At 40.0% G+C, this 57,671-nt stretch carries 43 protein-coding genes and 5 tRNA genes (2 of these 48 cut by a window edge); 27 read left to right on the plus strand and 21 right to left on the minus strand.

Going from position 1 to position 57,671, the window contains the following annotated elements:
* The 4 genes from plsX to ACWIB3_RS02180 all read right to left on the minus strand — a co-directional run.
* Positions 1-417: the start of a phosphate acyltransferase PlsX gene (plsX, locus tag ACWIB3_RS02165; RefSeq protein WP_185211083.1), read on the minus strand. Its footprint begins 522 nt before the window's first position; the window shows 417 of its 939 coding nt (coding positions 1-417); it begins with the start codon at positions 415-417; the stop codon falls past the left edge of the window.
* Between the two features lie 104 nt (positions 418-521).
* Positions 522-713 (minus strand): 50S ribosomal protein L32, encoded by a 192-nt coding sequence (rpmF, locus tag ACWIB3_RS02170; protein WP_093100719.1) that lies wholly within the window; start codon positions 711-713, stop codon positions 522-524.
* A 15-nt stretch (positions 714-728) separates the two neighbouring features.
* The gene (locus ACWIB3_RS02175; protein WP_254526413.1) at positions 729-1,265 is read right to left on the minus strand and encodes a YceD family protein; all 537 of its coding nucleotides are present in this window, start codon (positions 1,263-1,265) and stop codon (positions 729-731) included.
* A 74-nt stretch (positions 1,266-1,339) separates the two neighbouring features.
* Positions 1,340-1,990: an epoxyqueuosine reductase QueH gene (locus ACWIB3_RS02180; protein ID WP_185211080.1), complete on the minus strand. Its 651-nt coding sequence runs from the start codon at positions 1,988-1,990 to the stop codon at positions 1,340-1,342.
* A 126-nt stretch (positions 1,991-2,116) separates the two neighbouring features.
* Between ACWIB3_RS02180 and ACWIB3_RS02185 the strand changes: the two genes are divergently transcribed.
* A complete protein-coding gene (locus ACWIB3_RS02185) occupies positions 2,117-3,211 on the plus strand; it encodes a hypothetical protein (RefSeq protein WP_185211078.1) in 1,095 nt (364 codons plus the stop codon).
* Positions 3,212-3,247: 36 nt separating this feature from the next.
* Here ACWIB3_RS02185 and ACWIB3_RS02190 read toward each other — a convergent pair whose 3' ends face one another.
* From ACWIB3_RS02190 to ACWIB3_RS02220, 7 genes are all read right to left on the minus strand, one after another.
* Positions 3,248-4,108 carry a transglutaminase-like domain-containing protein gene (locus tag ACWIB3_RS02190; RefSeq protein WP_374670339.1) on the minus strand — a complete coding sequence of 287 codons (861 nt, stop codon included), beginning with the start codon at positions 4,106-4,108 and terminating at the stop codon, positions 3,248-3,250.
* A gap of 47 nt (positions 4,109-4,155) precedes the next feature.
* Positions 4,156-4,815 (minus strand): ABC transporter ATP-binding protein, encoded by a 660-nt coding sequence (locus ACWIB3_RS02195; protein WP_185211074.1) that lies wholly within the window; start codon positions 4,813-4,815, stop codon positions 4,156-4,158.
* 146 nt (positions 4,816-4,961) lie between these two features.
* Positions 4,962-7,367: an ABC transporter permease gene (locus ACWIB3_RS02200; RefSeq protein ID WP_454290752.1), complete on the minus strand. Its 2,406-nt coding sequence runs from the start codon at positions 7,365-7,367 to the stop codon at positions 4,962-4,964.
* A 97-nt stretch (positions 7,368-7,464) separates the two neighbouring features.
* Entirely contained in the window at positions 7,465-9,855 is a 2,391-nt protein-coding gene (locus tag ACWIB3_RS02205) for an ABC transporter permease (protein WP_454290753.1), read from the minus strand.
* 625 nt (positions 9,856-10,480) lie between these two features.
* Entirely contained in the window at positions 10,481-10,642 is a 162-nt protein-coding gene (locus tag ACWIB3_RS02210; RefSeq protein WP_454290754.1) for a hypothetical protein, read from the minus strand.
* A 95-nt stretch (positions 10,643-10,737) separates the two neighbouring features.
* A complete protein-coding gene (locus ACWIB3_RS02215) occupies positions 10,738-13,185 on the minus strand; it encodes an ABC transporter permease (protein WP_454290755.1) in 2,448 nt (815 codons plus the stop codon).
* Positions 13,186-13,330: 145 nt separating this feature from the next.
* Positions 13,331-15,724: an ABC transporter permease gene (locus ACWIB3_RS02220; RefSeq protein ID WP_454290756.1), complete on the minus strand. Its 2,394-nt coding sequence runs from the start codon at positions 15,722-15,724 to the stop codon at positions 13,331-13,333.
* A 186-nt stretch (positions 15,725-15,910) separates the two neighbouring features.
* On the opposite strand from ACWIB3_RS02220, the gene ACWIB3_RS02225 reads away from it, so the two are divergent.
* On the plus strand, positions 15,911-16,168 hold the full coding sequence (locus ACWIB3_RS02225) for a hypothetical protein (protein ID WP_454290757.1): 258 nt from the start codon (positions 15,911-15,913) through the stop codon (positions 16,166-16,168).
* An 813-nt stretch (positions 16,169-16,981) separates the two neighbouring features.
* Here the strand turns inward: ACWIB3_RS02225 and ACWIB3_RS02230 are convergent.
* The 7 genes from ACWIB3_RS02230 to ACWIB3_RS02260 form a co-directional block, all read right to left on the minus strand.
* Positions 16,982-19,393, minus strand: a complete 2,412-nt coding sequence (locus tag ACWIB3_RS02230) for an ABC transporter permease (RefSeq protein ID WP_454290758.1) — start codon at positions 19,391-19,393, stop codon at positions 16,982-16,984.
* Between the two features lie 92 nt (positions 19,394-19,485).
* Positions 19,486-21,870, minus strand: coding sequence for an ABC transporter permease (locus ACWIB3_RS02235; protein WP_454290759.1), 2,385 nt, complete (start codon positions 21,868-21,870; stop codon positions 19,486-19,488).
* Positions 21,871-22,089: 219 nt separating this feature from the next.
* Entirely contained in the window at positions 22,090-24,450 is a 2,361-nt protein-coding gene (locus ACWIB3_RS02240) for an ABC transporter permease (RefSeq protein ID WP_454290760.1), read from the minus strand.
* A 1-nt stretch (position 24,451) separates the two neighbouring features.
* Entirely contained in the window at positions 24,452-24,823 is a 372-nt protein-coding gene (locus ACWIB3_RS02245; RefSeq protein WP_185211054.1) for a hypothetical protein, read from the minus strand.
* Between the two features lie 489 nt (positions 24,824-25,312).
* On the minus strand, positions 25,313-25,993 hold the full coding sequence (locus tag ACWIB3_RS02250; RefSeq protein ID WP_093098540.1) for an ABC transporter ATP-binding protein: 681 nt from the start codon (positions 25,991-25,993) through the stop codon (positions 25,313-25,315).
* 50 nt (positions 25,994-26,043) lie between these two features.
* Positions 26,044-28,428 carry an ABC transporter permease gene (locus tag ACWIB3_RS02255; RefSeq protein WP_454290761.1) on the minus strand — a complete coding sequence of 795 codons (2,385 nt, stop codon included), beginning with the start codon at positions 28,426-28,428 and terminating at the stop codon, positions 26,044-26,046.
* 169 nt (positions 28,429-28,597) lie between these two features.
* Positions 28,598-29,851 carry an efflux RND transporter periplasmic adaptor subunit gene (locus ACWIB3_RS02260; RefSeq protein WP_185211048.1) on the minus strand — a complete coding sequence of 418 codons (1,254 nt, stop codon included), beginning with the start codon at positions 29,849-29,851 and terminating at the stop codon, positions 28,598-28,600.
* Between the two features lie 569 nt (positions 29,852-30,420).
* Here ACWIB3_RS02260 and ACWIB3_RS02265 point away from each other — a divergent pair.
* From ACWIB3_RS02265 to ACWIB3_RS02280, 4 genes are read left to right on the plus strand one after another with little or no spacing between them, the layout of a single operon-like run.
* Positions 30,421-31,728, plus strand: a complete 1,308-nt coding sequence (locus ACWIB3_RS02265) for a TolC family protein (protein WP_454290762.1) — start codon at positions 30,421-30,423, stop codon at positions 31,726-31,728.
* A 15-nt stretch (positions 31,729-31,743) separates the two neighbouring features.
* On the plus strand, positions 31,744-33,099 hold the full coding sequence (locus tag ACWIB3_RS02270) for a sigma-54-dependent transcriptional regulator (RefSeq protein WP_454290763.1): 1,356 nt from the start codon (positions 31,744-31,746) through the stop codon (positions 33,097-33,099).
* A 2-nt stretch (positions 33,100-33,101) separates the two neighbouring features.
* Positions 33,102-34,421 (plus strand): sensor histidine kinase, encoded by a 1,320-nt coding sequence (locus tag ACWIB3_RS02275; protein ID WP_185215999.1) that lies wholly within the window; start codon positions 33,102-33,104, stop codon positions 34,419-34,421.
* Between the two features lie 24 nt (positions 34,422-34,445).
* Complete coding sequence (locus ACWIB3_RS02280; protein WP_313260321.1) at positions 34,446-34,904, plus strand: hypothetical protein; 459 nt, start codon at positions 34,446-34,448, stop codon at positions 34,902-34,904.
* A 56-nt stretch (positions 34,905-34,960) separates the two neighbouring features.
* Here the strand turns inward: ACWIB3_RS02280 and ACWIB3_RS02285 are convergent, their stop codons facing one another.
* Entirely contained in the window at positions 34,961-36,112 is a 1,152-nt protein-coding gene (locus tag ACWIB3_RS02285) for a BamA/TamA family outer membrane protein (protein WP_237219424.1), read from the minus strand.
* Between the two features lie 305 nt (positions 36,113-36,417).
* Here ACWIB3_RS02285 and ACWIB3_RS02290 point away from each other — a divergent pair.
* From ACWIB3_RS02290 to ACWIB3_RS02380, 19 genes are all read left to right on the plus strand, one after another.
* A tRNA-Thr gene (locus ACWIB3_RS02290) sits at positions 36,418-36,490 on the plus strand.
* Positions 36,491-36,515: 25 nt separating this feature from the next.
* A tRNA-Tyr gene (locus ACWIB3_RS02295) sits at positions 36,516-36,599 on the plus strand.
* Positions 36,600-36,657: 58 nt separating this feature from the next.
* Positions 36,658-36,730, plus strand: a tRNA-Gly gene (locus ACWIB3_RS02300).
* A 90-nt stretch (positions 36,731-36,820) separates the two neighbouring features.
* Positions 36,821-36,892: transfer RNA gene (locus tag ACWIB3_RS02305), tRNA-Thr, on the plus strand.
* 72 nt (positions 36,893-36,964) lie between these two features.
* Positions 36,965-38,152, plus strand: a complete 1,188-nt coding sequence (gene tuf / locus ACWIB3_RS02310) for an elongation factor Tu (RefSeq protein WP_093098550.1) — start codon at positions 36,965-36,967, stop codon at positions 38,150-38,152.
* Positions 38,153-38,385: 233 nt separating this feature from the next.
* Positions 38,386-38,456 (plus strand) — tRNA-Trp (locus tag ACWIB3_RS02315).
* 24 nt (positions 38,457-38,480) lie between these two features.
* Positions 38,481-38,675, plus strand: a complete 195-nt coding sequence (secE, locus tag ACWIB3_RS02320) for a preprotein translocase subunit SecE (RefSeq protein WP_094255409.1) — start codon at positions 38,481-38,483, stop codon at positions 38,673-38,675.
* Between the two features lie 20 nt (positions 38,676-38,695).
* On the plus strand, positions 38,696-39,241 hold the full coding sequence (gene nusG, locus ACWIB3_RS02325; RefSeq protein ID WP_093098554.1) for a transcription termination/antitermination protein NusG: 546 nt from the start codon (positions 38,696-38,698) through the stop codon (positions 39,239-39,241).
* Between the two features lie 67 nt (positions 39,242-39,308).
* Entirely contained in the window at positions 39,309-39,515 is a 207-nt protein-coding gene (locus ACWIB3_RS02330) for a hypothetical protein (protein ID WP_454290764.1), read from the plus strand.
* A gap of 469 nt (positions 39,516-39,984) precedes the next feature.
* Positions 39,985-41,208: a DUF5009 domain-containing protein gene (locus tag ACWIB3_RS02335; RefSeq protein ID WP_454290765.1), complete on the plus strand. Its 1,224-nt coding sequence runs from the start codon at positions 39,985-39,987 to the stop codon at positions 41,206-41,208.
* A 12-nt stretch (positions 41,209-41,220) separates the two neighbouring features.
* Positions 41,221-42,237, plus strand: a complete 1,017-nt coding sequence (locus ACWIB3_RS02340; RefSeq protein ID WP_185216001.1) for a glycoside hydrolase family 18 protein — start codon at positions 41,221-41,223, stop codon at positions 42,235-42,237.
* An 84-nt stretch (positions 42,238-42,321) separates the two neighbouring features.
* Positions 42,322-43,545 (plus strand): FG-GAP repeat domain-containing protein, encoded by a 1,224-nt coding sequence (locus tag ACWIB3_RS02345; RefSeq protein ID WP_454290766.1) that lies wholly within the window; start codon positions 42,322-42,324, stop codon positions 43,543-43,545.
* 153 nt (positions 43,546-43,698) lie between these two features.
* Positions 43,699-44,142, plus strand: a complete 444-nt coding sequence (gene rplK, locus ACWIB3_RS02350) for a 50S ribosomal protein L11 (RefSeq protein ID WP_185211031.1) — start codon at positions 43,699-43,701, stop codon at positions 44,140-44,142.
* Between the two features lie 22 nt (positions 44,143-44,164).
* The gene (gene rplA, locus ACWIB3_RS02355; protein WP_093098561.1) at positions 44,165-44,863 is read left to right on the plus strand and encodes a 50S ribosomal protein L1; all 699 of its coding nucleotides are present in this window, start codon (positions 44,165-44,167) and stop codon (positions 44,861-44,863) included.
* Between the two features lie 2 nt (positions 44,864-44,865).
* Positions 44,866-45,384: a 50S ribosomal protein L10 gene (gene rplJ, locus ACWIB3_RS02360; protein WP_093098563.1), complete on the plus strand. Its 519-nt coding sequence runs from the start codon at positions 44,866-44,868 to the stop codon at positions 45,382-45,384.
* Positions 45,385-45,466: 82 nt separating this feature from the next.
* Positions 45,467-45,847, plus strand: a complete 381-nt coding sequence (rplL, locus tag ACWIB3_RS02365) for a 50S ribosomal protein L7/L12 (protein WP_093098564.1) — start codon at positions 45,467-45,469, stop codon at positions 45,845-45,847.
* A gap of 163 nt (positions 45,848-46,010) precedes the next feature.
* Positions 46,011-49,820, plus strand: a complete 3,810-nt coding sequence (rpoB, locus tag ACWIB3_RS02370) for a DNA-directed RNA polymerase subunit beta (RefSeq protein ID WP_185211030.1) — start codon at positions 46,011-46,013, stop codon at positions 49,818-49,820.
* Between the two features lie 73 nt (positions 49,821-49,893).
* Positions 49,894-54,171, plus strand: a complete 4,278-nt coding sequence (gene rpoC / locus ACWIB3_RS02375; RefSeq protein ID WP_454290767.1) for a DNA-directed RNA polymerase subunit beta' — start codon at positions 49,894-49,896, stop codon at positions 54,169-54,171.
* 132 nt (positions 54,172-54,303) lie between these two features.
* Positions 54,304-54,984: an MgtC/SapB family protein gene (locus ACWIB3_RS02380; RefSeq protein ID WP_313260306.1), complete on the plus strand. Its 681-nt coding sequence runs from the start codon at positions 54,304-54,306 to the stop codon at positions 54,982-54,984.
* 4 nt (positions 54,985-54,988) lie between these two features.
* Here the strand turns inward: ACWIB3_RS02380 and ACWIB3_RS02385 are convergent, their stop codons facing one another.
* Together ACWIB3_RS02385 and ACWIB3_RS02390 are read right to left on the minus strand one after the other, a co-directional pair.
* Positions 54,989-55,639: a bifunctional 4-hydroxy-2-oxoglutarate aldolase/2-dehydro-3-deoxy-phosphogluconate aldolase gene (locus ACWIB3_RS02385; RefSeq protein ID WP_454290768.1), complete on the minus strand. Its 651-nt coding sequence runs from the start codon at positions 55,637-55,639 to the stop codon at positions 54,989-54,991.
* Position 55,640: 1 nt separating this feature from the next.
* A complete protein-coding gene (locus tag ACWIB3_RS02390) occupies positions 55,641-56,633 on the minus strand; it encodes a PfkB family carbohydrate kinase (RefSeq protein WP_454290769.1) in 993 nt (330 codons plus the stop codon).
* Between the two features lie 141 nt (positions 56,634-56,774).
* Here ACWIB3_RS02390 and ACWIB3_RS02395 point away from each other — a divergent pair, with 141 nt between their 5' ends.
* Together ACWIB3_RS02395 and uxuA are read left to right on the plus strand one after the other, a co-directional pair.
* Positions 56,775-57,596 (plus strand): SDR family oxidoreductase, encoded by an 822-nt coding sequence (locus ACWIB3_RS02395; RefSeq protein ID WP_185216004.1) that lies wholly within the window; start codon positions 56,775-56,777, stop codon positions 57,594-57,596.
* A gap of 1 nt (position 57,597) precedes the next feature.
* Positions 57,598-57,671 carry the 5' portion of a mannonate dehydratase gene (gene uxuA, locus ACWIB3_RS02400; RefSeq protein ID WP_454290770.1) on the plus strand. Its footprint extends 1,096 nt past the window's final position, so 74 of the gene's 1,170 nt are visible here — the first part of the coding sequence; the start codon lies at positions 57,598-57,600; the stop codon falls past the right edge of the window.

A 57,671-nucleotide genomic window follows, 5' to 3' on the forward strand; every position in this document is an offset into this window, starting at 1 on the left:
ACCAAAGCCATCCTTAAGCTTCGGTACATTGGTCGCAATGGCAGGACGCAATACGCCTGTAATGGTCTTTACGCTGAACATGGCACCTACCAGCATAGCGCCAGTGTTGCCTGCTGAAGAGAAAGAATCAATCTCTCCGTTTTTCAATAAGTCAAATCCCTTGGCTATAGAAGAGTTAGGCTTTTGGCTGATTGCTTTTGTGGGATGTTCGTGCATACCGATGTTCTCAGGTGCATGAACATAGTCAAATTTTGAGGGGTCAGATCCAGCTTCGGTAATAGCGTTTCTAATGGCTTCCTCATCACCAAATAGAACAATCCGTTGCGAATCGTCCAGCTGTTTTTGAGCTTCAATCGCTCCTTTGATATTAGAATCAGGAGCAAAATCCCCTCCCAACACGTCTAATCCAATCTTCATTCGTTATTATTTATATTATTCAATAATACGCAAAAAACATCCCAAGTGAAAGTTAATAATATAAAATATTATACTTTTTTGGGATGTTTTTAAGAAAGATGTCGTTAGACAGCAGCGGTGTTCTCAATAATTAATTTACCGTTGTAGTATAAGTTACCGTCTACTGTGTATGCGTGGTGAGGTCTGTGCACCGCGCCAGTTTCTTTACAAACAGTTAAGCTAGGTAATTCAGCTTTATAGTGTGTTCTTCTCTTGTCTCTTCTAGATTTAGAAGTTTTACGTTTTGGATGTGCCATCTCGTATCTTTTGTTTTAGTTATTTTTAATATTCTTCAATGCTTCCCAACGAGGGTCAATGTTTTCATTGTCCTCCTCAGACGAGCTTTCTTCTTCATTTTGTATCCTGTTCAACATCTCCGGGTCACATGCTATCCCTTCTCCGTTTTCATTACACTTAGGATAGGGAGGGACTGCCACATTGATGTATTCATACAGCAACGGAGCGATGTCCAATTCATAGTCGTTCTTGGATAAGGTGATCACTTCTTCCGTGTCCTCATTCCAATCTTCATCGCTGAATTTTACCAAAGCACGTTCCTTGATGTGAACTGGGGAATCAAAGGTCGATAGACAAACATCGCAAGTCAGTTTTATGGTGCCTTGAATGTCGAAATTAGCTATCAACATGTTCTCCTGTTTCTGCAAGTCGACAACCGCTTTTAGATTGCCTTCCTGTAGCAAGGAATGATCGTAACATGCAAAGAACTTCTCGTCGATTTCAAAGTCAAAACTGTGCTTACCTGTTGAAAGACCTGAAAATGGTATTCTGTATTTTTTTAGATACTTCACAATCTTGCATTTGAGCCTGCAAAAGTAACGATTAAATAAGTATAAATGAAATTTATTTTAAAAAATCGTCTAGGCTATTCGTAATAATTTTTTCCTAATTCAATTTTCGGACGGTCGTTCGCCATCCGCCATTTATTGGTGTCGCGCAATGAATACGCACAACCGCAATATTCCTGCATGTAAAACCTTTCTTTCTTGCTGATTTCCAACATTCTCGCCGAACCACCTTTCTTGCGCCAGTTGAAAGTCCAATATTCCATGTTCGGATATCGCGAAGCAGCTCTTACACCACAGTCGTTGATCTGGCTCATCGTTTTCCAACGTGAGATTCCCAATGAACTAGAGATCACATCAAAACCATTTTGGGCCGCATATTCCGCTGTTTTCTCAAAACGCATGTCAAAACACATCGTACAGCGAATGCCCCTTTCAGGTTCCTGTTCCATGCCTTTTGCCAACTCAAACCAATGATCAACATCGTAATCGGCATCAATGAATGGAATATTGTGCTTCTCAGCAAATCGGATATTCTCCTCCTTCCTTAGATCGTACTCCTTCCGTGGATGAATGTTAGGATTATAGAAATAGATCGTGAAATCTATATTTGAAGCAATCAATGCCTCCATTACCTCACCAGAACAGGGAGCACAGCAGGAGTGAAGCAAAAGCTTTTTCCCTTCGTTGGGCAATTCCAACTTCTCTCTTACAAATTCTTTGTTCTCCATTGCTTTATTATCTATTCTGCAATTTTACGGAAATACATCTATTTAACCAACTTTAACAATCTTAAAGCCCTGAGAGCTCGCCTTCAAACGATTATTTTATACATTTGTAATATAATTGATTATTTTATGAAACTGAAGTACTTATTCGCTCTCCTCGCCATCGCCACCCTCATTGGATTTTATTCCTGTGAAAAAGACGATGATGAACCACCCGCAAGCAACTCGATTTCAAGACTCTATATATCTTACTCTGATTTTAACGAAAACCCTGATTTAACGCAATTCAACAATGTTGTGCTATTGCCTAATTCAGATGATGAAGAAAATATGGGGCTTCGTGCCACTCCCTTTTTATCAAATGTGAAGGGGGGGAATACCATCTATTTCAATCCTAGTGCAAGACTCATTTTCCAATCATCAATTAATACAACGGTTACAGATACCTTCGTTTATAAGCTTAATATCGGTGAAACAGGAGCTTTGAGCAATGACAACAATAGAATTCGTCAAGGCTTGTTAAGAGATGTCCGAGGTTTAGTATTCCATCCAAGTCTGGATAAATTGTATGCCATTTCCAATGGTGGTGGAACACCGGCCTACTATGTATTCGACAGACCTAGAGGATTATCGGAATTCAGGAAACCTGGACAGACCTATCATTTCAAAAACGAAATTGTACCTTGGGATGTGACCATTGTCAAAAGTGGATTGGTGGTAAGTAAATCTGGTACGAACGGAGGAGTTGAAATTTACGACAATCTAGTTATCTCCCGAGATTCAATAGTCCAATCGGTCGAACCTTCCAAGATTCTGACGGTCTCAGATGCAGTTAATATCCGTGGAATGTCCGTTGATACAGTGAACAATATGCTAGCTCTGACAGATTTTGTACAGACTGGAACAGGAGCATCAGCCACTTACGAGGGAAGAATCCTGATCTTTGATGATTATGCGAAAATTAGTGCCGCAACTGGTGCCATTAGCCCAACACGTATCATTAAAGGGGTAAATACCAAGTTAAAACAACCAGTGGATGTAGAACTTGATTTCAGAAAGGACAGCAAATATATCTATGTTGCTGATCCAATTTCAAAAGCAGTTTATCGATTCTTAAAGACAGACAATGGAGATGTTGCGCCAAATGCAACTTATCAATATCAGCAACCTGGTAGAGCCGAAGCTTCGGTTCCAAGAGGAATATCCCTGGATGCTCGGAATTAAATAAGAAAAATATTGAATTTATATAGGAAGACGAGGTTAATTAATCTCGTCTTCTTCGATTAAGGTCAGCAGGGTTTCCACTTCAAATTTCTTTTCCGCATTATCAACATGCTCATAGGCTGCGATCAGGTTCCTCAAAACCCTTTTTATGATCGCGATATTATCGCAGGGAAGGGTATAGTTATCAGAAAGTGGTAGGTTCAATTGTCTCAAGAAAGCATAGATATCTTCTTCCCGCATGATCTGTCCACGGTTGAAAACATTGATGTAGAATTGGACCTTATCCTGATTCTCCCCGTCTACATAGGCCAAAACAAAATGTTTGGGAAGATTGACCCCATAGATTGGAATGTCTAGCTTCTGGGCCACCAATGCATAGATACAGGCCAAACTGATCGGATTTCCCTTTTTTGTTTCCAGCACCTTATGGATAAAGGAATTTTGCGGATCATGATAGTTAGAGGTGTTTCCAGAGAGACCAAATTCCCGGAAAAGGATATTGTTGAGCAGTTTCACTTTCTCCACCGGACTCATATCATACATCAGATGGTACCAAGCATTTCTGCGCAGTTCCGCCAGTTGGTAATAAACCTGTTCTTCATGAAGATTGGGATATTGATAGCGGTTGATGATCAGCAGGCCTTCCAAGAGGTCCTCGGAGTTGTTGAGTTTCCAAAGTTGAAGGTCATTCTTGACCTGGTCATATTGGATTTTATGAATGATGTTTTCAATCCTGCTTTGTGAAAGCGGGTCAAAAGAAGATTCCCACGAGTGTTCCAATAAAGGTATAACCTCAGGCCCACATGTGATTAGTTTGTGCTCTATCTCTTGAAAAATCTCCCGGTCGGGGTCATCCAAAAGATAGATGAGTGCCTTAATTTCTTTTTCATTCACAATGAAATTTACGAAATAAAAGGCAATCCCAAAAATCCTTCAGCAAATTGTTATTTTAATTGACCATCCAACATATTGATGATGGACTTGCCGTATTCCGCATTCTTCTCAGAGTGAGTCACTTGTATGATGGTCATGCCGTCATCGTTCAGTTGTTTGAACAGCTCCATGATTTCTTCACCTTGTTTCGAATTTAGGTTTCCCGTAGGCTCATCGGCCAACAACAATCTTGGCGATCCTGCCAATGCCCTCGCAATGCCCACCACTTGTTGCTGTCCACCTGAAAGTTGCGCCGGAAAAAGATCCTTCTTGCCCACGATGTTAAATCGATCCAACATATCGGATACAATGCTCTTCCGTTCTGAAGACGAAAGGTTCTTGTAGATCAATGGCGTTTCAATATTTTCATAAACAGTCAACTCATCAATCAAATGGTAAGATTGAAATACATATCCGATATGCGACTGAAACAATTGCGATCTCTTTTTCGCTTTCATGTTCAGCACATCTTCCCCCATAAAATTATAACTACCCTCATCTGGTTCATCCAGCATCCCAATAACATTCAATAAAGTCGACTTCCCAGACCCAGAAGGCCCCATAATGGAAACAAAATCCCCCTCGTTGATTTGCAGATTGATATCCTTTAAAATAAAGTTTTTGGCTCCACCAACATTGTACCACTTAAAAATGTGTTCTAATTTTATCATGTTTTTTTTATAGTATTTAGTATCAAGTATTTAGTATTTAGACTTTTCCTGCTCCACAGGATCGTCTTAATTCTTCCTATTCTTTCCAATCAGGTTAATATCTCAAATCTCACATCTCATATCCACTCAAGGGCACAGCCCTTGAGTTACTCATCCCTCAAGCTATCCACCGGATTGGCCTTTGCAGCCTTCAAAGATTGGAAACTCATCGTCAAGAAGGCAATAACAACAGTAGCCAGTGCCGGAATAACAAACATCCACCAAGATATTTCAATTTTATAGGCAAAATCATCTAACCACTTATTGGACGCCCACCAAGCGATTGGTGAAGCTATAAGAATGGAAATTAAGACCAGCTTGATATAATCTTTTGAAAGCAAGCCAACGATTCCAGAAATGGAACTTCCCAATACTTTACGGATCCCTATTTCTTTCGTTCGTTGAGCGGTAGAGATAGTCACCAAACCAATTAACCCGAGGCAACTCAATAAGATGGTAACCCCTGTAGAAAGGTTGATGATTTTAGAAAACTTATGGTCCGCCTCGTACAGTTGACGGATATTCTCATCGTAAAATTTATAGGCAAATGGAGCATTTGGATATATATTCTTCCATTCTTTTTCGATTGTCTCCAAAGAAGATTTCCAAGTTTTTGGATCAGCATGTAGTTTGACGGATATGTATTGAAGCTGACCTCTAAATTTAGTAGTCAACATAGCTACCCCTTCTTTTTCAGTATGAAAAGATTTGCTGGTATAGTTTGAGGTAATACCTGTAATCGTTCTGTCCTTACCATAGGCACTTACGGCTTTTCCAATCGCTTCTTCAGGACTTTTGAAGCCCATTTCTTCGATAGCTAATTCATTTAGGATGATTCCTGAACTGGTATCTGCCAATGTCATATTTCTTCCGGCAAGCAACTTAATCCCATAAACATCTAAATAGTCTTTGTCTACAAACTTGAAAGGCACATTCACTTTCACTACTCCAGTGTCCGCTGTGGAAGAAACAAAGTTCCCCCAATGGTTATTGGACAATGGTAAATGACCTAGGGCCACCCCAGCAACCTGACTATGTTTTAACAAAGCATCCTTAAATACATAAGGGTCGACATCAGCATTTTGATCGACCTTATAAGGTAATTGCATTGTAATCAATGCTTGATGGTTAAACCCAAGGTCTGAAGTCATGGTATGTTTCATTTGCATCCCCATGATAAAGGTGGAAACAACAAAGCCCTGTGCAATGACAAATTGAAATATGATCAATACCTTTCTGATGGAAATGCTTCCAACCGATAATTTTCCAATTCCTTTCATCTTGATGACCTCAGAGATCTGAACCTTGTTGATCAGGTAAGCAGGATAAAGGCTCGAAGCAATGCTAATGAAAATGACTAAGCCTATTATGAAGATACTTACTGGCAAAATATCTGAAAATGAATTCAGGTTTGCTGGTAAATAAGAGGCAAATGCTTTTTCGAATATTTTGGTTAAGGGCCAAGATAGAAATAGAGCGAACAGACTAATGAAAAATGTTTCCAGCAAAAATGATTTGGTGACATCAAAAGGTTGTTCGCCTAATGTTTTGCGGATGCCAATTTCCTTGGCTCGATAAGGTACTTGAGCTGTAGTCAGATTGATGTAGTTGATGGTCGCTAATAAGAGTAAAAATATTCCTATTCCGATGAATCCATAAACTACTTTAATATTCGAACTGTTCTGAAGGTTCTTGTCAAAATGTACATCGGCAAGAGGAGTTACACCAGCTCTGGCCTTGGTATTCATTTCAGCGAATTCCGTTTTGGTCATTTCATGGATTTTCTTGCTGACTTCATTTACAAAAGCATCCCTATTGTTTGGCGACTTTAATTTAACAAATAAAGTGATATCAGACATAAAGGAAACCCAAAGGTCTGAATTCCAATTTCTGTCCGATATCTTTACAAATTCCTTTGCCAAAAAGCTACTTGGACTTTCCAGATCTTTTACGACTCCAGAAACAGAAAAGAGTGTCGTGTCATACATTAATGTTTTTCCAACAACTTCTTTGGGATCCATATTTGGGAAATATTGATTCGCCCTACTGCTGGTTAGTATGACCTCATCTGGGTGCTGTAAAGCTTTATTGGGATTTCCAGCCAACCATTCATAAGGAACCATTTTGAAATAATCACTCGTAGTTTCAATGATGTTCTCTTGATCTTCAATTGTAAAACTCTCCTTGGAGTCCGAACTGTTCCTGATTTTTGGATAATACTTCCTATTGACCGGAACCGAAAGCTCTACACTCGAAAGGTTCTCTTTAATATATCTGGCTAATGGAGTTGGAACCCCATCAAACCGATCAGTAGAACCTACCTCATCGAAAACCCCATATACCTTGAATATTTTCTCCCCTTCAGCATGGTTCTTGTCAAAACTCAATTCGTAGTTCACCAGCCTAAAAACGATCCAACAGGCACTGATCCCAATGGCCAAGCCTATAATATTCAGGAAGGTAAATAACTTATTCTTCCATAATTTCCTAAAAATCAAATTCAAGTTCTTCATAATCTTATTAGTTGAAACTAAATCCCCAATTCAATCTTATTAAGGGATGGACATAGGTCTAAATACTAAATACTTAATACTAAATACTTTAAAAAAATCATTCATCCTTCAAACTGTCCACCGGATTTGCGCTTGCTGCCTTAAACGCCTGGCCTCCAATGGTCATAAATGAAATCATGAGGGTAATCAAGCCAGCAGCAAAGAATATCCACCATTCAATATGGATATGGTAAACAAAGTTGTTGAGCCATTTATCCATGGCCCAATACCCTAATGGAATAGCAATTATAAATGCCAAGACTACCAATTTTATGAAATCAGAAGTCAATAGAGCCACCAGTTTACTTACCGAAGCACCCAACACCTTTCTGATACCAATCTCTTTAACGCGTTGCTGTGCTGTATAGGCAGATATTGCAAAGAGACCGATACAAGCAATTACTATGGTGACTAAGGCAAAGAGTTGCATAATCTTGGTAGTTTGTTGCTCTTGTTTGTAAAGTGCAGCATAATCATCATCCAAGAAATGATAATTAAAGGTGGTATTAGGTAATATTTTGTTAAAGGCTACCTGTATATCCTGTAAAGCTTGAGTCGTATTGGCACCTGCATTTATCTTTACAAAAACATTCCCAAAATAGCTGTATTCAGGAAATAACGCTACTGATCGAACTTCTTCTTTCAATGAAGCAAAGTTGAAATTGTCTACCACTGCCTTCACAGGTCCCCTTCTTCCATTAATATTGACGGTCTTCCCGATTGCTTCCTCTGGAGTCCACCCAATTCTTTCTGCCGCCATTTTATTGATGATGATGGCTACAGATCGCGTAGCAGAAGTGTCCTTAGCTTTGATGATATCCGTTTCGTTCAATGGTTCCCCAGCGAGAATTGGAATTTCAAAAGTCGGCAAAAAGTCTCGTTCGATCGGCAATGCCGTAATATCCATGCTGAAGTTTGGATTCTTGCCTTCAGAGGTTTCCAAAGAATAACCACCCTGCACATTGACAGGCGAATCATAAGAGGCCGAAATACTTTTGATGGATCCGATGTTCTTAAGTTCATTTTTCAAGTTTTCCACCCCTGTAGATTGTAATACGTCTCCATCCAAAACAACAATCTGAGAACGGTTCAGGCCAGTATCCATGGTCTGGATAAATTGCATCTGCCTATAGGCAAACAAAGTACAGATCACTAAAAATATCGAAATGCAATATTGGAAGGTTATCAAAATCTTGGCAATTGAAAACTTTGTCTTACTCGACTTTAGTTGACCCTTGATGACGCTGATAGGTTTGAATTGTGCAATGACCCATGCTGGCCAACCTGATGCAATAAAATTCAATACAACGAAGAAGGTTAATATAGCAAAATAGAAAGATGGATTTGACCATAGTTCGAGTTTCATGGGAACACCTAAATATACGCTGAATACAGGTAATAATATCCAAGCAAGCAGAAGCCCCAACAGTAAAGCTATTCCAACCATCATTCCACCTTCCACAATAAATTGATTGAAAATTCCCTTTTTGTGAGCACCAATGACTTTTCGAACGGCGATCTCTTTAGCCCTCTCCGTAGCATGGGCTAGGGATAGATTGGTAAAGTTTACCGCCGAGATCAGTAGGAGGGCAGCTGCTAAGAAGCCGAAGATATACAGGTACAATAGGTTTCCTGAACCAGCTGCTTTGGAATGTAAGTGCACTGTTTCTATGTTTTCAAGATTGATCTTAATGGTATAACCCGCATCATATTGCTCTTTCAGTTGATGCTTCATAAAGGCATCTACCTTTTCCTGTAATGCCTGCTGATTGACATTCGCTTTCAACAAAACAAAAGTGATGTCATTTGCTGATCCCCATTGAGGTTCTTGTTGGTATCTCTTCAAGCCTTTGTTTGATAGCAAAGCAGAAAACTTGATTTCGGTATAGGTTGGTAAATCCTCGATGACCGCTGTTATGGTCCAAGGTGATTTATCGATCATAATCGTTTTACCAATAGCATTTTCATTCGAAAAATACTTCTTAGCCAACGATTCAGTCAATACAATATCATTCGGATTCGATAGTGCAACATTTACATTTCCTGAAAGGACCTTATAATCTAAGACTTTTAAAAAATCCTCATCCACATATTTTAGACCAGACTCTTTAATTGATTCCGAGCCATTTTCGATCAAGGCAGCATTATTGTAAGTATACATCCTGACGGCTTTCTCGATTTCAGGAAATTCCTTTGCAAAGACCGGAGCTACAGCCGTAGGAGTAACCCTCCAATAGGTGAAATCCGCATCCTCCGGAGCTTTCACGGAAGAAGTAACCAGCGAAACCCGATCCGAATTGGATAGATATCGATCATAACTCAACTCATGGTAAACATAGGCCAACAACAATAAAAAACAGGTTATCCCCAATGCTAAACTGGCAATATTGATAATCGAAAAACCCTTGTTTTTGCGAATGTTCCGAAGAGCTATCTTTAAATTATTCATGTTAATATTGGTAATGTGTTTCCCTTCGAGTTAATGCCTAATTGCATTGAGCTATTTACCCGCTGAATTAAAATACAATACATTTGCCATTAATGTAAAGTGTTGAAAAACAGATTAATGCAATTGTTTAGGGTGTTTAACATGTTCGATATCGAACGCTTTTTGTTCGGTACTGAACGGTCGGGAGGATAATAGAGAGCAGACACAAGTCAACAGAACTCTCGGCTGGGTTATTGCGAGAGAATCAACAGATTAGAAATTAGAGGGATTCAGAGTAAAACGAAGAATCTAATTTTCAGACATAAGACACAAGACAATAGACAAAAGAAATTTCTGGCGGGCTAATGCCGGGAATTTAAAGTTTTGAAATTAGAGGGATTCAGAGTACAAAGAAGAATCTGTTTTATATTTTTTTATGGATAGGGGTCATTTCGAAATCGTAAGATGAGAAAACTATTTTTTATAGATAAATACCAATAAAAGGAATAAGTTGAAAAATATTTCAATCCTGCTAGGGGTTTTATTTTGTCTTATTTTTCGGTTAAACCTTCATTTTGAGGTCTATCCGAATTAGGTTGGATCTTTCATAACCTATATTTTAATGTTATGAACATTTATGATTGCATTAGCGAACAGTTCCTTGACCGAAGGTCAAGGATGACAGGGTCGTTAGGTATGGGGAAGTCAAACCCCATCCTGGGGTATTCCCAGATCTTGGTCTATCCTCCCATCCCTTTCCATCCTGGTTCAAATCCAAAATCTTGGCCCATCCTCCCATCCCTTTCATCCAGGTTCAAACTCTAACCCCTGTTAATAATTCCATCCCCATTAAAAGCCATCGGTCTAAATACTAAATACTTAATACTAAATACTTAAAAAAAATCACTCATCCTTCAAGCTATTGACAGGATTGATCCTTCCAATTCTAAGAGCATGATAACAAATGGTGCAGAAAGCAATAAACAGGCTTATACCACCAGCTGCTAAAAACACCCATGGCTTAATATCAATTCTATAGCTAAAATCTTTCAACCAATTGTTCATTGCCCACCATGCAATTGGTGAAGCGATGATAATTGCAATAAAAACCAGTTTTATAAAATCTGTAGAAAGCAATTTGATAATCCCTGGAAGGCTTGCACCTAATACTTTTCGGATACCGATTTCTTTTGTCCGCTGTTGAGTGACAAATGCTGCCAAGCCAAACAATCCCAAGCAGGCAATAAAAATGGCGAATACAGCAAAGGTTGAAACGATCGCTTGAGTGCGTTGTACATCGGCATATAGTTTTTCAAAACCTTCATCTAAGAAAGAATATTGAATTTTCTGATTAGGTGAGAAGCTGCTCCATACTTTATTGATTTCAGCAAGGGTCTGTTCAAGGTTGTTGGTATTTAGCTTAATGGAAATCATATTAGGGCTACCACCAATCATCAAAGCCAATGGTTTTACCGCCTCGCCTTTCATATCGCCAAAAATAAAATCTTCAACCACCCCGATGATGGTAAAGGTTGCGAAATTCCGGATCTTGGCTCCGATGGGATTTTTTATGCCGAGTTCCTTAACCATACTTTGGTTGACGACGACTGTTGCAGAGTCGGTTGGCATCTCCATATTAAAATTCCTGCCTTCAATCAGTTTGATACCAAATGTCTTTAGGTAATCTACATCGACCACCCAATTTTGCCCGCCAATTCCTACATCCTCATTCTGCCTGCCATCGATCCAATAGGCATTGCCATTCCGTCTTACCCCATCCATCATGACCGGTAAATAATCACCAACCGAAACCGAGGATACAGTCGAAATACCTTTCAGTTCCTCTTTCATCGCTTTTTGCTTTCCATCCAAAGTTCCTGTCCCGCGTAAAACCAAGACCTGTTCCTTATTAAAACCTAAATCTTTGTGGAGAATATATTTTACCTGTTGATTGATGATTAATGTTCCTATGATCAGGATTATTGATGTAGAAAATTGAAAGACCACCAATCCATTTCTAAACCAGTTGTTCCCAGATTTTAGATTGAGTTTTCCTTTGAGAACGGCAATTGGTTTAAAGGAAGAAAGATATAGGGCAGGATAAACACCCGAAATGATGCCTATAAAACATCCAAAGAATAAGAGTGAAGGAATATAAACTAAATTCTTCCATGGGAAAGTCAAAGATTTGCCAGCTATGCCATTAAAATAAGGCAATAAAAGATAAGCAATGGCGATGGCAATCAATATCGAAATTAGGGAATATAATAACGATTCAGTAATAAACTGCCAAATCAGTGAACTGCGGTCAGAACCAATCGTTTTTCTTACACCAACCTCCTTAGCACGCGTATTTGCATTGGCAGTGGAAAGATTGATGAAATTGATGATGGCAATAATCAATATTAAAGCTGCTATTCCGGCAAAGATGTAGACCAATTGGGCATCACCTCGATTCTGGTTTTCAATCTTGTTATTTTGGATCCCTTTTGAATGCAAGTGAATATCTTTCAACGGCTGTAAGGTCATTTTCGCAGACTTCCATATTTCTTCATTGACCGCCATTCCGGCCTGTACTACGGCAGGTCGATAATGATCATCAATATAGGATCTGGTTAGTTTTTTCTCTAGTTGAGTAATATCAGTTCCATCCTTTACTTTGAAATAGGTCGAATAATTGGAGGCTAACCAGTTCTGTTTCTCCCCAGGGTAAGGTTCATGACCACTTAAGGTCATAAAGAAATCAAAGCCGTAAAAGTTCGAGTTGGTTGGGATATCATCGATTACAGCGGTTATGCTATAGCCCTTAGATTTATCATTGTTTAGATAAATAATCTTTCCAATAGGATCTCCTTTGAATAACTTCTCAGCCTTACTTTTGGTAATGACAATCGTATTGGGATTATCCAAAGCATGATTTAAGGTGCCAAAAACCGTTTCCATCGGAAACATGTCCATTATGCCTTGATCGACAAAACAAAACCCTTCCTCGCTAAACAGTTCCGGATTTTCATTCGTAGCAACCTGATTACTGCCTGCACCAAAAAGCGGATTCGATAATACGCGACCAAAAGCTGTAATTTCAGGGAACTCCTCCTTCAATTCAGGCCCAGCTGGAGCCGGCATAGAAACGCCCTTCTGTACCACATTATCCCTTGTAATTACTCCTACAACCCTGAATATCTGATTAGAGTCCTTATAGAATTTATCATAACTCAATTCATGCTGTATATAAAGCACAATCAATAAGCAAATAGCCATGCTAAATGCAAATCCCCCAATCTTGATTATGGAATAAAACCTCTGATTCTTGAGGTTCCTCCAAGCGATTTTTATATTGTTTTGAAACATTTTTTTCTTAGTATTTAGTAGCTAGTATTTAGTATTAAGACTCGCATGTATCAATTATATTTACGTTTTAGAAATTTTAAGTTCAGTTTTATAGACTCCATAGGTCAAAATACTAAATACTTAATACTAAATACTTTAAAAAGAATTACTCATCCCTCAAGCTATCCACAATATTCGCATTCGCGGCTCTAAAGGCTTGCCAAGCGATGGTAGACCAAGCAATGATAACGGCTAGACCTGCTGCTAGGGCAAACATCCACCATTGGATATTGATGCGGTAGGCATAGGTCTGTAACCAGTTATTCATAATCCACCATGCTAATGGTGCTGCCATTAAAAAGGCGATGAGGACTAATCTTATAAAGTCTTTAGAAAGGAGTATAATGATACTGGATACCGAAGACCCTAAGACCTTACGGATACCAATCTCCTTCACCCTTGTATTAATAGTTAATAAAGCTAGAGCAAATAACCCTAGGCAAGAAATAACAATGGCTATACTCGTTCCGCTGATGACAATTTTTGAAAAGGTCCGCTCCGATTGATACAGGTTCTGGGTATTTTCGTCCAAATAAGATGGATCTACTTTGGCTTTTGGATTTACTTTTTTCCAAATCGCATTTACCTTATCCAAAGTTTCAGCAAGCTGTTGCGTTTCGACACGGACAAAGATATATTCCACAGTGAAAACATTTGGATTCACTGAAATGGTTAAGGGTTCGACTTGGGCCCTAAGATCTTGGAAATTGAAATCATCCATGATCCCAATCACGATACTTTTACCGTTCAGGTCTATTTCCTTTCCCAATACTTTGTCCGCACCACCAAATTGTGCCGCCATCTGTTTGTTGATAACTACAGCATTCGTATCGGTACCGAAGGAACGGTCAAAATCCCTACCTCCCAATAATTTGATGCCTAATGTATTTAGGTAATCATAGTCAACACGTATGAAATTGGTTTGGATCTCTTTGTTTTCATGTTCAAAACCGAAAATGCTCCTTTGCAAAGTGCCGTCACGCCCCTTGCCAATATTAACATCCGCTGCAGTGACATTCTTTACCCAGGTTTGCTGGCTTAACTCAGCACGCATCCTTTGCACCATATCTTCTTTATTGACTCCAGCACCAATTGGAATACTGATGACTTCTGTCTTATTAAATCCTAATGGCTTATTCGAGATATAGTTCAATTGGGTGCTGATTACAATGGTGGCAATGATCAATATAATGGCGATCACAAATTGCAATACTGTTAATGAACTTCTAAGACTTGATGTTTTTATTTTATTGGATCCCTTTAGGGATTGGATAATATTTGTCCGTGCTGCTTTAAAGGCCGGTAATCCTCCAGCAAGAAGAGAAATTAGCAGGAATGCCACTAGGAAGATAACGAGGTTCTTGATATTAAATAGATCTGTTATTTTCAATTGGTAATTCATGTTGGCATTGAACTGCGGTAATATCAAATAGGCAATGAGAAGCCCTACAAACATTGAAATAATACATAAGATAAAAGATTCTAGGGTCAACTGCTTTACAATATCCCAAGTTGTTCCTCCTAATGTCTTGCGAGTGCCAATTTCCCTATTTCTACTGATAGCATTAGCTAAGGAGAGATTGATGAAATTGGACGATGCAATAAACATAATTAAGCCCGAGATCAACAATAATATCCAAGGATAATTAGATGATAAAGAGGCTGAAGGACCAAAATCATTTAAGTGTACTTTGGCTAACGGCAATAAGTGGAAACTGAAATAACTGCCATTAACATCTGCTTTTCCGCCATCACGTTTCAACCGGTCTATATCATTTTTAAAGAATTGTTCTGTAAATGCTTTGGTTTCCTTGCCGAAAGTCGCATCGTTGACTTCAGCTTTCATTTTTACATAAACCTCATGGTCTGAGTTGTCCCAGACTTGCGTCTGTTCAAGGTAACCAGGTCTGTTTTCAAATCTATAGAGGGAATTAAAACGAAGGCTCGAATTGCTAGGAATATCTTTCAGGACTGCGCCAATGGTAGCCGCCTTCCAAACCCCATTTAAATTAACCTCAATCTGTTTTCCAACTACATCTGTGTTGTCAAACAGATTCTTTGCCATATTCTCCGTCAAGACCATATTGTCGAGCCCAGAAAGGACATTCTTATTACCTGATATAAAAGGAAAATCGAAAATCTTGAAAAAATCTTCATCCACAAATCTATTGGTTGAAGTAAATTCTTTATCACCATTTTTCAGTACCAATTTACTATTGGCATAGCGCGTAATACTTTCAATACTTGGAATATCCTTTTTCAACTGTGGCGCTAAAGGTGAAGGCATCGAAGAATCCTCTCTTTTTCCAGTTTCCGGTTCTGAACTTTTATAAAGTAGCGCAATTCTTTCCCCATTGGGATGGAAATTATCAAACGATAATTCAAACATCGCAGTCAAAAACAAAACCGTTGATGCCGCAATAGCAATGGCCAAACCTATAATGTGAATAGCACTTAAGGATTTGGTCTTTAATATCGATCTCCAAGCTGTTTTAAGCATTTTAGTAGTATTGAGATTTGAGTGTTGAAATATGGTAAAGCAAATTCCATATCAATTTTTTTCGTATTTAACAGCAATTCAATTCATTTGCCATAAATGTAATACATTGATTATCTGTTATTTGTGTATATGTTTAAAGATTGATATGTTCATTATCGGACGATTTGTTGTTCGCAAATGAACGTAATGGTTTTGAACCAGGATGAATGGGATGGGAGGATAGACCAAGATCTGGATTTGAACCAGGATGGAAAGGATAAGAGGATGGGCCAAGATGTGGATTGGAACCAGGATGGAAAGGATAAGAGGATGGGCCAAGATGTGGATTTGAACCAGGATGGAGAGGATGGGAGGATGGGCCAAGATTTGGATTTGAACCTGGATTTCAATTTTCTTATTTCAGCACCCTGTAGGGGTGAAATTATTTTAGCAAAGATTTTTTAGATGTACTACCCCTTTAGGGGTTAAATAGGTATTAGGTCAATAAACTACCGGTAATCCATAATTGAACCCCTAAAGGGGTAATTCTTGAATTCCATCATTTTCTAAAATAATTAAACCCCTAATGGGGTTTTCCAAGGTGTTAAAAAAATAATGCGCATACCACCCTGTAGGGGTGAAATTATTTTAGCAATGATTTTTCAGATGCACTACCCCTTTAGGGGTTAAATTGGCAATTGAACGATAAAATATCAACATTCAAAAGTTAACCCCTTTTGTGTCCTTCCAATTCTGAACGATAAGTGAAGAATCTGTATGGATCCCCTCCAAACGACTTGTCATCCTTGACCGAAGGTCAAGGAACTGTTCGCCAATGCTATCATTAATGTTAATAAAATAATAATATAAACAATGAAAGATCCAAGCTAATTCGGATAGACCTCAATATGAAGGTTTAACTGAAAAATAAGACAAAATAAACCCCCCAACAGGGGGTGGAATCTTTGTAGAAAATGATGTGTTATTTGGGAGAACCCCTAGCGGGGGTGAAATATTTTTCTATACCCTTTTTGTGTCATCCTGATGGCTCCGCCGAAGGATCTCGGAACTTTCCAAACTTCATTTGAAATAGTTTCCTCACCTTACGATTACGGAATGAAAACAATCCTTAAAAAAATAAAGAAATAGATTCTTCGCTTTGCTCTGAATCCCTCTAATTCCTGATCTATTGTCTTATGTCTTAAGTCTTAACCCCTTTCCACTCTCTCAAATCTCATATCTCACATCTCATGTCCATTCAAGGGCAAAGCCATTGAATTACTCATCCCTCAAGCTATCCACAGGATTTGCTTTGGCGGCGAAGTAGGTCCTTGAGCTCAGCACCAGTGTAGCAACTGCCGAAAGGCCAATTCCTGCGATCACAAAAATCCACCATGAGAGTTCGGTTTTATAGACAAAATCGTTGAGCCATTCATGCATAAAATACCAGGCAATGGGAAATGCAATAACAGAAGCGATAATAACAAGAAGCATTAGGTTTTTCAATAGTAAGAATATTATCTGGCTGACCGAAGCCCCTAGAACTTTACGGATGCCGATTTCTTTTACACGCTGGTTGGTGATGAATACAGCCAAACCAAACAATCCCAATGAAGCAATGCTGATGGAAAGCCATACCGCCCAACTCAACAGCTTTGATAGGTTCTGTTCGGTTTTATAGAAATTGGCAATAATATCATCGACGAATTTATAGTCAAATGTTTCCTCAGGGTAGAGGCTTTTAAACTTGCTTTCGATTTTACTAATCGCATTTTTCCAAGTTTCAGGGTGGTTTTTATCCAAAGCCACATGCATCATATAACCCGAATTGCTGCTCCAGTACATCGTAGGTCTTACGGCTTCGCGTGCTGAAGAAATATTAAAATCCTTCATTACTCCAACAATGGTTGTTTGACCATTATTGAATGTTTTGCCAATGGCGTCCTCAGGATTTTTCAGACCAAGAAGTTCCAACATCTTGACATTGATAATACTTTCTGAAACAGAATCAAGGACTCGGACGTTTCTACCAGTTATTAGCGGAATATTATAAACCTTAATAAAGTTCTCATCCCCATTTCTAGCATCGAAGGTGACCATTTTCTTGTCCGAAGTGTTTTGGTCATACGCCATTCCTGAGCTCATGTAACCATTGAATGCCGGCGATTGATTGCCAAAACTAACCGCATTTACTTCAGCTAAATTTTCCAATTCAGTCTTTAGGACCTTTCCCTTTTGTTCACGGTCGAAGTTTGGAACGAAAAAAGTCACTACAGCATCCTTATTGAAACCCATATCCATATTAACAGCATAATGGATCTGCTTGGATACCACCAAAACGGCAATCAAAAAGACTTGCGCCAAAACAAATTGGAAAATGGTCAATCCTTTTCTTACCCAGGCGCTTCTACTCAGATTACTGTTTTTTGTGGCTTGATTTTTCAAGGCCATAATAGGAGAGTATCCCGTTAGTACCCATGCCGGATAAAAACCCGCGATACAGGTAATAACCAGCAGTTGAAGAACCAAAAATCCTATGATTTCCAAAACTGGAATGGACGAAACGGTAAATCCTTTAGGAAGAAATCCTGCGAAGGCCTGAGTCAGGATAGGAATTAATATTACGGATAATATCGTAGCAAATCCTGCAACTAAAAATGTCTCCAATAGAAATTGTTTTACCAGATTTGACTTCTTTCCACCCAATGTTTTCCTGATTCCAATCTCTTTAGCACGCTCTGTAGATTGAGCCGTAGAGAGATTGATAAAATTAATAGCTCCTAAAGTCAGTAGGAAGACCGCTAACAAGATTAAGTTTCTTAAGGTGGATTCTTTTACAGCATTGTAATTGAATTTAATGTCAAAATGGACATCCTTTAAAGGTTGAAGGATAAAATTATCCTTCCATTCATAATCATTTTGCTCTTTGTTCTTACTTAAGATCCCAGCAATTACCTTTTCAATATTTTTAGGCGAAGTTCCAGGTTTTAATAAGAGAATACACTGATTGCCACCATTATAATTACTCCATTGATCCCAAGATTTTATCACTTTCAAGGAAGCATTGTTTTCAACCGTAGAAACTGAAATTATTCCATCATACTTGAAATCAGAATTCTCTTTCATATCAGCTATGACAGCTCCAACAGTCAATTGTATGCTATCAGCAAATAAGATATTTTTCCCTACCACGTCACTAGCATTAGCCTTTGGGAATAGAATCTCGGCCTTACTTTGGGTAAGAACAATAGTATTAGGCTCTTTTAGGGAGTTGATATCTCCCGCTAAAGAAGCATGTGGAAATATGCTGAAGTATTTTTCATTGCTAAAGGTCAAACCTTCTTCATTTGGAAATACCTTTTCTTCCTGACCAGCTTCCTTTTCGATTTTCAACTTTGCAGTCCCTAATTCCAAATTCGGTACAACTGCCTCCACACCCGTCAATTCTGTTTGCATGGCCCGTATCAATGGAACCAATACCGCGTCGCCTTTATAACCCCCATCACTTACAACCTTATATACACGGTCTCCATGTGGCAAATGCTTGTCAAAACTAAAGTCATAGCGCACCATCAAAAAAATGATCAGGGTCGCACAGATCCCAATGGCCAAACTGATTACACTAATAGAGGTTACCAGTAAATTTTTCTTTAAAAATCTCCAAGCCGTTTTAAAATGATTTCTTAACATTTTGGTCAATATTTAATTTAATGTCTTCTTTTAACTCCTTAGTAGCCCGCCTGAAATTTCTTTTGTCTATTGTCTTGTGTCTTATGTCTATCCTACTCATCCCTCAAGCTATCCACCGGATTTGCAAGTGCAGCTTTTATAGATTGGAAACTAATAGTTGCCAGAGAAATAAAGATGGCTGCAGCTCCAGCGATCACAAAATAGTACCATTCCATATGGATGCGGTATTCAAAATCCTGAAGCCAGTTGTTCATTGCCCACCAAGCAATTGGTGAAGCGATTAAGATGGATATTAACACCAGTTTGATAAAATCCATGGATAGGAGAGAAGTGATCTGAGGAACCGAAGCACCTAACACCTTTCTTACGGCAATTTCCTTCATTCTAGTTTCCGCCATATAGGCAATCAAGGCAAGAAGCCCCAAACAGGAAATAAAGATGGTCAAGCCAGCAAAGAGCATGGCAATTGTACCAATAGCCTGAGCTTCCTTGAACTTGTTTTCAAATACCTTATCAATAAAGTGATAAGAGAATGGATACTCAGGATTGTATTTCTTAAATATGCCTTCTATGGTTTTTATATTGTCACTAGTTGAATGTGCTGGATTAAGCCGATAATGAACAACACTAAAATAAGATGATGGACCTAAAATTACTGTTGGTTCAGTTTTGCCAAATGGAGATGCCATCACGAAATCTTTGATTACCCCGACAACTGTCAGCCTCCTGCCATCACCATTGATAATGCTTCCTACCGGGTTCTTTAACTTCAATACCTGAGCGGCAGCCTCATTAATAAGTACAGCGTTGCTATCTGTAGGAAATTTGTATGCGTCAATATCTCGCCCATTGATCAAGGTAAAGCCTAAGGTTTTTATACCATCAGCATCAGAACTGAAACGGTTAAAATTTATTCTTTTATCTTCATCTAGGGATGCATCAGAGTAAAATCCCCAGCCGGAACTATAACGATCAGTAACTGGAGATAGGTTTTTGGAAACTGAAACCACTGCATTGCTACTGAGAAGGTCATTTTTTATGCTTTTGAAGTTCTTCTCAATATTTCCTTCAATTTCAGTATAAACCAAACCATTTTCTTGGTATCCACGATCTCTTTCTTTGCTATGGTTGATCTGTTGATAAACAACTACGGTTGCAATAATCAAGATGATGGCTAGGGTAAATTGAACGATAACTAAAACCGAGCGCATACTTACACCTTTAGTGGTTGCCTTAAACTTCCCTTTCAACGTACTGATTGGTTTAAACGCTGAAAGAAAAAATGCAGGATAGGCACCAGCTAATAAGCCTGTAAATAAAGCAAAACCTAATAAAAACAACCAGGTTGAGGCTGTTAAAAATGAAATTGAGATATTCTTAGAAACTAACTCATTAAAGTAAGGAAGAGCAATTATTATGATGATAATCGAAAGTACAGCTGCGAGAAGACTGATGAGGATACTTTCTGTCAAAAACTGAAGTATTAAACTTTTTTTGTCTGCTCCAATAACTTTTCTTACGCCAACTTCCTTGGCCCTTCTTTCTGATTTTGCCGTACTTAAGTTCATAAAATTAATACATGCAACTAATAGGATAAAACCACCTATCCACGCAAACAGATTAACTAGGTCAATCCTCCCTGTTTTGAATTCGCCACCTTTCCCATTATTATATAAAAACTGATCCTTATAGGGAAATGCGAAAATATCTACGGTACTTCTATTAACTGATGTATTGTTGTCACCATTGATATGGTCCCTTGTAAAACTCTTTATCTTATTGTTGAAATCAGAAAGTGATATTCCATTTTTCAATAAGATATAAGTGAAAATAGAATTGTTAGACCAATTCTCATCATAATAATTGATGCTTTTGGGATATTCCCAAGAAATTAAGCCTTCAAAATCAAAACTTGAATTCGAGGGAATATCCGCGATAACCGCTTGTACTCTGACTTGGTCCACAGAATCAATTTTTATGATCTTGCCAATTGGATCTTCATTACCAAACAGGTCTTTGGCTTTCTTGGCTGTTAAGACGATGGATTTTAGGTCATTCAGTAAATTGCTCTTTTCTCCAGCTATAATAGGAAAACTGAACATATTAAAGAACCCAGGGTCTACAAATGATAGATTGGTTTTTAATTTTTTATCTTGATAGCTGGTCAAAAAGTAATTCTGATCGCTATATCTAGAATACGATTCAATATCCGGAAATTCTTCTTTCATGGAAGGACCAAGGATCTTTGGGGTGTAAACCCAAGCATATTTTGATCCTTGATTCTCATCCCTATTACTCATGATATACAAACGGTCACTTTTCTCATGATACCGATCCATGGTCAGCATATTCTGCAACCAAAGCAAAATCATTAATGCACCAGCCATCCCAATCGCCAATCCGATGATATTTATTGCCGTAAATCCCTTATTCCTTAAGAGATTTCTCCACGCTATTTTGATATAGTTCTTAAGCATAACTTCCTTATTTAATGGTTAGCAATAGATGCACTGGCTCCCCGAAGAATCCCTCTAATTAATAACTCGTTTTTCCCCAGCAATAATCCGCCAGAATTTCTATTGTCTTATGTCTTGTGCCTTATGTCTATTGTCTACAGCCATGCAGCCTTTCCACTCTCTCAAATCTCATATCTCAAATCTCACATCTCATATCTATTCAAAGGCAAAGCCCTTGAATTACTCATCCCTCAAGCTATCCACCGGATTAGCAATTGCAGCTTTAATCGACTGATAACTCACGGTCAAGATGGTGATCAGCAAAGCCAGTACGGCTGTAAATGCAAAGATTTCCCAGCTGATATTGATTCTATAAGTATAGGAATTGAGGTATTTATTCATGGCCCAATAGGCGATAGGGAAGGCGATCAGACAGGCGATTCCTACCAATAAAATAAACTCCTTAGACAATAATCTAGTTACCGAGAATACCGAAGCTCCGAGGACTTTACGGACCCCGATTTCCTTGGTTCGGCTTTCTGCCATATAGGCTGCTAGTCCAAATAAACCAAGACAAGAGATAATGATGGTTAAGCCTGCAAAAAGAGCTGCCAGTTTTCCGGTTTTTTGAGTTTCCTTAAATTTCAAGGCATAGGCCTCGTCTACAAATTTGTAGTCAAAAGGAAAGTCAGGATTGTATTTTTTGAAGATAGTCTCTGCTTTTTTCAGGGCATCTATGGTAGTCAAGCTTGGGTTGAAGCGGATATGGATATTGTTCATCCAGCCACTAGCTCCTTCAATAACCAATGGTTTGACAGGTTCAAATGGAGACTCTTGGATGAAATCTTTAATCACGCCGATGATATGGAATTTCCTTCCTCCATCATCGAAAATTTTGCCGATGGGGTCTTGGAAGCCCATGACTTTTGCTCCGGATTCATTGATAATGGCAGCCATCGAATCGGTCGGGAATTTGGTCAGATCAAAATCGCGACCTGCTATTAGGGTAAAGCCCATGGTTTCAACAACTCTATCATCACCTGTTTGGCGATTGAAATCGATAATGCTATTGGGGTCTTTTCCTTCCCAAGTGAAGCCATTCCAGCCGCTCCAACGTTCTGTTAATGGAGACATTAATCGACTAACTGATTGCGCCACATTCTGGTCTAATAGTTCCTGCTTGATCAGTTGCACATTCTTAGTGATCTCACCGACCTCTGGAACATAGATCAGGTTTTCTTTTTCAAATCCAAAGTCGCGATCCTGGGCATGTTTGATTTGCTTTTGGATCACTACGGTACTCACGATCAATATCAAGGCTATACTAAATTGGGTAACAACAAGTACTTTCCTGGGGTTGATTTTTTGCTGTATGCTGTGCAAACGTCCCTTTAACACCTTGACCGGATTAAAGGAAGACAGAAAGAATGCAGGGTAAATGCCGGCTAGAAAGCCAGTGAACAAAACAAAACCAACAAATAGGATCCAAAACCTGAAATCCTGAAATGGCATCTTGAATTTCATGCCCACCAAATCATTAAAGGCCGGTAGAACCAAGATGACAAGTATAAAGGCAATCAGACCTGAAAAACAAGCCAGTAATAATGATTCTGAAAGAAATTGAAACACCAAACTCTTTTTTTGCGCTCCAACTACCTTTCGGATTCCAACCTCCTTCGCCCTCTTTTCACTTTGGGCTGTACTGAGGTTCATAAAGTTTATACAGGCAATCAACAGGATTAAAGCAGCGATAAGGGTAAATGTTTTCACCATTTCTATCCTTCCACCAATTACTTTTCCGTTCTCGTATTTATTGTAAAGGTATCTATCAGCAAAGGCGGTCAGAAAACTGACTGTCTTTACATCGGAGTGCCTTGGAATCAAGTCTTTGATTTGTTCTTGGATTTTAGGAAGATGCTTTTTATCATTTATTTCTACGTATAGATCCACGGAACTATTTCCCCATTGGCTATCTGAAAACCCTAGTTTTTCCATTAAGGTCCAAGGAACATAATATTCATATCCTTGGAATATAGAATTGGATTCTGTTTCCTTTATGACTCCAGTAACTGCTAGCACATTGGTACTATCCAGTCTGATCGTTTTCCCCATTACATCTGTAGTTCCAAAGAGATTGTTGGCAAGTTTCTCAGATAAGACAATGCTATTCGGGGCTTTTAACAGTGTATTTCTATTCCCGCTCAATAAGGGTAATTCAAACATGTTCAAAAAGGCTGAATCTACAAACACACCGATTCCTGCCGGAACTTTTTTATCGCCAATTGTAAATAAAAAACCTCTGGTTCCACTTAACCTAGAAACATTCACTACTTCTGGAATTTCCTCCTTTACCACGGCTGCCATTGGTTTTGGAGTAGAAAACCAAGTTGCGGAATCCTGATCTGTTGCTTCTTTAGAACCAACAGTATAGAGATTTTCGATTTTTGGGAAATTCTTGTTGAATCCAAATTGAAAATTGACCCATAATAAAATCAGCATGGCTGCTGCCATACCAATGGCTAATCCAACAATATTAATTGCCGTAAAACCCCGGTTCTTCTTAAGATTACGAAAGGCTATCTTGAAATAGTTTTTTAGCATATCAGATCAGGTAATTGATTTGTTTAATGAACTGCGGAAGGTTTGAAGCCTTACGCAAGACAACAATTACCTTATTTCCACTTGCAAGTGGTTTTATTCTTATAATGGTTTCCTTTTTGCATAATCTGCTCAGTTCCATTTCCGAACGTTCGATTCCAGCAACGACTTGCTTCTTAATTGAAAACTCTTTCGTCTCAGCAGCATACCAAACCCCATCTGCAGGGATGTTTTTATTAAATCCATATTGCAGGTTTAACATCAACAAAACCATCAAGCTTGATAGGCAACAGATGCCCCAAACTGAGTTTTTTCCCTTTAATCCTTTAACCTTCTTCAGAAGCGTAAAGGTTTTATTTAAATATTGACTTTGCATGGCCTTTGATTAGTGATAAGGTTATGAAACCATAATTTTTTCAACCCATAAATCAATATCCAATTCATTTGCCAAAAATGTAAATAATTCATTATCAATTGATTGTTATTTATTCAAGTATGGTAGTTGTCCGTTATCGGACGGTTGTTTGTTCGGTAATGGACGGCTTACAATAGTATTTAGTAGAGAGTATTTAGTATTAAGACCTTGAACCAGGATTAGGTTACATATTATCGCTTGAAAGTCCCCCATACTGTAGGCCTAGATGAATTTATGGTTGAAAGGCAATCAGCCAATAATCTTGTTCTATCCTCTCATCCCTTTAATCCTGGTTAATACACAGATCTTGGTCCATCCTCCCATCCCATCCATCCTGGTTCAAAATCCCCCAAAAATCCTTTCACAAAAAAAGCCGGCCTTTTGGGCCGGCAGTTATATCAAAAGTTTAACAAAGTCTAAATACTAAATACTTTCTACTAAATACTACCCTTACAATGCCGTCGTAGTTTCCAATATCACTTGACCATCCAGCATTCGGATCACTCGGTCTGAAAATTTTGCATCATGCTCTGAGTGGGTAACCATAACGATTGTTGTTCCGCTTTCGTTGAGTTCGGTCAACAACTGCATGACTTCATTACCATTGCTGGAGTCTAAGTTACCAGTGGGCTCATCGGCAAGGATCAGTTTGGGATTATTGACTACTGCGCGGGCAACGGCCACACGCTGTTGCTGACCACCGGAAAGCTGTTGTGGAAAGTGATTACGACGGTGCATAATCTGTACTTTCTCCAGTACCTCTTCCACGCGTTTCTTACGTTCTGCAGGAGGGACATTGGTGTAGACCAATGGAAGTTCCACGTTTTCAAAAACTGTCAATTCATCGATCAGGTTGAAACTTTGGAAGACAAATCCAATATTGTGCTTACGCAAATCCGAGCGTTTGTTTTCCTTGAAGTGTGCCACTTCAATATTGTTGAAAAGATAACTGCCTTCATCCAAATCATCCAAAAGACCGATAATGTTCAAAAGGGTAGACTTTCCACATCCCGAAGGTCCCATCACTGCAACAAATTCACCTTCCTTAACATGGATATTCACATTGTTCAAGGCAACGGTCTCTACCTCCTCGGTACGGTAGAATTTTTGAAGATTGGTTATTTTTATCATGAGTTTCTTTGTTTAAAATAAATAAATTTCAGTTTTATAATAGGTTAATGTTATTCGTTCCTCAATGTTTTCGTAGGGTTGCTCGTTGCTGCCCGCAAGGCTTGGGTACTGATGGTAAATAAGGCTATGACTAAGGCTAGACCTGCAACCATCAAAAATATCATCCAAGGCATATCCATGTGATAATTGTATCCCTTTAGCCAATCTTGCATAAACCACCAAGCGATGGGATAGGCTATCAAACATGAAATCCCAACTAAAATAATAAATTCAGTATTCAACATTCTTACCAAGCGTCCTACAGATGCACCCAATACTTTACGGATACTGACTTCACGAGCTCTTTGTTCTGCTGAAAATGCCGCTAATCCCAATAATCCTAGGCAGGAAATAATGATGGCCAAAATAGAGAATAGACTAGCCAATTTTTGCAGCATCATTTCTGAAGAAAAATAGTTGTTAAAATCATCATCCAAAAAGCTGTAATTGAATGGGAATTCTGGGTTATACTTCTTCACGATCCCTTCAATTTCTTTCAGCACCTTTGGAAAGTCCACCCCCGGTTTCGTTTTGATATTTAATATTCCCGCTTCTACACCATAGGCTTGTCCTAAAGCTAAAGGTGCCAATACCAAAGGCTCTGCTTCATCATAAATACTGTTGTAAACATAATTTTTTACAACACCCGCTACAGTTAATGCTTCCCCTTGAAACTTGATCAACTTCCCAGCTACCATGCCATCGGGTTGAATCAGTTTCGCCATGCTTTCATTGATTAATACCGAACTGCTATCGCCTAATAGGTTAGGTCTGAACGTTCTTCCATCCATGATTTTCATGCTCAAGGCATCTACGAAATCCTCATCTACAAAGGAGAAGCCAATCAAGATCGAAGACTTTGGATCTTTACCATCCCATTCGAATGAGGAGGTATTGGACCCGACCTGTAGAACACTTCCACGGCTCAAACCTACCACCTCCACATTACCGGTGGCTTTCAATTCCTGCTTGATTACAGGGATGTGTTTGGACATATCCCCTAAAATATTCGTCATAATAACCTGGCTTCGGTCAAAACCTAAGTCCCGGTTCTTGGCAAACTGGATCTGTAGGTATATAACAGAGGTACATATCATTAAGATAATGGCTGCTGTAAATTGGGTAATGACCAATCCTTTTCGGATAAGATTGCTGCTTCCAGCTTTTCTCTTGCCACCCTTCAATGTGGTCAATGGATCAAAAGAAGAAAGGAAAAAGGCTGGATAACTTCCGGATATAATTCCAACCACTAAAATAATGGCGCTAATAAATCCAATTTGCTGCCAATTGCCAAAATCAATCGCAAGCTCTTTGTTGACCATGGTATTAAATGTCGGTAGACCTAATTTGACCATTCCGATAGCCAAAATGCCGGCAACAAATGCGAAAACAATGGATTCTCCCAAGAATTGCATGATTAAGGAGCCTTTCTTGGCACCAACAATCTTACGCATGCTAACTTCTTTTGCTCTTTTCTCAGACCTTGCAGTCGAGAGGTTCATGAAATTGATACAGGCAATTAATAAGACCAACCAAGCGATAGAAGTAAATAATCGAACGTTTTTTATTCTTCCATCCTTTTCAATGCCTTGTTCAAATCGATCGTACATGCGCCATCTTTCCATCGGGTAAAGGAAATTCTCCGAATTGGCTTCTTTATCATTGTTGATCTCGGCTATGTAATTCTTAACCTTCGCATTCACTGCATTTAGATCTGCATTTGGCTCTAATTGAACAATGGTCTGAATGCTGTTGTTTCCCCAGAAATCATATCCTAATTCTTTATTGGCTTCCATGATTTTGAAATTCAGGAGCCAATCATATCGGTAATTCGTATTTTTTGGAAAATCCTTCGTAACAGCTGATACGGTATAAACTTGATTGTTGTCGAACTTTATCGTCTTTCCAACAGGGTTATCATCATTGAAGAAGCGTTTGGCGGTGGATTCACTCAAAATTATGCTGCTTGGGTTATCTAAGGCTGTTTTTGCGTTTCCTGCCAAGAATTCCGGATTGAGGATACTGAGGATTTCTGGATCCACATAATTTCCAGATTGATAGATCTGTTTGTCCCCAACTGTAAATAGTTTAGTAGTTCCCCAGTCAATCCTGCCTGAATTGAGAATCCCTGGGATATCCTTTTTTAGGGCTTTGGCAAATGGACCTGGTGTAGCGCCAAAAACATTGATGTTTCCATCATAGGTCTGCTTTGACTTGGCTACATAGATGTCCTTTTTGTTGCTGAAATAATCATTGTAGGAGAGCTCGTCTTGAACCCAAAGAAAAATCAATGCTGTTACTGTTATTCCCAATGCTAAACCAAAAATATTCAAAAAGCTATATCCCTTGGTTTTCCAGAGGTTTCTAAAGGCAGATTTAATAAAATTTTTGATCATAATCTATTTTTGGTTGTTTTGTCTTTATGCCGAATTACTGTGAGGCTTTCCTAGCCATCACAGCGCTTCGACATGCCTTTATTTATTATTTATTCATTTGGATTTTTATCTTCAATAACCGTCGACCTCGAATTAGCAGATCAATGACGACGGTTAATAGGCAAACACCTTATTGCTTTATATTTAATTCTTGTATTTTATCATAAGTTTCATAACTCGAAACCACCACTTTATCACCAGGTTTCAATCCATTTAGCACTTCGTAATATTCAGGATTCTGCCTTCCTAATTGTAAATCAGTACGGTAAGCTGTTTTTCCATCCTTATCCAGTTTGAATATCCAGTTTCCAGCGGTCTGTTGGTAGAACCCTCCCTTAGCTAATAATATCGCCTTGGTTTCATCGCTTAAGGCTAAGCGGATGGTTAAGGTCTGACCTCGGCGTATGCCTTCCGGCCTTTCACCGATAAATTCCATATCCACTTGGAACCTTCCGTCTTTGACTTGCGTGTACACTTTTTTGATCCTGAGCTCATATGTTTTATTACCTATGCTGAATTGTCCCTTCAGGTCGGGGAAGATGCGGTTGATATAGTGCTCATCAATTTCTGCACGGACCTTGAAGCCGGTCAATACATCGATCTGGCCTAGTCGTTCACCGGGGTTCTTGTTTTGTCCCACTTCTGCATCAAATGACGTCAATTGTCCGTCCACAGGAGCACGGAGGATCAAATCTCCAACTTTCTTGCGCATCAGATCCAAAGCCTGTTGGGTACTTTGATATGTCTTGCGATCTTGATTCAATTTTTGGTTGTTGGAAATTTCATCCTGTTTCAAGATCTGCTTGGTCAATTCTACCCTTTCCTTTTGGTAGTTATATTCGTTCAGCGATTTCTGATATTCCTGAGAACCGATTGCTTTCTCTTCCAAAAGTTTTTTGTTCAATTCATATATACGTTTTGATTCCTTGTATGCCTGCTCTACATCGGCCATTTGGTTCTTGTTGGAAATGGAAGCTTGTTGCGCATTGGTCTGCGCAATCTGGGCCTGGGTCAAAAGATTCAAGACCTGCGTTTCATTCTGAACCAAACTCAACTCCATATCTGTATTGGAAAGTCGCATAATGGGATCCCCTTTATGTAAATGCGCTCCATCTTCTACATATTTTTCTTCAACGCGACCACCAACTGAAGCATCTAGATAGATACTGCTGATAGGAAGTACGGTACCATTTATAGGAATGAATTCTTGAAATGTATCTTCTTTAACTTCAAAGATGGAAATACGCTCTGCATCCACATTCAACTTGCTGTTTCCACTGGTATAGTAATAACTTGCGCCGATCAGCGCAACAATACCCGCAATTCCAGCTACAGTTAGTATCCTTTTGCTATTCCACTTCTTTTGTTCAATTGGTCTGTCCATGTAATTCTATGTTCAAATTTGCAATATGCATATACAAGGTTGTGCCAAAGTTTTAAAATCATGTAAATCAATGTTTTAAATAAAATATGCTGGATTTGACTGTTCGAAAGCGAACAGTAATTGTGCGATGCTGAACAATAAAAAAGCAGGCTAATTAATGCTAGGTCTGATTTGGGATTTCAAGCACTTAATTAAAAAGCTTGAAAAAGTTGGGGCTTAGTTTTCTACTGCAGATTATTCTTCAATTAATTGGTTTCATTCGACCCTTGTTCGAGGCAGCTTCGAGAAAAAATTGAACCTCATGCAGTGCATTTTGCGAAAATTCCGAATGTGTCCCGAATAAGGTCAAGTTATAACCTACTTTGGAACTCTACTTTTTGTAAAATTTGATTGAAGTGTTGAAGTTCTTCATTAAAACGAGTTTATTGTTCGGTTTCAGTGTTCATAAGCGAACACTTTCATGTTCGGCTTCGAACAGCTAATGCTTTCTTTAATTATTAATTTACTGATAAACAAGGTTTTAATTATTTGGCACAGCCTGTGGAATGCAGTGGGAAATAAGTTTTTAGATGAAAAGAAATTATCTATATGTAATCATATTTGTTTGTTGTTTAGTTAGCACGGCAAAAGGACAGAGTAGCTCTCTGTCCTTGGCCGATTGCATTCAGCAAGCGATACAGAACAATCCTACCCTTAAAAGAAATGAATTGGTTATCGATCGTGCAGATCTGCAGTACAAACAGGCCAAGTATGACCGTTTGCCATCATTGAATGCCAATATCGGTCATGACATTTCTCAAGGTAGGTCCATCGATCCGACTACCAATCAATATATAGATCAGAACAATAGCTCAGGGCGACAGTCCCTGAGCTTAAATGTTCCCATCTTCAATGGTTTCTATATTATCCATAATATCCGAATGCGATCCAATGCACTTGATGCGGGCAAACTGGAATATGAAGGCTTTGTCAATGAACTGAAATTGGACGTTATTGAAGCTTATGTCAAAGTGTTGACTGCACAAGACATGTTGATCCAGACTGAAGGACAATTGGCAGTGACCAAAGAACAATTAAATAGGAATGAAATCTTGAATAGGGAAGGTGCTACCAATCCGGGGGACCTATTTGATATCAAAGGCCAATATAGCAGTGACCTGAATACAGTTGAATTAACTAAACAAACCTTGAACAATGCCCGGGTGGAACTGGCTGGTTTGATGAATGTAGATGTCAATACACTAGGAACTTTAGAGGAAATCGATATTCCAACGGAAATTCAGGCCAAAAGTTCAGAGGAATTATTTCAGCAATCCTTAAATATCCTGCCTCAGTATAAGGCCTTGGATTGGAGGATCAAAGAAATGGAAGAAGTCATCAAGGTGGCAAAATCTAATTATTGGCCGAGTCTTTCTTTAAGCGGTGGAATGAGCTCCAATTACAGTAAAGAAGGTGGAGCAATCTTTAACCAGATCAAGAATAACCTGAGTAAAGGTGTGGGATTGACTTTGTCCATTCCAATCTTTAACCAGTTCAAGAATAGAACCCAGGTCCGTTTGGCCCAGGTGTCTTTGGATGATGCGAATTTTAGTAGGGATATCATGCGTAATGATCTACGCATGAAGACCGCCCAAGCGGTTTTCGATTTGAACATTACACAAAAGAATGTGCTGAATCTGCGTGACCAAGAAGTTAGCTATGCGGAGTCCTTTCGGATTGCCACGGTTCATTTTGAGGCAGGCAATAGCAACTCGGTTATTTATTTAACAGCGAAGAATAAATTAGATGCTACGCGCAGTCAATTGATCATCAGGCAATATGAATGGTTGATGCAAAAATATGTGAATGATTATTATGCAGGTTCTTTGAATTTATAATTAACTTAGCTTTAAATGAAAAAAGCGACCATTCTAGTTGTTGATGATGATCAAGATTTATTAACCGCCACACGAATATTATTAAGGCCTAACGTCAAAGAAGTACTGGTAGAACATAATCCGGAAAGGTTAATGAATCTCCTGGAAAAGAATCCAGTTGATATTGTCATGCTGGATATGAACTACAAGAGTGCCATCAATACAGGCAATGAAGGTTTGTTCTGGTTGTCTAAGATCAAGACCCATTTTCCAAAAGTCAATGTGGTGATGATCACCGCTTACGGTGCGGTTGACCTTGCCGTGAAATCGTTGAAGCAGGGTGCTTCTGATTTTATTGTCAAACCTTGGCAGAATGAACAATTGCTCAATACCCTGACCAGTATTTACGAAGAAAACAAACCCAACCAAAAGGAAAAGCAGATCGTCAGTCCTCGTGAACATCATGGGATCATTGGGAATTCTCCCATTATGGAAGACCTGCAGTTTAAGTTGGACAAAGTTTCCCCTACTGAGGCTAATATCTTGATCTTAGGGGAAAACGGTACAGGTAAGGATCTGATCGCGAATGCCATCCATCAACGTTCCTTACGGTCAAAAAAGGCATTTGTAAAGGTGGACGTGGGTTCCCTGACGGAAACCCTTTTTGAATCTGAACTTTTTGGTTATAAGAAAGGTGCATTTACGGATGCTCGGGAGGATCGTAAAGGTCGCTTTGAACATGCGGATTCCGGAACTTTGTTTCTGGATGAAATTGGTAACATCAGTCTACAACAACAGGCAAAATTGTTAAGTGTACTTCAGAACAGAGCGGTGGTTCCTTTAGGTTCCAGTCAAACGATTCCAGTGGATATCCGATTGATCTCGGCTACGAATGTTCCCCTAAAAGTCCTAGCTGATGAGAGTAGGTTTAGGAAGGATTTGGTGTATCGGATCAATACCTTGGAAATCCAGGTTCCCGCATTAAGGGAACGTGTTGGTGATATCCCGCTTCTGGCTGAGCATTTTCTGAAATTCTATAACGAAAAGTATCATAAGAACATAGGTGGATTGGAAGCCGATGCCATTAATAAACTAAAAGGCTACCATTTCCCAGGGAATGTTCGCGAATTGCAATACAGTATAGAACGCGCTGTGATCATGTCCGATCAGCAGAGTATCCGTGCTGAAGACATCTTGTTCTCTCCCATTGAACAACAGTTGCCCGATAAACCGATTGTCGACGATTTCTCATCCCATAATTTGGAGGAAATGGAGCGAAAGGCCATTAAGTCTGCCATTGAGCGCTATAATGGAAATATCAGCAAGGCGGCCAAGGAATTGGGACTGACCCGTGCTGCACTATACCGTCGATTGGAAAAATATAATCTTTAATAATGACCAAACTGGCTATAGCAGATTTTTTTAAGATGCTGTTCCTTATGGCTTTGGCTGTAGGTATAGCATTTTTGATATTTAAGGGTTTTTATCTCTATGCCGGTTTAGGTTTTTTCTTTTTGTTGATCCTTTCCTACAGGATGTTCTCCAAACATCGATTTCTGTTGAGACAGATGGTTGAATTTTCGGAAGCGGTAAAATATCGTGATTTTACCAGGAGATTTGTGGTGAAAAGGGAGAAATCTGTTGAAGGACAGTTGTATGCTGCATTTAATCAGATCAACGATGTCTATAAGAATATCAGTATCGATCAGGCCCTGCAACATCAGTACCTGAATAAGGTGATCAATATGCTGGATACCGCCATCATCTTTTACCATGCGGAATCGGGGAAGGTAATCTGGTTGAATGAAGCTTTTAAGGACCTTTTTCAAGTTCCACATCTGGGGAATATTTCGGGGATGGAAAAACGACATCCTGAACTTTATATCAAGACCATGCAGTTGCAGGTCGGCAAGCATCAGATGGAAACTGCTCATTCCAGTAAAGGCAAGATCAAGCTATTGATGCAAAGCTCTGGCTTTGAAACACAGGATGGTTCCTTTCGCATTATCGTCTATCAGAATATCAACGAAGCCATTGACGAAACAGAAACTAGGGCATGGCATAAACTGTTGCGGGTATTGACCCATGAGATCATGAATTCCATCGGTCCGATCAGCTCCTTGGCGGAAACCTTGCATGACCGTCTGGAACATTGGGAAGGTGAGCAGGACATCGAAGACCTGAAACTTGGGATTTTTACGATCAAGCGAAGAAGTGAAGGACTGTTGCAGTTTGCGAAAAGCTATAGACTGATCAATAAGGTTGACCAGCCTCAGTTTTCGGAAATCCAGGTCGTACAGCTTTTTGAAAACATTTATCAATTATTGGAGCCTACCTTGATCCAAAAGAACATAGATGTGGATATTATCATCAAGAATACCCGGATGATACTCCGGGCAGATGTAAATCTTTTGGAACAGGTCATCATCAACCTGTTGTTGAATGCTATCGAAGCGGTGAAGGGTGAGGAAGAACCTTATATCAGTTTGTCAGCAATTGAAACCAAGGACCATATCCAATTAAAGATCCAGGACAATGGAGCTGGGATGTCTCCCGAGATCCAGGAACAGATCTTTACGCCATTCTTTACGACCAAAAAGACAGGGACCGGAGTTGGCTTGACCCTCAGTAAGCAGATCATGTTAATGCATGGTGGCAATATCTCTGTGGACAGCGTTGAAGGGGAGGGAAGTACATTTACCTTGCAATTCTAAAGCAATTTGTATTTTTGTGCCGCAATGCGGTATTACTTCGACTATATCTTTCATTTTTTGGTTTCCAATAGCAGACATGGTACACATTCTCCATTTGTGTATGCACTGACTGAAAAGGTAATCTATAATCCCAGCTATAAAGGCCAAAATTTTGTTGAATTTCCGGAAGGTTTCAATCCAAATTATTTTCCATTGTTAAAGAAGATATGGAGTTTTTGGGAGGTCAATACCTTGAGCAAAGACCTGCAGGATAAGGATGCACAATCCTATTGGATCGATGGGAAAGAGGACTCCGAAGTCATCTTGTCGTTAATTGATGCCGGGAAAATCATAGTTTTCCATGAACCTTATAAGCAAAAAAGGCAATGGAAAAAATTGATTGCCGATCAACGGGTGACCGTGTCCATCAATTTATTTCATTTTGGCATCCTATTGAAAAGGGAGGGTCAAAGAAAACAAGATTTTCTCTTACGATATCTATAACATCCTTCCTGAAAAAAGGCAAAGCAGTTTCCAGATTCGGTTATTATTTTATCCCATTAAAAAGCCTCACTGATGCTGAGGTAAAATCCAGACTGTCTTTTTTCACCAGGTCTTTGTTCACCATAAGCATAATCAAAACGGATACTGCTGTTGTGTTCTAGGCTGAAGAAATAGCGCAATCCGCCACCAAAGGATGGGATAAGACGCATGTCATGTTGCTTGGAGAAGGTGCTACCCGTACCTAGGAATGCATTGATGCCTATGCGGGGGATGAAGCGGTATCTAAGTTCTGCTTGAGCAGTTAGGTAATTCTTGTCCTTATACCGACCCAGATAATAACCGCGCATGGTCATATCCCCACCAAGTTCACGCATGACATAGAAAGGCACATTTTTTCCGTAAGTTCCACGGTACAGCCCTTGAGCAGCGACGGTGAGTTTTTTGTTGATGGGATAGAAGCCGCGTACATCCAGTTCAAGCTGGTTTCCCGTGAAATTGTCCTTTCCAAAGAAATTGGGAGCATAGCTATATTTTACCCTGCTATAAAATCCATTGGTAGAATATGTGGTGTTGTTACGGGTGTCATACAGGGCAGAAACGCCAAGGGCGAGGTATTGTCCGCCATCTTTACCATAAACCTCTGGGGATTCGAAGATGCCACCGGCTTCCATGTCATTGAATTCGAAGTGTTCGTAATTTAAATTGACACCGGCATAAAAATTAGGGGCGAATCTTTTTTCACCATCCAGTTTGATGCGGTAGAGTTTTTGGTCTAAATAATCCTCATCAGCTTTCCAGGTATCATTACCAAGGCCGTAGAAATTGAAAGGCCAATCTCTGAATCGCATTTCCGTGAGGATATGGTAGTCGTTGTTTTTAGTCCAGATATCGGAAGTCAGTTTGATGTTCTTTTGTTTTTTGGTCGTCAGGGTACCGATTAGGGTTACGTTAGAGGTCCTGCTATCGAGGTTTTCCTTATCGATATAGAAATTATAGGTACTTGCGATCCCGTATTCGAAGCCCGTTTCTTGGGCATAACCGATGGCAGGCAGGACGACAAAGCTGCCTGAGCGGGAAGAATCTTTTTTGGAGGAGACGAACTTTTGCATCAATTTTTGGATGATTCCGGATTTTTCTTGAGCGTTTCCAAGCTCAGGGAAGATGCAAAGGTTAATAAAGAGCAATACTACGAGCGAATAATTTTTCAAAGCAATTCCATTTATTTGTGCAAATATAGGGTATCCTTTGAAATGGAATATGAAAATTATTTACTTGCATATCAATGATATGGTTTTCAGGAGTAAAAAAAATGACCAAATATTTTTGATATGTTCATGGAGTAGCTATCTTTGCATCATCAAATCGGGAAAATCAGTACCGAAATGAGATTGTTCTTTAAGTAGAAAAAAAATTAAAAATAAAACTTGCGAATATCAGATAAATATTAGATTTTTGCACTCGCTATCCAAAGATAGCCGTTCTTTAAAACAGAAAGTTTTATTAAATAAAGCACGCCTCCTTAGCTCAGCTGGTAGAGCAACTGACTTGTAATCAGTAGGTCATTGGTTCGATTCCGATAGGAGGCTCAAAAACAACGCAAGTTGTAGGTCTGGAGGGGTTCCAGAGCGGTCAAATGGGACGGACTGTAAATCCGTTGCTTCGGCTTCGAAGGTTCGAATCCTTCTCCCTCCACCAAAAAGTTTTCATTCTTCCGGTTGTGAAAGGCAGGAGTTCCTGAGTGTAAAACTGAAAAGCGGAAGTAGCTCAGTTGGTAGAGCGATAGCCTTCCAAGCTATAGGTCGCGAGTTCGAACCTCGTCTTCCGCTCAATTTATAAAACAAATCTAAGTCTCTGTCTTCTTAACAATTTATTTTTGAAAGGGTAGAGGCTTATATCTGTAAATAAGCTTTTTGAAAGCCGAAGTAGCTCAGGGGTAGAGCACTTCCTTGGTAAGGAAGAGGTCGTGGGTTCAAATCCCATCTTTGGCTCGAATACATAAGTTTTGTAACTTTGTAAGATTAATTAAAAGAAATATTTTATAATTACTAATTCGCATAAACATGGCAAAAGAGAAATTTGACCGTAGTAAACCGCACTTAAACATTGGTACTATCGGTCACGTTGACCACGGTAAAACAACTACAACAGCTGCTATCACTAAAGTTTTAGCTGATAAAGGTTTTTCAGAGGCTCGTTCATTTGATTCAATTGACTCTGCTCCTGAAGAGAAAGAGCGTGGTATCACAATTAACACTTCACACGTAGAATACCAAACAGCTAACCGTCACTATGCACACGTTGACTGTCCAGGTCACGCCGATTACGTTAAGAACATGGTAACTGGTGCTGCACAGATGGATGGAGCTATCATCGTAGTTGCTGCTACAGATGGTCCTATGCCTCAAACTCGCGAGCACATCCTATTAGCTCGTCAGGTAGGTGTTCCTGCGTTAGTAGTTTTCTTGAACAAAGTTGACTTAGTTGATGACGCTGAGTTATTAGACTTAGTTGAGATGGAAGTTCGTGAATTATTATCATTCTACGAATTCCCAGGTGACGATGTTCCAGTAATCAAAGGTTCTGCATTAGGTGCATTGAACGGAGAGACTCAATGGGTTGATTCAATCATGGAATTGATGGATGCTGTAGATAACTACATTCCAATCCCTCCACGTTTGACAGATCTTCCTTTCTTGATGCCTATTGAAGACGTATTCTCGATCACAGGTCGTGGTACAGTTGCAACAGGTCGTATCGAAAGAGGTGTAATCAACTCTGGTGATCCAGTTGAGATCTTAGGTATGGGTGCTGAAAACTTGAAATCTACAGTAACAGGTGTTGAGATGTTCCGTAAGATCTTAGATTACGGTGAGGCTGGTGATAACGTAGGTTTATTGTTACGTGGTATTGAGAAAACTGATATCCGTCGTGGTATGGTTATCTGTAAACCAGGTTCAGTAACTCCACACACAGACTTCAAAGCTGAGGTTTACGTATTGTCGAAAGCAGAAGGTGGTCGTCACACTCCGTTCTTCAACAAATACCGTCCTCAATTCTATTTCCGTACAACTGACGTAACTGGAGAGATCACTCTAGAAGAAGGTACTGAGATGGTTATGCCAGGTGATAACGTAACAATCACTGTTAAGTTGATCAACGCTATCGCTATGGAAAAAGGTCTACGTTTCGCTATCCGTGAAGGTGGTAGAACAGTAGGTGCTGGTCAGGTAACTGAAATCATTAAATAGTCCTTAGGGATTATCAAAATAAAAGATAAGCTAATTGGCTCCGGCTAATTAGCTTATTTTTTCTAATTATTCATTTTGGTTGAAGCTCAAATACTTAGCGAAGTAGGGGAGTTCCAGGGCAAAATAAGAATAGATTGACCAGAAAAAAATCTTGCGGAAATCGCAAATAAATTGAAATAATATTTGCTGCAATGGGGTCTAAAGCCTATATTTGCATCATCAAAAAAATCTACACGGGCATAGTTCAATGGTAGAATAGAGGTCTCCAAAACCTTCGATCTGGGTTCGAATCCTAGTGCCCGTGCTAATAAAAATAGAAACTTAAAAAATGGCAAAAGTACTTGATTTTATTAAGGACTCTTATACAGAGGTTACTGAGAAAGTGACTTGGCCTACATGGGCGCAACTACAAAGTCATGCGGTTATTGTACTTGTTGCATCTGTTATTATTGCGTTGGTAATTTTCATAATGGATAAAGCATCAAGCAATGTAATGGAACTGCTGTACAATACAGCGTCTTAATTTTCTAATCCAACAGTATTATGGCAGATCAAAGTTTAAAGTGGTACGTTGTGCGTGCTGTTAGCGGAAAAGAGAAAAAGGTTAAGCAATACCTTGAAGCTGAAATTAACCGCTTAGGCATACAACATTTGGTGACCCAAGTATTAATCCCGATGGAGAAATACTACCAAATGCGCGATGGCAAGAAAGTTGCCAAAGAACGTAACTACTACCCTGGGTATGTTTTGATCGAAGCGGCTTTGGACGGTGAGATCGAACACGCAATCAAAAACGTAAATAGTGTAATTGGATTCTTAGGTGATAAAGCAGGTAATGCTATCCCGCTTCGTCCAGCTGAAGTTAACCGTATTTTAGGTAAGGTTGACGAAATGGCTGAACAAGGTGAATCAATCAGCGTTCCTTATTACGTTGGTGAGACCGTAAAAGTAAACGACGGTCCTTTCAACGGATTTACAGGTGAAATCGAAGAGGTACACGAAGACAAGAAGAAATTAACCGTAATGGTAAAAGTATTCGGTCGTAAAACTCCACTCGAGCTGAACTATATGCAGGTTGAAAAAGAGTAAGCTCTTTTAGACAGTAGACAAAAGACATTAGACATAAGAAGCCCTATCCAAATGGATAGGGCTTTTTTTGTTTGAACCAGGATGGAAGGGATGGGAGGATAGACCAAGATCATGGAATGTACCAGGATGGAAAGGATGGGAGGAAGTACCAAGATCATGGAATGAACTAGGATGGAAGGGATGGGAGGATAGACCAAGATCATGGAATGAATCAGGATGGAATGGATTGGAGGAAGGACCAAGATCATGGAATGAACCAGGATGGAATGGATGAGAGGAAGGACCAAGATCATAATAAATTTTTAATTGTACAGATTCTTCACTATACGTTCAGAATTGGAAGTATCTTGAGATAGAAAAACATTTCACCCCCCCGCTAGGGCCTTTCTTCATACATCAATCCTTCCGAAGGAAGCCCTTTAGCCCGCGGCTCATTTCCAATGGCGGCAAAATGGAAAGAATGCCGTTGCCATGTGCGATGGCATTGGCCTTGGATGCTTTCAAGAAATTCTCCCATCTAAGGGGAGAATTTCGAAGAACGGCATCCTCGACATCAAGGCATTCTTTTCATGTGCGGATGATTGTGCGAAAAGCCATCTTAAATGAGCCGAAGCCTTTTGGTTACTTTTGGGCTCCAAAAGTAAGGAAGGATTGCTCTGATCCGTTTGATAACCGTCAAGATCCGGCACAAGACTCAAGTCCGATTCAATTTTGTATATTTAGGAATTGAATTACCTAAATTAATGATGTCGAAGTCACCATCTATTCCTTCTTTCCCAGCGGAACCTAAGAAATTGCGCGTCCGTGCTATTGATATCATGCGCGGCCTGACCCTTTTTCTGATGTTGTTTGTCAATGATCTTTTTATGCCGGGAGTGCCGAAATGGCTTTTGCATACGGAAGCGGAGATCGATGGCATGGGACTGGCTGATTGGGTATTCCCAGGTTTCCTATTTATGGTGGGTATGGCTATTCCCTATGCCGTCGCAGCAAGACGGAAAATTGGAGAGCCTACTTGGCAGATCTGGTTCCATATCATCAGTAGGTCGATTAGCCTGATCATCATTGGTCTGTTGGTGGTTAATTCCAGCAGCTTGAACCCGCAAATGACCGGTATGAACAAGCTGTTATGGCTTGGGCTGGTCTATATCTGTATCTTTTTGATCTGGAACAACTATCCGAAGGATAGAAATAAGAACCTATTTGTCGGGCTGAAATTGTTGGGGATTGTAGGGCTACTTGGTTTGGCCTATGTATTCCGGGCTGGAACTCCTGAATCTCCAGCTTGGTTTGAGAAGAGTTGGTGGGGCATTTTGGGACAGATCGGATGGGGTTATCTGGTAGCAGGTTCGGTCTATCTTCTCCTTAGGGATAAACTATGGGCAGCATTTTTGGCCATTGTCTTTTTCCTTTTCCTGAATGTAGCCTCCTTGAGCGGTTGGATTCCGCAAATGTTCTCTTTCCAGGAGTTCTTTGACGTTGTCCTGCATGGCAATGTGCCGATGATTGTCCTTTCCGGAATGGCAGCAACCCTTATTGTTAAAAAATATGCTGTGGATTGGAAGAAACTGGCCATTTATTTAGCTATGTACGGCCTTATTAGCTTGATTGCTGGCTTGATATTCCACCAATGGTTCATCGTATCCAAGATTCAAGCGACTCCTTCCTGGGGCCTGCTTTGCAATGGCATCAGTATCCTGCTATTTGTTTTGGTCTATTATTTTATTGATGTAAGGGGCAATAGTCGCTATAGTCGACTTTTTGAATTGGCAGGGCAAAATTCACTAACTACCTATTTGGCTCCAGACCTGATCTATTTCTTGGTTTGGGGATTCGGAATTCCCTTGTTTTTCTATAAACAAGCTGATCACATGTGGTTAGCTGTATTAGGCTCCTTATTATGGGCTTATGCCATGCTTTGGTTTGGTATCTTATTGAACCGTTTTGGAATAAAACTTAAACTATAATATCATATTACCATGAAAAGAAATCACACGAACAAGCTGATCCTAATGGCTCTGATTATGTTGTTTGCAGTTCCATTTACCTTGGTTGCCCAGGGTAAGAAGCCTGTAATCATCGCTTATGTTACTTCGGGGCAAGGTCCGCTGCCTGATCCTAACCTGATCAGCCATATCAATTATGCCTTTGGCCATGTAAACGAGACCTTCAATGGTGTAAAAGTGGACAATCCAACTCGACTGAAGGAGATCGTGACCTTAAAGAAGAAGCATCCTGACCTGAAGATCCTGTTGTCGATCGGTGGCTGGACCTCGGGACGTTTCAGTGAAATGGCGGCAGACAAGAACAATAGATTGGGCTTTGCGAAAGATTGCCAAAAGATCGTAAAGGAATTTGATCTTGATGGGATCGATATCGATTGGGAATATCCGACCAGTGATGAAGCCGGGATCTCATCTTCCCCAGACGACACCAAGAACTTTACGCTGTTGATGAATGATATCCGCAAGGCTATCGGACCGAAAAAACTATTGACCTTGGCGACGATTGCAGATGGAAAGTATATTGATTTTAGAGCCATCGATAAGGATATTGATTTTGTAAATATCATGATGTATGATGTTTCGAAACCTCCTTTGCAGCATAACAGTTTGTATAAATCGGATCTGGCAGGTCGTATTACCTTAGTTGAAGCCCTGCAGGCCCATATTGATGCCGGCGTTCCAAAAAACAAATTGGTGATGGGTATTCCATTCTATGGAAGGGGAGATAAAGTACAGGTCAGTGATTTTGTGATGTTCCGCAACATACCGAAGTTGACCCAGTTTGAAGAGAGATGGGATGATCAATCGAAAGTACCTTATCTAGTGGACAGCACCGGAAAGTTGGTCCTGACCTTTGAAAATGAGAAATCCATCAGGGAAAAAGCTGCATATATAAAATCCCAAGGTATCCTTGGAGCCATGTATTGGGAATTTAAGGGTGATGATGATCAGTTGACCTTGAGCAGGGCGCTGTATGAAGGCCTGAAATAGGATGTACAAACAATTGTTGCTGTAAACTGTTGATAATAAGTAGTTATAGACACAATTTCTGTAAACCTTATAAAAAATAAGCTTATGATTATTCAAGATTTTAAACCCAAATATTTGGGACTTGCATTGGTTTTTCTGTGCCTGAGCTCAGGAAATCATGTTTTTGCACAAGATAATGAGACCGCTTATTTTTCTGACGTTACAGAAGGCAGCATTTCCTTGGATCCCAAAACACATGCTTTGGATGTAGCTTTGGTCGATGTGAATGGAGATGGTGCATTGGATGCCATATTTGCACTGGAAATGTTGCCCAACCGTCTTTATATCAATGATGGCAATGGCAACTTTACCTGGATGAAGGATGTCTTTGCCAATGAGAACAATGATACAGAGCATGTGCGTGTGGCTGATATGGACAATGATGGTTTTGCAGATGTCATTTTTGTCGCAGAGGACAATAAGACCCATGAATACTATCTAGGGAATGGGGATGGAACCTTCCGGAATGTTTCGGATCGCCTGTTGGGAAAGAGTGAAGGGAATGGCTTGGATATAGGTGATGTCAATGGAGATGGATTGCCCGATGTGGTCATCGGCAATACGGGAGAAGGAGCAAGGACCTTTGTTTGGTTAAATGATCCAAATAAACCGGGGTTTTTGGTTGATTCTCCTCCTGGAAGTATCCCTGACAACATGGATGAGGTGCAATCGGTCAAGTTATTTGATGCCGATGGAGATGGTGACCTGGATATGGTACTGGCAACGGAGGCTCCGCCAAGCCGTCTGTATTTCAATGACGGGAAGGGAAAGTTTACGGAGCAGGAGGGCGCATTGCAAACCTCCGAACCATTGCACAGTAGGGAGGTCATCGTTTTTGATGCCGATAAGGATGGGAAGAACGATATTTTCTTTGCGAACCTGACCAGCAATGGGGGTAAGAAAGAGCGGAACCCAACGGGACGCTTGTTTATGAATAAAGGCGATGGGAAATTTGTCGATGAGACGGATGCAAGGATTCCCGCCTATGATTTTTCAACTTATGCCTGTAATGTGATCGACTTTGATCGCGACGGGGATCTAGATATTATATTAAGTGCCTTGAAGATTCCGCCATTTGAGGCGATGCAGGTTCAGGCCTTGAAGAATGATGGTTCGGGCAAGTTCAGTTTTGCCACGGAGGAGGCTATTCCGAAGGTGACTGTGGAGCGAGCTTGGGGGATCGATGTGGGGGATGTGAATGGGGATAAGATTCCGGACCTGATGATCGGGGCTTGGGGCGACCAAGTGCGCTTATTACTAGGTAAATAAAAAAAGAAAAAATACTTTTTTATTATCAGATATTTAGTTATCTTTGCACCTCGTTTGGTTGCAAAACTATGTTTTGTTGCCATCGAGAATTAAATGTTACGTTATTGCTTCCAACTTACTAACAAACATTTAACAAATTAAATCACAGAAAAAATGGCAAAAGAAGTCAGTGCGTTAGTAAAATTACAAGTGAAGGGCGGAGCTGCGAATCCATCTCCACCGGTAGGACCTGCATTAGGTGCTAAAGGTGTGAACATTATGGATTTCTGTAAGCAATTTAACGCTCGTACGCAAGACAAACCAGGTCAAGTATTACCTGTTGTGATCACTGTATATGCCGACAAATCTTTTGATTTTATCATTAAAACTCCACCGGTAGCTGTTCAGTTAAAAGATGCAGCGAAGCTTAAGAGCGGATCGGGAGAGCCTAACCGTAAGAAAGTTGCTTCCATTTCATGGGATCAAGTAAAACAGATTGCGGAAGATAAGATGCCAGATTTGAATGCATTTACTGTAGAATCAGCTATGAGAATGGTTGCTGGTACAGCGCGTAGTATGGGTATCACTGTATCAGGTGATGCTCCTTGGAAAAATTAATTAACGAAATCAGTTTAAGAAAGTGGCTAGATTAACAAAAAATCAAAAAGCGGCACTATCCAAAATTGAAGCTGGTAAAGCATACTCTTTGAAAGAAGCTGCGGCTTTAGTAAAAGAGATCACCAACACCAAATTTGATGCTTCTGTGGATATCGACGTTCGTTTGGGCGTAGATCCTCGTAAAGCAAATCAAATGGTTCGTGGTATTGCAACATTGCCACACGGTACTGGTAAGACGGTACGTGTATTAGTTTTATGTACTCCTGACAAGGAGGAAGAAGCTAAGGCGGCAGGTGCAGACTACGTAGGTCTTGATGACTATATCAGCAAAATCGAAGGTGGTTGGACTGACGTTGACATTATCATCACAATGCCTAGTGTTATGGCGAAAGTAGGTAAATTGGGTCGTATTTTAGGTCCAAGAAACTTAATGCCTAACCCTAAAACAGGAACAGTAACTCCAGAAGTTGGAAAAGCTGTGACTGAGGTAAAAGCTGGTAAGATCGACTTCAAGGTTGACAAAACAGGTATCATCCACACTTCAGTTGGTAAAGTGTCTTTCGACGCAGATAAAATCTATGACAACGCATTAGAAGTGTTACAAACAATTTCACGTTTGAAACCGTCTGCAGCAAAAGGAACGTACTTCAAGAGTATTCACATTTCTTCAACTATGAGTCCTAGTATTCATATTGAAACTAAATCAGTAGCAGGAATTTAATCATGAGAAAAGAACTTAAACATGAAATTGTTGAAGCTTTAGCAGAACAGATTAAATCTTACGGTAATTTTTATATTGCTGACACTGCTAATCTGACTGTAGAAAAGGTGAATAATATTCGTCGTAAATGTTTCGAGCAGGGAATCGAGATTAAGGTTGTGAAAAACACCTTGATTAAGAAAGCGTTGTTAGAGGCGGGTGTAGATTCAGAAGAGATCTTTGGCGTATTAAAAGGAGCTTCAACCCTTATGTTTTCCGAAACAGGGAATGCTCCAGCGAAATTGATCAAACAATTACGTAAAGAAGGTGACAAGCCGGTATTAAAAGCAGCATACATTCAAGAGACTGCTTTTGTAGGCGACAACCAACTTGACGCATTAGTGACCCTTAAATCTAAGGAAGAACTTATTGCAGACGTTATTGCTTTACTTCAATCTCCTGCGAAGAATGTTATTTCTGCGCTTCAATCAGGCGGAAATACAATTTCAGGCTTAGTAAAAGCTTTAGAAGAAAGAGGCTAACGAACCCTCAGTTTAATAACAAACGTTCGTTAAATTTTAATTAACAATTTTTTTAAAAGAACATTCAAAAATTCAAAATAAAATGGCAGATTTAAAACAACTTGCTGAACAGTTAGTTAACTTAACAGTAAAAGAAGTTAAAGAATTAGCTGATATCTTAAAAGACGAATACGGTATTGAGCCTGCTGCTGCTGCTGTAGCTGTTGCTGCTGCTCCTGGTGCTGGTGACGGTGCTGCTGCTGCTGAAGAGAAAACATCTTTCGATGTAATCTTGAAAGAAGCTGGTGGCCAGAAATTAGCTGTCGTAAAATTAGTTAAAGATTTAGCTGGTTTAGGTTTGAAAGAAGCAAAAGACTTAGTTGACGGTGCACCTAAAGAATTAAAAACTGGTGTTTCTAAAGACGAAGCTGAAGCTTTGAAAAAACAATTAGAAGAAGCTGGAGCTGTTGTTGAGATTAAGTAATCTCGCATAAGGCACCAAAAACTTAGACTCTGATAGTCCAAATCTATCAGAGTCTATTCCTGTTTATAAATATAGTGTATGGATCAAGCCCCTGCTGATGCTTGATCGGAAGACGGAATCAGCAGATGTTAGCTCAGTTTTTTAAAACTAAATTCTTATTCCCTTGGCAAATAATAATATTCAAAAAGAAAGAGTAAATTTTGCGACAAGTAAGAAGGTGATTGATTATCCGGATTTCTTGGACGTACAATTAGAGTCTTTCAAGGAGTTTTTTCAATTAGAGACTACTTCTGACAACCGCCATCAGGAAGGGCTTTACAAGGTTTTCGCAGAAAACTTCCCTATTTCTGATTCAAGAAACATCTTTGTGCTAGAGTTTTTGGATTATTTCATTGATCCACCGCGTTACGATATCCAAGAGTGTATTGAACGTGGATTGACTTATAGCGTACCTTTAAAGGCTAAATTGAAGTTGTCTTGTAATGATGAAGAACACGAAGATTTCGAAACCATTGTACAAGACGTGTACTTAGGAACTATTCCGTACATGACTCCAAAAGGTACATTCGTAATCAATGGAGCTGAACGTGTTATCGTTTCTCAATTGCACCGTTCCCCTGGTGTGTTCTTTGGTCAAAGTAGACATACCAATGGTACTAAACTTTATTCTGCTAGGGTTATTCCTTTTAAAGGTTCTTGGATCGAATTTGCAACAGACGTGAACAACGTGATGTATGCCTATATCGATCGTAAGAAAAAATTCCCAGTTACTACCTTGTTACGTGCAATCGGTTTCGATTCGGATAAGGAAATCTTAGAACTTTTCGACCTTGCAGATGAAGTAAAAGTTAGTAAATCTGGATTGAAGAAATACGTTGGTCGTCGTTTAGCGGCTAGGGTATTGAACAAATGGACAGAAGATTTCGTGGACGAAGATACAGGTGAAGTAGTATCGATCGACCGTAACGAGATCATCCTTGAACGTGAAACCATATTAGAAGAAGACCACATTGACCTGATCATCGACGCTGGAGTGAAATCCATTATCCTGACCAAGGAAGATGAGTCAAACAATGCGGACTATTCGATTATATATAACACTTTACAAAAAGATACTTCCAACTCAGAGAAAGAAGCGGTAGAGCATATCTATCGTCAATTGCGTAACGCAGAACCACCTGATGAGGAAACTGCACGTGGTATCATTGACCGTTTGTTCTTCTCGGATAAACGATACGATTTAGGTGATGTGGGTAGATACCGTATCAACCGTAAATTGAAACTTGATACACCGTCGGATACAAAAGTATTGACCCGTGAAGATATCATCGCTATCGTGAAGTACTTGATCAACTTGATCAACTCGAAAGCAGAGGTGGATGATATCGACCACTTATCTAACCGTCGTGTTCGTACGGTAGGTGAGCAATTATATGCGCAATTCGGTGTAGGTCTAGCTCGTATGGCTCGTACTATCCGTGAGCGTATGAACATTCGTGATAACGAGGTGTTTACGCCTACTGACTTGATTAATGCTCGTACATTGTCATCAGTGATCAATTCTTTCTTCGGAACGAACCAGTTATCACAGTTCATGGATCAAACCAACCCATTGGCTGAGATTACGCACAAACGTCGTCTGTCAGCATTAGGTCCAGGTGGTCTTTCAAGAGAGCGTGCCGGTTTCGAGGTACGTGACGTTCACTATACGCACTACGGTCGTTTGTGTACTATTGAAACTCCAGAGGGTCCAAACATTGGTTTGATTTCATCATTGTCAGTTCACGCGAAAATCAATAACCTAGGATTTATCGAAACTCCATACCGTATCGTTTCTGATGGTAAGGTGGTAGTTGATAAGCCAGTTGTTTATTTATCTGCTGAAGATGAAGACGATAAGACAATTGCGCAAGCAAATGCTCTATATGATGATAAAGGTAATTTCTTAGATGCTAAAGTAAAAGCTAGATATGAGGGTGACTTCCCGATTATTGAGCCTGAGAAATTAGACTATATGGACGTTTCTCCGAACCAGATTACATCAATCGCGGCTTCATTGATTCCTTTCTTGGAGCATGATGATGCCAACCGTGCATTGATGGGTTCCAACATGCAACGTCAAGCAGTTCCTTTGTTACGTCCGCAAGCACCGGTTGTAGGTACTGGATTGGAAGCTCGTGTAGCGAAAGATTCCCGTACGTTGATCAACGCTGAAGGAAACGGAACAGTAGAATATGTAGATGCACAAGAAATTCACATCCGTTACGATAGAAACGACAACGATCGTTTGGTATCATTCGATGATGATGTGAAAGCATATAGATTGACCAAGTTCAAGAAAACCAACCAAAATACCTGTATCAACTTGAAACCGATCGTTACGAAAGGACAAAGAGTTGAAAAAGGTCAGGTATTATGTGAAGGCTATGCAACCGAAGATGGTGAATTGGCATTAGGTAGAAACTTGAAAGTGGCATTCATGCCTTGGCAAGGATACAACTTTGAGGATGCGATCGTAATCTCTGAGCGTGTAGTATCACAGGATTTATTCACTTCATTACACATTGAAGAATTCGAACTTGAAGTTCGTGATACTAAACGTGGTGAAGAGGAATTGACAGCTGATATTCCAAACGTTTCAGAAGAAGCTACGAAAGACCTTGATGAAAACGGTATTATCCGTGTTGGTGCTGAGGTTGGCGAAGGTGATATCTTAATTGGTAAGATCACTCCTAAAGGAGAATCTGATCCTTCACCAGAAGAGAAGTTATTACGTGCGATCTTTGGTGACAAAGCTGGTGACGTGAAGGATGCTTCATTGAAAACTCCACCATCAATCAAAGGTGTGGTTATCGATACGAAGTTATTCTCTCGTGCGAAGAAAATGTCTAAAGAAGTTGAGCGTAAAGCTTTAGAGAAACTAGAAGTTGCTCACGATAGAAACATCAAGATTCTTAAAGATCGTTTGGTTGAGAAATTATTTACGATCGTAAATGGTAAGACCTCTCAAGGTATTTACAATGTTTACAAAGAGTTATTGGTAGCTAAGGGCGCTAAGTTTACTCAAAAGATCCTTACTGATCTTGACTATAACAACGTTAATCCTACAGGATGGACTACTGATGATGACAAGAATGACATGATCAAACTTGCATTGCACAACTACAACATTAAAGTTAATGAGGAGTTAGGTGCATTCAAGCGTGAGAAATTTGCAATCTCTGTCGGTGATGAGCTTCCTTCGGGTATCGTTCAGATGGCGAAGGTATATGTTGCCAAAAAACGTAAGCTGAAAGTAGGAGATAAGATGGCGGGACGTCACGGTAACAAAGGTATTGTTGCACGTATTGTACGTGATGAGGACATGCCTTTCTTAGAAGACGGAACACCAGTTGATATCGTGTTGAACCCACTAGGGGTACCTTCGCGTATGAACCTTGGACAGATCTATGAAACTGTATTAGGCTGGGCAGGACAAAAATTAGGTGTTAAATTCGCTACTCCGATCTTTGACGGTGCAGAAATGGACCAAGTAGAAGAGTGGGTTGAGAAAGCAGGATTACCTAAGTCAGGTCGTACTTACCTATACAATGGATTGACAGGTGATCGTTTTGACCAACCTACAACAGTTGGAGTAATCTACATGTTGAAATTAGGACACATGGTTGATGATAAGATGCACGCACGTTCAATTGGACCATACTCGTTGATTACTCAACAACCATTAGGTGGTAAGGCACAGTTCGGTGGTCAGCGTTTCGGTGAGATGGAGGTTTGGGCGTTAGAGGCATTCGGTGCATCCAACATCCTACAAGAGATCTTGACCGTTAAATCTGATGATGTTGTAGGTCGTGCGAAAACTTACGAGGCAATCGTAAAAGGAAACAACCTGCCAACTCCATCGGTACCAGAATCGTTCAACGTATTGGTACACGAGCTACGCGGATTAGGTTTAGATATCACATTAGATTAATCAAGCAAATTGAGCTTAAGAAGGTGCATAACCTTCTTAAGCTTTCACATACAGCTTTAACTTTTTACTAAGTATGTCTTACAAAAAAGATAACAAAATCAAAAGTAACTTTACATCGATTACGATCAGCTTAGCTTCTCCAGAAACTATTTTGGAGCGTTCAAGTGGTGAGGTTACTAAACCAGAAACTATCAACTACCGTACTTATAAACCAGAACGTGATGGTCTATTCTGTGAGCGTATTTTCGGTCCAGTAAAAGACTACGAATGTCACTGTGGTAAGTACAAGCGTATCCGTTATAAAGGGATCGTTTGTGACCGTTGTGGTGTTGAAGTTACAGAGAAGAAAGTACGTCGTGAGCGTATGGGACACATCAACTTGGTGGTTCCGGTTGCTCATATCTGGTACTTCCGTTCTCTACCTAACAAAATTGGTTATTTATTAGGCCTTCCAACGAAGAAGTTGGATATGATCATCTACTACGAAAGATACGTGGTTATCCAAGCTGGTATCAAAGAAGAAGATGGTATTTCATACATGGATTTCTTGACAGAAGAGGAATATCTAGATATCTTGGATACCCTTCCAAAAGAAAACCAATACCTGGATGACAACGATCCTCAGAAATTCATCGCTAAGATGGGTGCAGAGGCATTGGAAGATTTGTTGAAACGTCTAGACTTAGACCAATTATCATACGATCTTCGTCACCAAGCAGCGAACGAAACTTCCCAGCAACGTAAGAACGAGGCGTTGAAACGTCTTCACGTTGTTGAGGCTTTCCGTGGTGCTAATGATCATATCGAAAACCGTCCGGAATGGATGATCGTTAAGATCGTACCTATTATTCCACCAGAGTTACGTCCTTTAGTTCCTTTGGATGGTGGTCGTTTTGCGACTTCAGACTTAAATGACCTTTACCGTCGTGTAATTATCCGTAACAACCGTTTGAAGCGTTTGATCGAGATCAAAGCTCCAGAGGTAATCTTACGTAACGAGAAACGTATGCTTCAAGAAGCTGTTGACTCGTTATTCGATAACTCACGTAAGGTAAATGCTGTTAAGACTGAAGGTAACCGTGCTTTAAAATCTTTATCGGATATCCTTAAAGGTAAGCAAGGTCGTTTCCGTCAGAACTTATTAGGTAAGCGTGTTGACTACTCGGCTCGTTCGGTAATCGTCGTTGGTCCTCACTTGAAATTACATGAGTGTGGTCTTCCTAAAGATATGGCTGCTGAGCTTTACAAACCGTTTATCATCCGTAAGATGATCGAAAGAGGAATCGTAAAGACAGTTAAGTCAGCGAAGAAAATTGTAGATCGCAAAGATCCAGTAGTATGGGATATCCTTGAGAACGTATTGAAAGGTCACCCAGTATTACTAAACCGTGCACCTACGCTTCACCGTTTGGGTATTCAGGCTTTCCAACCAACCTTAGTTGAGGGTAAAGCGATCCAATTACACCCATTAGTGTGTACAGCGTTCAACGCCGATTTCGACGGTGACCAGATGGCAGTTCACTTACCATTAGGTAATGCTGCAATTTTGGAAGCCCAAATCTTGATGTTGGCAGCACACAACATTCTTAACCCTGCAAACGGTTCACCAGTTACAGTACCATCTCAAGACATGGTATTGGGTCTTTACTATATTACCAAAGGCCGTAAGACTGATGACAAGCTTGTGATGAAAGGTGAAGGAAGTACTTTCTATTCCGCAGAAGAGGTAATCATTGCCTTGAACGAAGCAAAAGTAGATCTTCACTCCTTTATCAAGGTTAAAGCTCGCGTTAAGACCAAAGAAGGAGAGTTCAAAGATCAAATCATTGAAACGACTGTAGGTCGTGTGATCTTCAACCAAATCGTTCCAGAAGAGGTAGGATACATCAATGAACTATTGACTAAGAAGTCACTTCGTAATGTCATTGGAGAGATCGTGAAGAACACGGGTATGGCTCGTGCAGCGAAATTCTTGGATGACATGAAAGAGTTAGGATTCCAAACAGCATTCAAAGGTGGTCTATCGTTCAACCTTCAAGATTTGAACATCCCTGCTGCGAAAGCTGATTTGATCACTCAAGCTACAAACGAAGTTGAAGAAGTAATGAACAACTATAACATGGGTTTCATTACGAACAACGAACGTTATAACCAAATCATCGATATCTGGACACGTATCAACAACAAGTTGACAGCGCACGTTATGGATATCCTTTCGAACGACAACCAAGGTTTCAACTCAGTATACATGATGTTGGATTCAGGAGCTCGTGGATCGAAAGAGCAGATCCGTCAGTTATGCGGTATGCGTGGTTTGATGGCGAAACCTCAGAAATCTGGTACTTCAGGTGGTGAGATTATTGAAAACCCGATCCTTTCAAACTTCAAAGAAGGTTTGTCGGTATTGGAGTACTTTATCTCTACCCACGGTGCTCGTAAAGGTCTTGCCGATACAGCGTTGAAAACAGCCGATGCGGGTTACTTAACCCGTCGTTTACATGATGTTGCTCAGGATATGATTGTTGTTGAGCAAGACTGTAACGGTTTACGCGGTATCTATACTACAGCGCTTAAGGATAATGATGATATCGTTGAACCATTGTACGACCGTATTTTAGGACGTACGCCATTGAACGATGTTGTTCATCCTGAGACAAACGAATTGATCGTTGCTGCAAATGATGATATCACTGAAGAAGTTGCTGAGGCAATCGAGAATGCAGGAATTGAAGGAGTTGAAATCCGTTCTGTATTAACTTGTGAGTCTAAGCGTGGAGTTTGTGCATGTTGTTACGGACGTAACTTAGCGTCAGGTAAACGTGTTCAATTGGGTGAAGCTGTCGGTGTAATTGCTGCTCAGTCAATCGGTGAGCCAGGTACACAGTTGACACTTCGTACATTCCACGTCGGTGGTACGGCATCTAACATTGCTGCTGAATCTTCGATCATTGCTAAATACGATGGTAAAATCGAATTTGAGAACGTTCGTACAGTAGAAAAAGAAGGTGAATTTGGTCCTTACCAAGTTGTATTGGGTCGTTCAGGAGAGATTAAAGTTGTAAATGACGATAAGAAAGTCCTTTACCAACAAATTATCCCTTACGGATCGAACCTATACGTGAAAGAAGGAGAGAAAGTGGAAAAAGGAACCAAGTTGGTAGACTGGGATCCATACAACGCTGTAATTATCTCTGAATTTGCTGGTAAGGTAGAATTTGATGCTATTATCGAAGGTATTACTTACCGTGAGGAATCTGATGAGCAAACTGGACACAAAGAGAAAGTGATCATCGAGACTCGTGATAAGACTAAAAACCCGACGATCAAAGTATTGGATAACAAAGGCGAAATCATTCGTTCATACAACATTCCAGTAGGAGCCCACGTTTCGGTATCTGATGGCCAAAAAGTGAAAGAAGGTGCGATTTTAGTTAAGATCCCTCGTTCTACAGGTAAGACCCGAGATATTACGGGTGGTCTTCCTCGTGTAACGGAGTTGTTCGAGGCTCGTAATCCTTCAAACCCAGCGGTTGTTACTGAAATCGACGGTGTTGTAACTTTAGGTGGTGTTAAACGTGGTAACCGTGAGATTTCGATCGAGTCCCGTGACGGACAAGTGAAGAAATACCTAGTTCCACTTTCTAAACACATCTTGGTACAGGATAATGACTTTATCAAAGCGGGTATGCCACTTTCAGACGGTCAGATTTCCCCTTCGGATATCTTATCGATCAAAGGTCCTTCTGCAGTACAGGAATACATTGTAAATGGTATCCAAGAGGTTTACCGTCTACAAGGTGTGAAAATCAACGATAAGCACTTCGAAACCATCGTTCACCAAATGATGCAGAAAGTGAATATCGAAGATCCAGGAGATACTCGTTTCTTAGAAAAAGAAGCTGTAAACAAATGGGATTTCATGGAAGAAAACGATTCACTTTACGACAAGAAAGTGGTTGTAGATGCTGGTGATTCTAAATCATTGCGTCCAGGACAGATCGTAAACCTTCGTAAATTGCGTGAAGAAAACTCTAGCTTGAAACGTCAAGACTTGAAATTAGTGGAAGTGCGTGATGCTATTCCTGCTACTTCTAGTCCATTGTTGCAAGGTATTACCAGAGCTTCATTAGGTACGAAGTCATTTATCTCTGCTGCTTCCTTCCAGGAAACTACCAAAGTATTGAACGAAGCTGCTATCGCAGGTAAACGTGATAACTTGTTAGGATTGAAAGAAAACGTAATTGTTGGTCACTTAATCCCTTCAGGAACAGGTTTACGTCAATACAGCAACATCATCGTTGGTTCTCGTGAAGAATACGATCAGTTGTTGGCTTCTAAAGAAGAAGATTAATATCGAAAGATTTAGGAATTAACCTTCCTAAAGGATATATAAAAAGCTCGGCTCCTGTAGCCGAGCTTTTTTGTTTTTGGGAGAATTAAAGATTTTTATTAACAATTTCATATTATATTTGTTCCTCTGATTATGACTGACATCGCATCTATCGACTTTATCATCACTCAACTTGTATGGGATTGGAATGACTTGTTGAAAGCCGTATTATCACTTTGTGCCGGATTTGTATTGGGATTCGAGCGCGAGTGGAAGGATAAATCAGCTGGTTTCAAGACCATTTCAATTATCTGTTTGGGGAGTACCTTGTTTTCCTTGCTATCCTTTAAATTGGGTGCTGGAGAATCGGAGGATGCCACTCGGATAGCCTCGTACGTGGTTTCAGGTATTGGTTTCCTAGGTGCTGGGGTGATCTTCAAAGATGGGGTGAATGTAAATGGATTGACTACAGCCAGTATTATCTGGATGTCAGCAGCCATTGGAATGGCAATCGGTTTTGGAGTCTATGTCATCGCGGCCATTTTCTTGCTTGCTTGTTTTGCCATTATTGTTTCGGGACCCTTATTGAATAAATATGTAATCCACAATATCGTGCGCTTGGTAAGTGTCAGTATGAAAAGGGAGGACCTGGATGCCAAGGATCAATTGTTGACAGCTATCAGACCGCTTTCTAAGCATGTGAAAATAAAAAAGCAGACCATGTCTGCCGATTTATTGACTATTGAACTTGAGGTGCTGATCGATAAAAGAAATATCCGCAAGTTTGAAAGATCTATTCTTGAAAACAAACAATTGGTTGAGATTAGCCTATAACAGATCAACCCCCTCTTTTTGCCCAATTCAATAGGTTTCTGCAGTTTTCAGCAATCTGTCCGAATTCATACTTCCCATTGACTTTTACGAACAGTTTCGAGCCAAGTCCCACAGCACTGACTCCGGCTTCAAACCATTTGTTGATACTTTCCGATGAGCAGTCTACGCCACCCGTTGGCATAAACCGTAAATTTGGAAAGATAGGTTTGATGCTTTTCAGAAACCCAGGACCTAAGGTGTCGCCGGGGAATAGTTTCACGAAAGTGCAGCCAGCCATTTGGGCATCGGCAATTTCGGTAGGAGTCATGCAGCCCGGAATCCAAAGGATGTTATTCTTCTTGGCAGAACTCGCAACACATTCCGAAAAAATAGGACTCACCAAAAAGTCTGCTCCCAGTTCAATAAAACGGTCTGCATCATCCGCATGCATGATGGTTCCTATCCCCAGTTTCAGATCGGGGAAGTGCTCTTCCTTATAGTTACGCAAGGCCTTGAAATTCTGTTCCGCTTCCGCACCTCGGTTTACAAATTCAAAAACCCTAATACCGCCTTCATAGCAGCTTTGTAGGGCCTGAATGCAGGTATTGACGTCATCATCATAAAAAACAGGTAAGACTGGATTTCGAATGATTTCTTTGATAATTTCTTCTTTCATCTTAGTTGGCTTTTCCATTTCCAAAATCTCCTTCTACAAATAATTTTTGATAACCAGCTCCAGTTGCGAAGTCTATGGTTTCCTGTGCAGGCATGCCTTGCCTTAGGGCATGGATCAGCCCCGCCATAAACGCATCACCACTACCGATCCTATCGATTACAGCTTCTGTTTCAAAAGTGGCTGAAATGCTGTCCTCGTTTCTGTTATGGTAGGTGCCATAAAACAGATTATGTTTTGGATGGTCCATGAACCTGAACGTATTGGCGATATGTTTCGCTTTGGGGAAAGCCTCAAAAATATGCTTTGCAGAGATTTGGGAACTGTTGAAATAAATTTCTTTGGTTGTCTGGCGATTTAGTCCTATTTCCACAGGGCTATTCAACATGTTTTGTGCCGCCCAGATATTCCCCATGATGACATCACAATAAGCGACCAAGTCTGGCATGACTTCCAGTGGCTCTTTGCCATATTTCCAGAGTTTGCTCCGGAAATTGAGGTCCACAGATATCGTGATCCCTCTTTGATCGGCCTCCTTCAGTACCGTTTCCATCAGGATTGCCATGTCTTCGGAAAGTGCCGGTGTCAATGCTGACCAATGGAACCAATCCACATCTTGAAACAACAGGTCAAAATCGATGTCCTCAGGTTTTAACAGACTGAAACTTGAATACTTTCTATCGTATACCACCTCGCCACTGCTCAGTCCATTTGCCGAAAGGAGGATATAGCTGCCGATGCGATCGCCTATTCGGATAGCCTTGGAACAATCCACACCTAAATGCTGAATGCTTTCCAGCAGCTCCTTTGCAAGGGTATTCTCAGGAAAGGCCGAATAGAACTGGACCTGATCCCCCATTTGGGCCAAACCAACAGCAACATTGGCTTCTGAACCACCTGGGAAAATTTTTAAACGATTATTTCCACCCTCAAAAATCGACTCACTGAGGCTTTGAAGGCGATACAATACTTCTCCGAATGTTAATATCTGTGGCATAGGTCAAACTGAACAACAATATAATAGTTTTTGATGGATTGTTGCAGCGATTTTACGAAAACGTTTAAGTAATAATCCTGTTTTCCATGTCGATTTTTCCCTTTAATTTCTGTATTATTGGATAATAATCAACTATAAACTATGACTATTCTAGATAAATTCTCCCTTAAAGATAAAGTTATCGTTATTACAGGAGGCACCGGAATTTTGGGCAAATCCTTCGTGAAGGCATTAGCTGAAGCCGGCGCTAAAATCTGTATTATCGGGAGAAACCAGGAAAAAATCAATGAACGTATCAGCATGGCCAATGACCTCGGGGCAGAAGCCATAGGTATTGTAGCAGATGTGATGGATGAGCAGTCGGTCAAGGATGCCAAACAACAGATCGTGAACCGTTATGGTAGCATCGATGGCCTGATCAATGCCGTGGGAGGAAACATCCCAGGGGCAACGATCGCTGATGATCAAAACATATTTGACAATAAAATCCAGGATACCATAAAAGCAATCGAGCTAAATCTTTATGGAACCATTATTCCGACCTTGATTTTTGGGGAACTTATTGCTAACAAGGGCAAGGGTTCCATTATCAATATTTCTTCCTTGGCAGCATCAAGACCCTTGACCCGTGTGCTGGGCTATACCGTAGCCAAGCATGCCATTGATGGCTTCACCAAATGGATGTCCACTGAATTGGCTTTACGTTATGGTGACAAGGTGCGTGTCAATGCTATTGCACCGGGAGTTTTCTTAACGGAGCAAAACAAGACCTTATTGACCAATCCAGATGGCAGTTATACCGATAGGGCTCAGAAGTTTATCAATGGGACACCATATCGAAGATTGGGTGACCCGTCTGAATTGGAAGGAACCTTAGTTTATCTCTTGAGCGATGCTTCAGCATTTGTTTCTGGCGAGATCATTTTTGTCGATGGTGGCTTTAACTCTTGGTGTGGCGTATAACATGGAAAACAAAAAATTCTTAGAACAAACTTGGCGATGGTACGGACCTAATGATCCGGTATCATTGCAAGATGT

It is taken from the genome of Sphingobacterium sp. NPDC055431 (genome assembly GCF_053644255.1).

Coding starts and splice junctions, on each gene's coding strand:
- rpmF (WP_093100719.1), bottom strand. CDS start 713: ATGGCACATCCAAAACGTAAAACTTCTAAATCTAGAAGAGACAAGAGA.
- ACWIB3_RS02180 (WP_185211080.1), bottom strand. CDS start 1,990: ATGGAGAACAAAGAATTTGTAAGAGAGAAGTTGGAATTGCCCAACGAA.
- ACWIB3_RS02185 (WP_185211078.1), top strand. CDS start 2,117: ATGAAACTGAAGTACTTATTCGCTCTCCTCGCCATCGCCACCCTCATT.
- ACWIB3_RS02195 (WP_185211074.1), bottom strand. CDS start 4,815: ATGATAAAATTAGAACACATTTTTAAGTGGTACAATGTTGGTGGAGCC.
- ACWIB3_RS02200 (WP_454290752.1), bottom strand. CDS start 7,367: ATGAAGAACTTGAATTTGATTTTTAGGAAATTATGGAAGAATAAGTTA.
- ACWIB3_RS02205 (WP_454290753.1), bottom strand. CDS start 9,855: ATGAATAATTTAAAGATAGCTCTTCGGAACATTCGCAAAAACAAGGGT.
- ACWIB3_RS02210 (WP_454290754.1), bottom strand. CDS start 10,642: ATGAAAGGGATGGGAGGATGGGCCAAGATTTTGGATTTGAACCAGGAT.
- ACWIB3_RS02215 (WP_454290755.1), bottom strand. CDS start 13,185: ATGTTTCAAAACAATATAAAAATCGCTTGGAGGAACCTCAAGAATCAG.
- ACWIB3_RS02220 (WP_454290756.1), bottom strand. CDS start 15,724: ATGCTTAAAACAGCTTGGAGATCGATATTAAAGACCAAATCCTTAAGT.
- ACWIB3_RS02225 (WP_454290757.1), top strand. CDS start 15,911: ATGGTTTTGAACCAGGATGAATGGGATGGGAGGATAGACCAAGATCTG.
- ACWIB3_RS02230 (WP_454290758.1), bottom strand. CDS start 19,393: ATGTTAAGAAATCATTTTAAAACGGCTTGGAGATTTTTAAAGAAAAAT.
- ACWIB3_RS02235 (WP_454290759.1), bottom strand. CDS start 21,870: ATGCTTAAGAACTATATCAAAATAGCGTGGAGAAATCTCTTAAGGAAT.
- ACWIB3_RS02240 (WP_454290760.1), bottom strand. CDS start 24,450: ATGCTAAAAAACTATTTCAAGATAGCCTTTCGTAATCTTAAGAAGAAC.
- ACWIB3_RS02245 (WP_185211054.1), bottom strand. CDS start 24,823: ATGCAAAGTCAATATTTAAATAAAACCTTTACGCTTCTGAAGAAGGTT.
- ACWIB3_RS02250 (WP_093098540.1), bottom strand. CDS start 25,993: ATGATAAAAATAACCAATCTTCAAAAATTCTACCGTACCGAGGAGGTA.
- ACWIB3_RS02255 (WP_454290761.1), bottom strand. CDS start 28,428: ATGATCAAAAATTTTATTAAATCTGCCTTTAGAAACCTCTGGAAAACC.
- ACWIB3_RS02260 (WP_185211048.1), bottom strand. CDS start 29,851: ATGGACAGACCAATTGAACAAAAGAAGTGGAATAGCAAAAGGATACTA.
- ACWIB3_RS02265 (WP_454290762.1), top strand. CDS start 30,421: ATGAAAAGAAATTATCTATATGTAATCATATTTGTTTGTTGTTTAGTT.
- ACWIB3_RS02270 (WP_454290763.1), top strand. CDS start 31,744: ATGAAAAAAGCGACCATTCTAGTTGTTGATGATGATCAAGATTTATTA.
- ACWIB3_RS02275 (WP_185215999.1), top strand. CDS start 33,102: ATGACCAAACTGGCTATAGCAGATTTTTTTAAGATGCTGTTCCTTATG.
- ACWIB3_RS02280 (WP_313260321.1), top strand. CDS start 34,446: ATGCGGTATTACTTCGACTATATCTTTCATTTTTTGGTTTCCAATAGC.
- tuf (WP_093098550.1), top strand. CDS start 36,965: ATGGCAAAAGAGAAATTTGACCGTAGTAAACCGCACTTAAACATTGGT.
- secE (WP_094255409.1), top strand. CDS start 38,481: ATGGCAAAAGTACTTGATTTTATTAAGGACTCTTATACAGAGGTTACT.
- nusG (WP_093098554.1), top strand. CDS start 38,696: ATGGCAGATCAAAGTTTAAAGTGGTACGTTGTGCGTGCTGTTAGCGGA.
- ACWIB3_RS02335 (WP_454290765.1), top strand. CDS start 39,985: ATGATGTCGAAGTCACCATCTATTCCTTCTTTCCCAGCGGAACCTAAG.
- ACWIB3_RS02340 (WP_185216001.1), top strand. CDS start 41,221: ATGAAAAGAAATCACACGAACAAGCTGATCCTAATGGCTCTGATTATG.
- ACWIB3_RS02345 (WP_454290766.1), top strand. CDS start 42,322: ATGATTATTCAAGATTTTAAACCCAAATATTTGGGACTTGCATTGGTT.
- rplK (WP_185211031.1), top strand. CDS start 43,699: ATGGCAAAAGAAGTCAGTGCGTTAGTAAAATTACAAGTGAAGGGCGGA.
- rplJ (WP_093098563.1), top strand. CDS start 44,866: ATGAGAAAAGAACTTAAACATGAAATTGTTGAAGCTTTAGCAGAACAG.
- rplL (WP_093098564.1), top strand. CDS start 45,467: ATGGCAGATTTAAAACAACTTGCTGAACAGTTAGTTAACTTAACAGTA.
- rpoC (WP_454290767.1), top strand. CDS start 49,894: ATGTCTTACAAAAAAGATAACAAAATCAAAAGTAACTTTACATCGATT.
- ACWIB3_RS02380 (WP_313260306.1), top strand. CDS start 54,304: ATGACTGACATCGCATCTATCGACTTTATCATCACTCAACTTGTATGG.
- ACWIB3_RS02385 (WP_454290768.1), bottom strand. CDS start 55,639: ATGAAAGAAGAAATTATCAAAGAAATCATTCGAAATCCAGTCTTACCT.
- ACWIB3_RS02390 (WP_454290769.1), bottom strand. CDS start 56,633: ATGCCACAGATATTAACATTCGGAGAAGTATTGTATCGCCTTCAAAGC.
- ACWIB3_RS02395 (WP_185216004.1), top strand. CDS start 56,775: ATGACTATTCTAGATAAATTCTCCCTTAAAGATAAAGTTATCGTTATT.